The organism is Pseudomonas sp. RC10-4-2 (assembly GCF_050433085.1).
Lineage (GTDB): Bacteria > Pseudomonadota > Gammaproteobacteria > Pseudomonadales > Pseudomonadaceae > Pseudomonas > Pseudomonas aeruginosa.
The window spans coordinates 113,646-168,906 of record NZ_JBNPXX010000007.1 but is presented as its reverse complement, the minus strand read 5'-3'; the positions used below and the strand labels follow the sequence as shown (position 1 = coordinate 168,906).

Genomic DNA, 55,261 nt, shown 5'->3' with positions numbered 1-55,261 from the left:
TGGGACAGCACCTGGCCGGAGCGTGTGAAGCGCCAGGTCATTCGGGATGCCTACCTCGTCCACTCCCACAAGGGAACCTTGAGCGCCCTGCGCCGTGTGGTCGAGCCCGTCGGCTCGCTGACCGACATCCTCGAGTGGTGGCAACAGACCCCCGCCGGCGTCCCCGGCACCTTCGAAATCACCGTCGACGTCAGCGACAACGGTCTCGACGAGGAGACCGTGCTCGAGCTCGAGCGCCTGCTCGACGACGTGCGCCCAGTCAGCCGACACCTGATCCGCCTGGACCTGCGCATCACGCCGGACATCCTGGCCCGCCACGGTCTGGCGACGATCGACGGCGACACCCTGGAAATCAGCCCCTGGAAGCAGTGATATGACGACTCCCAAGTACGGCGGCCTGCTCACCGACATCGGCGCGGCAGCGCTGATCGCGGCGAGCGAAGCCGGGAAGAAGTGGCAGCCCACCCATATGCTCATCGGTGACGCCGGCGGCGCGCCCGGCGAGACGGCTGACCCCATCCCCTCGGCCGCTCAGACCAAGCTGATCCGCCAGCGCTACCGCGCTCAACTGAACCGTCTGTTCGTCTCCGAGCAAAGCGCAAACGTGCTGGTCGCCGAGCTGGTACTGCCGATGGCCATCGGCGGCTTCTGGATACGGGAGATCGGCCTCGAGGACGCCGACGGGAAGTTCGTGGCGGTCGCCAACTGCCCGCCCAGCTTCAAGGCCAGCGTCGAGAGCGGGAGCGCGCGCACCCAGACCATCCGCGTGCAGATCATCCTATCCGGCATGGAGCACGTCGAACTGATCATCGACGACGGCATCGTCTACGCCACCCAGGACTGGGTGACGGCGAAGGTTGCCGCGGACTTCAAGGGACGCAAGGTGCTGGCCGGCAACGGCCTGGTCGGCGGTGGCGATTTGTCTGCGGATCGCACCATCGCCTTGCCAGCCTCCGGCGTGGGTGCCGGCACCTACCGTGCGGTCACCGTCAACGCCAATGGCATCGTCACCGCCGGCAGCAACCCGACCACGCTGGGCGGCTACGGCATCACTGACGCACTGCATGCCAGCGAGGCGGTCACTACCCCGACGGCGAACAAGCTGCTCAGGCTGAACGCGGCCGGGCTACTACCGGCCTCGATTACGGGCAACGCAGCCACTGCCAGCCGGCTTGCAGCGCCCATCACGCTCAGCGCGAGCGGCGATGCAACGTGGTCAGCTCGGTTCGATGGAGCCACAAACGTCAACGGAGTCCTGACGCTGGCCAACTCCGGCGTCACCGCCGGGACCTACGCGAAAGTCACGGTGAACGCCAAAGGACTGGTTACCGGAGCCACTGGGCTTGTAGCGAGTGATATTCCGGCCCTTGATGCCGGAAAAATCACCTCCGGCATCTTACCTGCTGCCAGAGGCGGTACCGGCAATGGTATTGGTCAGGCTGCAACGGCGGTCAAACTCGCCGCCCCTCGTACGATCTACCTCGGTGGGGACGCCAGCGGCTCGACAACGTTCGACGGTAGCGCGAACGCTGGAATCACGGTCACGCTGGCGAACTCGGGTGTAAATGCCGGCTCCTACCCCAAAGTCACTGTTAACGCCAAGGGGCTGGTTACCGGTGGCGGTGGACTGACGGCAGCGGACATTCCTGCGTTGGATGCTTCGAAGACTGCTACCGGCCGACTCGATCTTGAGCGCTTGCCGTTGGTCTCTCAGGGACTGGCCACGGCTGTGCATACCAGCGTTGATCCCAACTCGGTAGTCATTCCGCTTGTGCTGACCAACCACGCGAATGGCCCAGTGGCTGGCCGCTACTACTACATCCAGACGATGTTCTACCCGAGCGTCGAAGGCAACGCGACGCAGATCGCAACCGGCTATGCCGGCGTGGCTGATATGTACGTTCGTTATGCCTACGGCTCCCCCGCAACGACCGATCCTTCGAAGCGAGAGTGGTCAGCCTGGGTCCGCTGCGATCTGGGAGGGGCGTTCGCTCATGCGCCGGATGGCGTACTGGGTGGCGGAGTCAACTTGGATTCAATGATTGCGTCGGGCTGGTGGCATCAACCGTTCAGCGCCAACGCACAGAACGGCGCGAACTATCCGGTTGGCGAGGCCGGCATATTGACGGTGCATGCTCCAACCTCCTCGATGATCTATCAGACCTATCGTGGCTATGCCGCTGGCGGTCTGTACTGGCGCTGCAGATACAACGGCACCTGGGGAGGATGGTTCCGGGCATGGGACTCCGGCAACTTCAACCCATCAAACTACTTGGCGAAGTCGGAATACTCCTGGGCGTCCTTGCCTGGGAAGCCCGCGACGTTTCCACCCACGGCACACATCCACGACGCCAGCCAGATTACGTCTGGCATCCTGCCGCTGGCTCGAGGCGGCCTTGGGGCGAACAATGCCACGACGGCGCGTAGCAACATCGGAGCCGGCACCATCGCCACAGCATCCTTGGGAGCAAGCGGTTGGTGGAGGGACAACGATACGGGTTACATCCGGCAATGGGGCCGGGTGACTGTGCCTGGTGATGGTACCGCGGCGATCACCTTCCCCATCGCGTTCCCGAATGTCTGCTTGGGCGGGTTCGCTGGCCAAACTGCGAATTTCCACCCAGGAACCGACGCGAGCACCTCGTTCTATAACCCGTCGACGACAGGTGCAACTTTGGAAAACGGGTATCAATTCCAGGCGGTTTTGCTTTGGGAGGCATTCGGTCGATGAGCGCTAGCTATGTTTTCTCGCCTTCCGTGCGGGTGTTCTACCCCGTGTCCTTGCGCGAGGTCTACGAGGCCGGGATCGGCTGGCCGGATGACGGCGTCCCCATCAGCGATGAAGTACACGCCCGCATTCTGCTAGAACAGGAGAATGGCCGTGTGATCTGCGCGGACGCCGATGGACAGCCAGCAACGAAAGAACCACCGCCGCCCACAGAGGAGGCGCAAGCCGCGATTGAGCGCAACTGGCGCGACCGCCAGCTCGTCGACACCGACGCCCTGGTCGCCCGTCACCGCGACGAGCTCGAGGTTGGTACCACGACGCTCAGCGCGGAGCAGTACCAGGCGCTGCAGGCCTACCGCCGCCAACTGCGCGACTGGCCGGAGTCCGGTGAGTTTCCGCTCGCAGAACACCGGCCGACCGCACCAGACTGGCTCGACGCCCTCTTCGCAGATGGCGTCTTGTAGCTTCCCGCCCTACAAGCTTCCCGCCTCGCCCCATCGCCGCGCGCGCGGCAGCCTGTGCAGTGTCATCCAACCACTGCACAGGCACACCCAATGGCCGCTGACCAATACCATCACGGTGTCCGGGTCCAAGAGATCAATGACGGGACCCGCCCCATTCGCACCATCGCCACCGCGATCATCGGCCTGGTAGCCACCGCCGAAGACGCCGACGCCACCGCCTTTCCACTCGATACTCCGGTACTCATCACCAACGTGCAGGCTGCCATCGGCAAGGCGGGCACCAGCGGTACGCTGCCCGCAAGCCTGCAGGCAATCGCCGACCAGGCCAACGCCGCCACTGTGGTGGTGCGGGTGAAGCCGGGTGAGGATGAAGCCGCGACCAACAGCGCGGTCATCGGCGGCGTCAGCGCCGAAGGCAAGTACACCGGCATGAAGGCCTTGCTTGCCGCCAAGGCCCGCTTGGGCGTGGTACCGCGCATCCTCGGCGCGCCGGGCCTGGATACCCAGCCGGTCGCTACCGCACTCATCGCCATCTCCCAGCAGTTGCGTGGCTTCGCCTACGTCTCCGCAAACGGCTGCAAGACCAAGGAAGAGGCTACCGCTTACCGCGAGAACTTCGCCGCGCGCGAAGCCATGGTGATCTGGCCGGACTTCCTGACTTGGAGCACCGTGGTCAACCAGACCGTACCTGCGCCAGCTGTTGCCCAGGCCCTGGGCTTGCGCGCCCGGATCGATCAGGAGGTCGGTTGGCACAAGACACTGTCGAACGTCGCCGTCAACGGCGTGACCGGCATCAGCGCCGACGTGTTCTGGGACCTGCAGAGCCCCAGCACCGACGCCAACTACCTCAACGAGAACGAGGTCACCACCTTGGTGCAGGAAGGGGGATTCCGTTTCTGGGGTTCGCGCACCTGCAGCGATGATCCGCTGTTCGCCTTCGAGAACTACACCCGCACCGCCCAAGTGCTAGCCGACACCATCGCCGAAGCGCATATGTGGGCGGTCGACAAGCCCATGCACCCGTCGCTGGTGCGCGACATCCTCGAGGGCGTGAACGCAAAATTCCGCGAACTCAAGGGGCTCGGCCTGATCATCGATGCCCAAGCCTGGTACGACCCCAGCATGAACGACAAGGACACGCTCAAGGCCGGCAAGCTGCGCATCGCCTACGACTACACCCCGGTGCCGCCGCTCGAGGACCTGACCTTCTTCCAGAAGATCACCGACAGCTACCTCGTCGACTTCGCCAGCCGCGTCAACGCCTGACGCCCAGCGCTCCCCGGACGGGGAGCCGACCCACCTGATTCCCGGAGAGCCCCACAATGGCCATGCCGCGCAAGCTCAAGAACATGAACCTCTTCAACGACGGCGGTAGCTACCAGGGCCTCGTGAAGTCCTGCACCCTGCCCCCGCTGGCCCGCAAGATGGAGGCCTTCCGCGGGGGCGGCATGAACGGCCCGGTCAAGGCCGACCTCGGCCACGACGACGACGGCATCCAGTTTGAGTGGACCGTCGGGGGCCTGGAGCTGACCGTCCTCAAGCAGTACGGCGCAGTCAGCGCCAGCGGCGTGATGCTGCGTTTCGCCGGCGCCTACCAGCAGGACGATACCGGCGCGGTCACGTCCGTCGAAATCGTCGTTCGCGGCCGGCACGAGACCATCGAAATGGGTGACGCCCAGCCCGGCGAAGACACCGAGCACAAGATCACCACCACCTGCAGCTACTACAAGCTCGTCGTCAACGGCGAGGAAGTCATCGAGATCGACCTGCTGAACTTCGTCGAGAAGGTCAACGGCAAGGACCTGCTCGAGGCACAGCGCAAGGCCATCGGCCTGTAGTCCCTTCCCGCCGGCCCGACCGGCGGTTTCTCTCCCCCTTGGATACCGACGCCCATGAAAACCGAACAGACTCCCGCTGACCTGCAGAACGCTCCCGACAACGTCGTCACCCTCGACCAGCCAATCAAGCGCGGCGCCCAGTCCATCGAATCGCTCACCCTGCGCAAGCCATCCTCTGGCGAACTGCGCGGCCTGCACCTGCTCGACCTGCTGCAGTTCGACGTGGCTGCGACCATGAAAATCCTGCCGCGCATCAGCCAGCCGACCATCACCGAGCCCGAGGCCGCCGGCATGGACCCAGCCGACCTGCTCGCCTGCGGCCAGGTGATCGCCGGTTTTTTGCTGCAGAAGCGGGCGAAGGCGGCAGCCTCCCTGATCGCGTAGAAAACGCCATGGCCGACCTGGCCGTGACGTTCCACTGGGCGCCGGACCATATGGACCGGCTCTCGCTCACCGAACTGATGGAATGGCGCGAACGCGCCCGGGTACGGAGTTCCGCCGATGGCGAATGACCTGCAGTTGCGCGTGCTGCTCAGCGCGATCGACAGAGCCACCGCTCCCCTGCGTCGCATCATGCAAGGCAGCGACGCGACGGCCCGGGCGCTCAAGGCAACTCGCGAGCGCCTGAAGCAGCTCAACGCTCAGCAGAGCGACGTGCGCGCCTTCCGCACCCAGCGCGGCGCCCTGGATCAGGTCAGCACCGCGCTGGCCGCGCAACAGGCCCGAGTGAAAGCGCTGGCCCAGCAGATGGCCGCCGCCGGCAACCCCACCCGTGCGCTCACCCGCGACTACAACCGGGCCATCCGTGAAGCCGGTTTCCTCAAGCAGCAACACCTGCAGCAGAGCCAAGCCCTGCAGCAACTGCGCACGCGTCTCAGCAACGCCGGCATCAGCACGCGCAACCTCAGCCAGCATGAGCGCGAACTGCGCGCGCAGATCCAGGCGGCCAATGGCGCCATCAACAGCCAGGCGCAGCGCTTACGCAACCTCAGCCAACAGCAGGAGCGCCTAACCCACGCCCGCAACACCTACAGCCGTGGCATCCAGAGCGCTGCCGCGCTGGCCGGCACCGGCATGGCGGCGCGCGCGACGGGCATGTACACCGGCGACAAGCTGCGGCAGATGCTCGGCGTGGGCTACGAGTTCGACGCAACGATGTCGGCCACCCAGGCGGTGACCCGCATCGAGCGCAAGGACGATCCGCAGATGCAGGCGCTGCGGCAACAGGCCCGAACCCTGCCGCTGTCCAGCAAGTTCACCGACAAGGAAGTTGCCCAGGGCCAGTACTTCCTGGGCCGCACCGGCTACAACGCGAAGCAGATCCTCGGCGCCATGCCCGGCATGCTCAACCTGGCCGCCGCGGGCGACATGGACCTCGGCGACACTGCTGACATCGCCTCGAACATCCAGACGGCGATGGGTATTCCGGCCGAGAAGATGGACCAGGTGGCCGACGTACTGACTGCGGCGTTCACCCGGAACAACGTCGACATCCGCATGCTCGGCGACTCGCTGAAGTACTCCGCCGGCGTCGGCCGCGAGTACGGCCAGAGCCTGGAGACGGTCACCACCGCCACGGCTCTGCTCGGCAACGCCGGCGTCCAGGGCAGCATGGCCGGCACCTCGATGCGCTCTGTTCTGACCCGCCTGGGCACGTCCAAGGCGGTAGCCAAGCTGGGCGTCCAGACCAAGGATGCCAACGGCAACATGCGCGACATGCTGGACATCCTGAAGGACATCAACAAGAAGACCGCCGGCATGGGCAACGTACAGAGAGGCGCGATCTTCAAGGACATCGCCGGGCAGTACGCGGTTACCAGCTTCGGCACCCTGATGCGCGCCGTCGAGGGCGGCCAGTTCCAGACCATGCGCGAAAGCCTGAACAACTCCGAAGGCGAGGCCGCCCGGGTCGCGTCCACCCAGCTGGACAACCTCAAGGGCGACATGACAATGCTGCATGCGGCCCTGGAAAACATTTCGGTCGAGCTGTTCGACAAGAACAGCCCCTGGCTGCGCGAACTCGCCGCCGACCTCAGTCACCTGCTGCACAACGCCGGCGAGTTCCTGAAGGCCAACCCGCAAGTCAGCAAGGGCATCGTCATCACCGTCGCCGCGTTCTCAGCGCTGATGGCCACCGTCGGCAGCCTGGCCATCACCCTCGCCGGCATCCTCGGCCCGATGATCGCGGTCCGTTTCATGCTCAGCACCATCGGCATTCGCCTGCCCGGTCTGATCGGCCTGCTGAAATTGCTGTTCGCACCGATCCGCATGCTGGCCGGCCAGTTGATCGGCCCGCTGGTGACCGCCCTGCGCGTCGTGAGCATCGCGCTGTGGGGTCTGGCCGCCAACCCGGTGGTCCTGGCAATTGCCGCCGTCGTGGCGGTGCTGGCCGGCGCCGCGTACCTGATCTATCGCAACTGGGACGCCGTCAAGGCGTACCTGCTGGGGCTGTGGGAAGAGATCAAGGCAGGTTTCGACGGCGGCATCGGGGGCATTCTTTCAACCCTGATGAATTTCAGCCCCCTCGGTCTGATCTACCGTGCGTTCTCCGGCGTCCTGGGCTACCTGGGTATCGATCTACCGGCACGCTTCACCGATTTCGGCAACATGATCGTCCAGGGCCTGGTGAACGGCCTGCTCGCCGGCATCGGGCAGATCAAGCGCGCGGTCCAGCGCGTCGGCGGCGCCGCGATCGACTGGTTCAAGGACAAGCTCGGCATCCATTCACCGTCGCGGGTGTTCGCCGATCTGGGCGGGTTCACCATGGCTGGACTGGCCCAGGGCCTCGGCGCCGGCCAGGCCGGCCCGCTGAGCGTGATTGCACGTATCGGCCAGGGCCTGGTCAACGCAGGGCGCCAGACTGTCGCCGGCCTGGACAGTGAGCTGACCCGAGGCACCCGCCCTACGATCACCCCGCCGGCAGTGGTGACCGAACTGGTCGCGGCCCAACGGCAACGCTCGCCGATGTTCGACCAGCCGTTGCTGGCCATGCTGGGCGACCTGAGCAAGAGCGCCGGCGCCATCGGTGCCCTGGTGCTCGGCGCCAGCGCCCCAGCGCAGGCCATCACCATCGACAACCGTCCCCCGGTCAGCTCGGCGCCAGCGGCAGTCAGCATCGGCGGCGACACCTACTACATCACCATCCAGGCCGGTGCGGGCAGCGACGCCGCAGATCTGAAACGCACGCTCAGCCAACTGCTGGACGAGCGCGAACGCAACAAGGCGGCGCGCCTGCGCGCCCGCCTGCAGGACCGGGAGTAACCACCATGATGCTGTCCCTCGGGATGTTCGTCTTCAGCCTGCACACGCTGGCCTACCAAGAGTTCCAGCGGCAGACCGAGTGGCGACACGCCAGCAGCAGCCGCATCGGTGCCCAGCCGGCGCGCCAGTTCGTCGGTCGCGGCGACGACGCAATCACCCTGCCCGGCGTGCTGCTGCCGGAGCTGGCCGGCAGCGCGTTGAGCCTGGACGTGCTGCGGCAGATGGCTGACACCGGGTCGGCCTGGCCCATGGTCGAGGGCACCGGACGCATCTACGGCCTGTGGGTGATCGAGCGTGTCACCGAGACGCGGACACTCTTCTTCGCCGACGGCACCCCGCGGCGGATCGAGTTCTCCCTCGAGCTCAAGCGCATCGACGACGGACGCACCGATCTGCTCGGCTCGGTCCTCGGTACCGCCGGCAACCTGCTGAGACGCATCCTGTGATCGATGCCGCCCTCGCCCGCGTGACGGGCTACCTGACCAGCGCCGTCGACCAGCTGCAGCGCGACGCCGGCTACCCGGTGCCGGTGTTCCGGCTCACGGTCGACGGCAACGACATCGCCCAGCTCATCAGCCCACGACTGATCGCACTGGACCTGACGGACAATCGCGGCCTCGAGGCCGATCAGTTGAGCGTGACACTCAGCGATCATGACGGGCTGCTCGCGATCCCCCCGCGCGGCGCCGTGCTGCACCTCTGGCTGGGCTGGAGTGACAGCGGACTGGTCGACAAGGGCACCTACACTGTCGACGAAACCGAGCACAGCGGCGCGCCGGACGTGCTCAGCATCCGTGCCCGCTCGGCGGACCTGCGCAAGGGCCTGAAGATCAAGCGCGAGCGCAGTTGGAGCAGCCCGAAGACGCTGGGCGACGTGCTCACCGACATCGCCCTCGGCAACAACCTGAAGCCGGTGCTCGCGCCGGCGCTGGCGGGCCTGCCGATCCTACAGCTGGACCAGGCCAACGAGTCCGACGCCAACCTGCTGACACGCCTGGGCGAGGACTTCGACGCGGTGGCCACCGTGAAAGCCGGCTGCCTGCTCTGCCTGCCGGCCGGTGGCGGCAAGACTGCCAGCGGCCTGGCGCTGCCGCACATCACCCTCACCCGCCAGGATGGCGACCAGCACCGCTACCTGCAGGCCGACCGAGACAGCTACGACGGCGTGCGCGCGTACTTCTACGACGTGAACAGCGCGAAGAAGCAGGAGGCGATCGCCGGCGGCAGGGGCGACAACCTCAAGGACCTGCGCCACACCTACAGCGACCGCCAGAGCGCCCTGCGCGCCGCCCGCGCCGAGTGGAACCGCCTGCAGCGCGGCAGCGCCACACTCAGCTACGTGCTCGCCAAGGGCCGGCCGGACCTGATCCCGGAACTGACCTACACCCTGCGGGGCGTGAAGACGGAGATAGACGCGATCATCTGGTACGGCGGCAATGTGCAGCACAGCCTCAGCGCCGATGGCGGCTACATCACCAGCCTGGAGCTGGAAAGCAAGCTGCCCGAGGACCTGGTCAGCGACCTGGCCGACGACACCGGCGGCGACTACACCGGCATCATCGCCTACTACCGCGACGAGAAGAGCGGGACGGAGAAGACCATCACCGCGGGAGACCAGAACAAGCCGCGCCGCCTGCGCTACCTGTACAGCACCAAGGCCAGCGCGAAGCGGGCTGTCGATCGGGAGTTGAACCGGCTGCAAGTGAGAGGCAGGAGGTGATCGCTCTTCCAGCACACCTTTCCTCCACAGATTGAAGAAACCTAGCTCAGTCATTGTTCGTTGAAACTGGATAGACCATACAGAAAACTTGAACACCTCTCACAGCACCTTTGAGCTCACGCCAGCCCCACCGGTGAGAGTAGCCGTAACAAAACGGATAGGTACCCGCATCAAAGCCAAACCACTAGTTTGCGTGCCGCCATCAATATAAGGGCACACAATGGAAAATATAGAAACAAGAATAGGTGAAGCTCTAGAAGAAACCACCAGAACAATAAAAAACCACTTAAAAGGACCATTCCCAGTATTTCACGAAATATCAATAAGACATCCCATCCCACTGAGCCCAGAGAGAATATACACATCCAAAACAGGAAGCGACCAAAAACAAGGAGCAACATTCAGACTAGCGCTAACACCACAAAATCTATACAAAACAACAATAACAACAAAATACAAAGACACTGAAGTAGACCATACCCATGCAGAAATCTACACATATGCTTTATTTGGAATTCTCATAAGCAATACCAAGAAAAGGACCCCAAACTTATTCATAACCACAGACACCAAGCTAACAAAAAGAGAGCTCGATATATTACGTAGATCAGCAGATGGGCAAACGGCGCTATCGATATCTGAGAAACTAAGTTTATCCCCACACACAGTTAACTCTCATATTAACAGCGCCACTAGAAAGCTTAGATGCAGGAACAAACCTCAAGCCATTGCTTTAGCTGCAATTCTCGAACTCCTCTGACCCTATCAAAACTGTTAGGAGCCAAGAAATTCATTATTTTTTGCCATAGCGATTTCAGGAGCCAAACCTAATCTTCCACTGGCAGAGCAGCCCGCTCTGCTGCCTACTCTAAGGAGATGACTATGACTACTGCAGAAAGCTTCATCAAAAACTTCATTGATGACAATTTTGAAAATCCTGAAGTACAACAACTCTACAAGGAAGCTAAGCTAGGAGAGGACTCTTTCAAAGAAAAACTTGCAGAATCTTACCTGCAGCTTTATAGCCACAAGCAGTCGCAGGAGGTATTCTACAGCAGCGAGAAGCAAAGTTATATCACTGGCGGAGGTGGATCCAGTCTATTTCCAATCACCAAGGATATTAACTTCGGAATAGCATCATTCCACATCGTTGTGAACCAAACGAGCAGCGACGGATACTCTGTCGATGTCACCTCAAAGATTCTGGGTTTTAGTGTCGGCACATCCCGAATGTCATTCGAGAATGGAACTCTTCATCGCGCAGAAGAGATTGGAGGCAGTTCTCTCGGAGCAAGTTATGATGTGAACTTGAAAGTTATTGGTGGATTTGGACTTCAGCTTGAAGCGCACGTATGGGTTAAGATTCCCATTGCAGGCAGAAAGTCCATTGATTTCGGCCCAACCTGGGTTATTTAGTCAGCAGTGAAGAAGACCCCATCAGGCAAATGGTTTGGTGGGGTCATCAAGAATTAAGTGCCTGCAGCACAGGCCAAGCGCTTCCGCTAGTAGTCCTGCTGGTGTTTTTTCAGCTCAGGAAGAGGACCATCCATATCGGCCTGCACCACTATGTCGGACAACACCCATCCCAGTGCCTCATAGGCCTTGAAACAGGTTTCACTGGCGGTGCTGCGGATACCAGGGCGGTACCGGTCCAGATCGCCAAAAACCTCAGTCACCTGGTCAACACTCGAGGCCTGCAACGCGTCCAGCATCCTCTGGTGCAGGTTGTCCATCAGTTCGACCTGGGCGGCCGAGTCAGCCATCGCAACACACGAGACCATCAGTCCGACCGCAGCGGCCATTCCCTTGAGCCAGTTCATACGTCCCTCTCTTCACAGTGGGGCCTTCGGCTACGACCGAAGGCCCATTCAATCAATGCCCCCTGAGAGCGCACGCCAACCGCAGCAGGTCCAGTTGATCCTGCTCGCTCATCTGGCTAAGGCAGATCAGCAGGGCGGTGAGCACGATGGGGTCGATGGGCCTATACATTGGTCTACTCCTTTGACAGGCCACCCGGCGACACGATGTCACCGTGATAGCAGCCCGGGAGTACCCCATTCTTCACATAGGCCCGCGTGCCAGAAGCAGAAATCCACGGTAGGTCGCCCGGGATTTTTTCCCATGCTGGCGAGGTGTCCTATTTGCTTGTACGACGCGACTCAGTTGACTCTGAGATACCTCGCCCCACCCGTAGGTATGCTATTCGGTCTTCTTCCTCCATGGACTTGATGTACCTCAGCACATCAAGTTCCTCCTGACTGAGTGACTCAAGCTCCGCAGGCTGGCGACGCCCAGTTATAACGTAAAGAACATCGACTCCAAGCTCAGCAGCCATAGCTAGAACTGAAGCCCCAATATCCCCGCCGCCACCTTCGTAACCGGCAATAGTCCGCTTGGCCACTCCGACGCGCTGGGCAAACTCATCTTGGTTCAGCCCAATACGCTTGCGCTCAGCCTGTAGCCGAGCGCCTATCTCTTCTCGTGAAAGATGCAAAAAAATTCATCTCCGCTATTGACCAATGCAGAAACGTGCATCATTCTTCGGTTGTCATCACACGAAATTGCACGAATCTGCACTATGCCGAACGCCTACCCGACGGAGCAAGCCCGCGAGGCAGCCCGCAAACACATATCTCGACTGGGCCTTTCAGTCCGGGAATGGGCCGAAAGAAATGGCCTAGGAGAAAGCACCGTCTACGCCGTTCTCAACGGGCAAAAGAAGTGCCTGCGTGGCGAAGCCCACCGCGCAGCCGTGTTGCTCGGGATCAAGGACGGAGTAATCGCACAGTAATGGCCACCAGCTTTGAGAGACACAAGAAGATGAAACGCCCGCTCCTAGAAACGCGGCGCCAGGTGGTCAGCGCGATCATCGGCGCCTATCCCGGAGGTCGCGAATGCGCCGCTGCCCGCCTGGGCCTCGACCTGAAGAAGTTTGATAACCACGCTTACGAGAACGCCGGCAGCAAGCCGCTCAGCGACGACCAGTTGCGCTTGCTCGAGCAGGAGGCCGGAACCACCTTCTTTCCCGAATACATTGCGCAGTTGTATAGCGGCATGTTCGTAGCGCTGAGCCAACCGGAGACACTGGACAACCTCACGCTGTACAGCCGCTCGGTGCGTGCATCAATCAAGCGGGGGGCAGTGGACCTGATCATCGCCAAGGCATTGGAAGACGGGGTGATCGAAGACGCCGAGGCCAAAGCCATCCTTGCAGCCCATGCCAGCTACATGGCCGAGCGCCATGGCGAGGTGCTGGCAGTGGTCGCTCTTCACAGTGAAGGAAGTCTCCGGTGAGACGGTCTCAGCCCTTTCCCAGCCGGGAGCGAATTTCCTTGAGAGCGGTGGCCAGATCATCCACGGCAAAACGGATGTCTTCTGCGTTCACCGCCAACGCTGGAAAGCTACCCGACGCAGTATGCGTTTGTGTCGAGCGCCCGGTCATGACTTTGACCAGTTTGTCGTGGCGCTCCTGCAACCGCTCGATCAAGCGCTGTACGTCCTTTTCAGAGTGATGACCCATGGCAAACCTCAACGACCAAGCTAGAGAAGAACTGCTCAGCGTACTGGACTGTGCTCAGCAGCGGCTAGACACGCTAAGGGAAACAGTCCGTACCGCCAAGGGGACGCTGGCAGACAGCGATATTCGCATCGCAATAGGTGACGCTCTTACGCCATTGAACATCGCCTTCGAGTTCATGGAGGCCCTGTAGTCATGAGCGTCTACAAGCTTGTCTGCCCCTGCTGCCACAGCCGGATGCGGATCCGCTCCTCCGAGGGCCAAACCCCGTGCTTCCGCTCGATGTACGCGCAATGCACAAACGCGCTCTGCGGCGCCACCTTCACCGGCTCCCTGAGCTGGGACTACCAGCTCAGCCCCTCGGGCCTCGAGCGGCCACTGCTGGTGCTCCCCATGGCGCCTTCGAAAACCCGTCAACTGGCACGCCGTGACCTCGCGGCCGCAACCAACCAACTGGACCTACTGGATCATGTGGAGTGCATGCAATGAACGGCACCAACGACTACCGCAGCACCATGCAGCAAGCCGCCGCAACGTACCTGCAGGCCAACGCCAACCAGTATCTGTCCTCCGGCTCCGACCGGTTGTTCGATGCCTGTGTCAACCATTTGGCCAAAGGCCTCGAGGTTCCCCAATTCATAGCCGAACAACTCGCCCAGCGCGCGTGGAATGAAGTCTTCGCAGGGCCAGATCCTATCTGGCTGGGTATCGACTGGGGCCAGGGAGACGACGAGGTGGTTTACCTGATCGACACCCGCAATCACTGCCGCTTCCCGATCCCGGCCCGCTATCTGCCCGCGCACCTGCTCAAACAGCGCCCCCAGCACACCCAGTAATCCCTGAAACACGCCCTACCCACTGCCGTGGGTTTGGGGTAGTTACGCCCAGAATTCGAGGTATTCCGCCATGAGCGGCCACATTTCAATCACCGTCGAAGTGGACCAGAACCAGGCTGAGAAGTATCTGCTCTGGCTGGTCAGCCAGTACGAAGCCACCATGGCCGAGTGCTGGTACGACGATCGCTACCGCTATACGCCGCAGGGTCTACGCGGCAAGCGCATCCTCGAGGACCGCCCACACATTGCCGGCATCTGCCGGACGATCCGCGAACTGCGCAAGCAGATTCGGGGGCACGCATGAAGGAAATGGACCGCGAGCTAAAGGCCGACGTGCTGCGCCGCCTACAGGATCAGTACGGCCTGACGCCGATCAAGGGCACGAAGTACATGCGCAAGGGCGAGTGCCCGACGTGTGGCAAAAAGGAGCTCTACACCCTGGTCGACAGCCCCTGGTTCATCCGCTGCGGGCGCGGCAAGTGCGGCGACACCTGGCACATCAAGGAAATCTATCCGGAGCTCTTCGACGACTGGAGCAAGCGAGCGCCGGCCACCGACAAGGAACCCGCCGCCTCGGCCCGGGCGTACCTAGCCCATGCCCGCGGCTTCGACCTGACGCTGATCGATGGCTGGTACAGCCAGGAAAACTACTGGGACCGTGACCTTGAGATCGGTAGCGCCACAGTCCGTTTCCCATTGAAGAAAGGGGGCTACTGGGAACGCCTGATCGATCGCCCGAGCCGCTTCGGCAAGAAGAAGGCCCGCTTCAAGCCGGGCGACAGCCCGCGCGGCGTCTGGTGGTGCCCACCCAGCGTCGACCTGCAGGAGGTGAAGGAGCTGTGGATCGTCGAAGGTATCTTCGACGCCATCGCGCTGCTGCACCACGGCATCGACGCCGTGTCGGCCATGAGCTCCAACGCCTTCCCCGAGCAGTCCTTGCGCGAGCTCGCGGCAGCCCGTGGCGGCAAGCTGCCGAAACTGATCTGGGCGCTGGACAACGAACCTGGCGCCCACAGGTACACCCGGCGCTGGGTGACCGAAGCGCGTGCCCTGGGCTACGTCTGCGAAGCGGCCCAACTACAGCAGCGCAACAACCGCAAATTCGACTGGAACGACCTGCACCAGCGCTGGATGTTCATCGATGACGCGGCCGAGCGCGCTGCACAAATCGAGAAAGACCTCAAGACCGCGCGTCATGAGGGTGCTCTGCTGATTGCCGAGAGTGCGGCCGAGAAGGCTCTGCTGATGTACGACTGGGGCAAGCGCGGTGAATTCCACTTCCGCTTCGCCAACCGCCTCTACTGGTTCAAGCTGGATATCGAGAAGTTCAACAAGGCCATGCAGAGCCTGGAGGACAGCGACAACCACGACGACCAATTGCTGAACCAGAAACAGATGCGCGACAAGGCCCTGCAGCAAGCCGGCGGCGTCGTGGAAATCGCCAACTGCTTCCCACAGGCCCTGTACTTCCAGCGCAACGAGGTCACAGACGAGAGCTGGTACTACTTTCGCATCGATCGCCCCGACGACGAGAGCGTGAAGAACACCTTCACCAGCGCCCAGGTCGCGGCGGCCAGCGAGTTCAAGAAGCGCCTGCTCGGCGTGGCGGCCGGGGCGATATTCACCGGCAGCGGCGCGCAGCTTGACCAGATCATGAAGCTGCAACTCACCGGCCTGAAGACGGTGGCCACCATCGATTACCTGGGCTACAGCCGGGAGCATGCCTGCTACGTCCTGGGCGACGTGGCGGTGCGCGGTGGCGTAATCGAGAAGGCCAACGCCGAAGACTTCTTCGAGTTCCAGAAGCTGCGGCTGAAGACCCTGCAGCGCTCGATCAAGCTGCAGATCGCCACCGACGCCAAGGACTACCGCCCGGAGTGGCTGGACTGGCTGTGGACCTGCTTCGGCGCCAAGGGCCTGGTGGCGCTGGCGTTCTGGTTCGGCTCGCTGTTCGCGGAGCAGATCCGCGCCGAGTTCCAGTCCTTTCCGTTCCTTGAAGCCACCGGCGAGGCCGGTGCCGGCAAGTCCACGCTGATCACCTTCCTGTGGAAGCTGCTCGGCCGCGCCGACGAAGAGGGCCAGGACCCGTCGAAGATGACCAAGGCGGGCCTGCGCCGCTGGCTAACCCAGCTGTCGAACATGCCCATGGTCATGCTCGAGGCCGACCGCAGCGACAACAGCCGCGCCGGCGGCGCCGCCAAGTCCTTCGACTGGGACGAGTTCAAGCCGCTGTTCAACGGCCGCGCGTTGGGCGTGACCGGCCAGAAGACCGCCGGCAACGAAACCTACGAGCCCCCCTTCCGCGGCACCCTGGTGATGAGTCAGAACGCCACGGTGCAGGCCTCCGAAGCGATCATGACCCGTATCGTGAAGCTGCACTTCATTCGCCCAGAGATCACCCGCGAGAGCCAGGCCGCGGCCGACAACCTCAACCACCTGGGCGTGCTCGAGGTCAGCCACTTCCTGCTGATGGCCATCCGCTCCGAGGCCCGCGTGCTGGAGTGCTTCCGCGAGCGGCTGAAGGTTCACAGCGCGACGCTGCGCGGTCTGAAGCAGATTCGTATCGAGCGGCTGATCCTCAACCACGCGCAGATGATGGCCCTGGTCGACGCGCTGCGCCTGGTGGTGCCGCTGTCCGAGCACCAGCTCGCCTGCGCTCAGCAGACCCTGATGACGATGGCCCTGGAGCGCCAGGACGCCGTCAACGCCGACGCGCCCGAGGTGGCCGAGTTCTGGGAGGTCTACGACTACCTCGAAAACCTCAGCGAAGAGCCGGTGCTCAACCACAGCAAGAACCCCGGAACCATCGCCATCAACCTCAACGAGTTCGTGAAGCTGGCCGCCGACCACCGCCAGAAGGTGGCCGACGCGGCAACCCTGCGCGACCTGCTGAAAGAGTCCCGCCGGCACAAGTTCATCGAATACAAAGCCGTCGACAGTGCCGTGCGTTCGGCACACGCCCGCCAGAACCCTCTCACCAACCGACCCAGCACCGTTAAGTGCTGGATTTTCCAAGCCTGACCGGCGCGGCAACGCCGGAACTGCAACCCCAAAGGAGAGACACCATGCAACCCCTCCCCCATGACTATCTGCAACTGATCCACGACTTCCAGACCAGGCAGCAGGAGAGCGAGGTAGCCGGCCTCACCGCGTTGAAACACCTGCTGCCGATCGCCCAGCGCGACAGCGGCCAGAGCGGCGTGATCGGTCGGTTCCTGCTCGGCCTGTACAACGGCCCAGCCCACCGCTTCGACCTCACCGAGCTGCGCAGACTCGACTCAGCGCTGTTCGATGCGTGCCTGTCCGTGCTGCGTATGGACTACGCCCCGAAACAGGAAGTGCATGAGTACTTCGAAGACGGCGACGCGATCTGGCAGGACCTGAGCAGACGCTGGGCCGCAGCGACACTGCCGGCATAAGGGGGCTGACTGTGGATGTGATCGACCAGGCCAACGAACGGGCCGAGAACATGGTCCAGGCCGCCCTAGCACAGCGAGCGTCCGTTAACGCAGCGCCCAGCGCCCTCTGGTGCGAAGACTGCGGCGAGCGAATCCCCGAGGCTCGCCGCCAGGCCGCCCCGGGTTGTGAGTGCTGCATCAGCTGTCAGGAACTGCGCGAGCACCCCGCGCGGCGTTGAAGAAGAGGCGCCAGGGAGCGGCAACTCCCTGGCGCCGACCACCCCAAAGGAGAGACACCATGCAAGCGAATCAGCCTCAAGGCGGCGGCGCCAAGGCTAGCACAACCACGTCGTCGGCCCGCACTCGTCCAGCGATGGCCAGCAAGCGGCTGGACCTTCCGAGCATCTGTGATATCTGCGGCAACGCACGTTCCACCGGCAAGCATCAGCGCTGCAGCCGGATTCGCCAACAGGCCAAGGCGGTCGAGTGGGCCAGCTACATGGCCAACCTTGCGGCCAGGAAAGCGCAGGGAGGCATCGCCCTTTTGGAGCGGAGCTCTGCCCAGACGGAGACGCATCAGTGAAGACCTTTACCCCGCGTCAAAACGACATCTTCGCCGCCGGCGCCCAGCGCCTGCAGATGACCGAGAGCATTGAACTGACAATCCAATCCCTACAGGCCTATGGCGCCGATCATGAGCATTGGGCCATTGCCTGGTCGGGCGGTAAGGACAGCAGCGCCACTGTCACTCTGGTGCTCTATCTGATCGACGCCGGGAAAGTGAAAGCGCCGAAAACCTTGACCGTGTTCTATGCCGATACCCGTCTGGAATTGCTGCCGCTGGCGAACTCTGCGCGTCACCTCATGGACGAGCTGGAAGAGCGTGGCATCCACGTCGAAGTGGTCATGGCCCCGCTCGACAAGCGCTTCATGGTCTACATCCTCGGTAGGGGCGTGCCACCGCCGAACAACAACACGCTTCGCTGGTGCACCCGGCAAATCAAGGTCGACCCGATGGTCACCGCCCTCGAGCAACGCCTGGCCGCGCTCGACGGCAACGTGTTGATGATCACTGGCGTACGCCAGGGCGAGAGCGCAATACGCGACAAACGCATCGAGATGTCATGCGGTAAGGATGGAGCAGAGTGCGGCCAGGGCTGGTATCAAAAGGTTCTACCCGAGGCAAAGGGCATCAAGGGACGCATCGCCACGCTCGCACCGCTTCTGCACTGGCGGGTCTGTCATGTCTGGGAATGGCTGAAGCACTGGGCCCCCCTGCCCGAATTCGGCGACTGGTCTACCACCATGATCGCCGACGCCTACGGCGGCGACGAGGCCGAGGAAATCAACGCGCGCACCGGTTGCACCAGTTGCCCGCTGACTGATGAAGACAAGGCGCTCGACACGATCCTGCTGGTTCCGTACTGGCAGTACCTGGCGCCGCTCAAGCGCATCAAGCCGCTGTGGCGCGAGTTGCGCGAACCCCAGCATCGTCTACGCAAGGCCGGCATCGAGCGGCTGAAGGACGGCAGCATCGCCGCGAACCCCCAGCGTATGGGACCGATTCTGCTGGAGTCCCGCTTGATGGGCCTGGAGCGCGTACTGGCCATCCAGGCCGAATGCAACGCCGCAGCCGACCCCCTCGGTCGCCCTCACATCGACCTGATCAACGCCGAGGAAGAGGCCCGCATCCGCGAGCTGATCGCCGCCGGAACCTGGCCGGATGGCTGGGACGGCGACGAGCCAATCGCCATCACCCCTCTCGACAAAGTCTTCGCCGACGGCGCGGTACAGCCGCTGCTGTTCTGTTAAGGGGATATTCATGCACGAACTACTCAAAATGCTAGACAGCCCTCGCAGCCTGTTGAACTTCTCTCTCGCGACTTTGGTTGTCTTCATCCTGTACTTCATGGTGTTGACTGAATGGTAGAGAGCTACCAGAAACAGGCAACGAATCTTCTTGGCCCGCTTGCGGGCCTATTTTTTGGAGGCTTGATAGCCTGAACGCTTGGTGTGGATCAGGGGAACCAGATGGCAGACGGAGTCGAGGTACGCGGAAACCGGATCAGGATCTACTTCCGCTACCAGGGCGAGCTGTGTAGGGAGTCCATACCAGGGGACGCAACGCCCGAGAATATAGCCAATGCCGAACGGCTGGCCGGCATCATCAACTACGAGATCAAGCAAGGAGTCTTCAACTACAGCCGACACTTCCCGGACTCACCCCGGGTGAAAAGCAACACCCTCGGCCATTACATCGACCTCTGGCTCGATATCAAACGCAACCAGATCGCCGCCAGCGGCTTCCGCGGCTACACCAGCCGCGTGGAAACCCACGTCCGACCTCGCTGGGGTGACAGCCAGGCCGACAGCATCGACCACCTGGATATTCAAGACTGGGTGCAGAACACGCTCATGCCCAAGCTGCACAACAAGACGGTGCGAGAGATCGTCAGCAACCTGCGGCAGATCTTCCGGCTGTATCGAACTCGGAACCGGACCGCGCACGACCCAACAGACGGCATCGTGATCACTCTCCCGGATGCGGATGACCCAGACCCATTCACTCGAGAGGAAATCGACCTCATCCTCGGTACCGAAACCGCGCGCATCGGTGAGCTGAACCTGGCGGAATTCATGATCTGGAGCGGCCCCCGCGTCAGCGAGGCCATAGCTCTGGCCTGGGAAGATGTCGATTTGGACACGGGGACCGTGGTTTTCCGCCGCGCCCGTGTACGCAGCCAGTACAAGGTCACCAAGACTCGCCGATCGACGAGGAAGGTCCAGCTACTGGCCCCGGCGCTGCGCGCACTGCAGCAGCAGGCCAAGCTAACCAGACGCCTTCCGCCCGTACAGATCGAGGTGATAGACCGCGACAACCGGACTAGAAAGGCTCAACGGGTACGCTTCGTGTTCCACAACAGTGCTAGCGGGGCGGCGTACTCCACGTCGGATACGCTGCGCAACGGCTGGTGGCATGGCCACCTCAGGAATGCGGGCGTCCGCTCGCGTGGTCCCAATCAGTGCCGCCACACCTTCGCCAGCCAGATGCTCAGCAGCGGCATCGCCACTCCCGAATGGATCGCGGACCAGATGGGGCACACCTCGACGGCGATGATCTTCAAGCATTACGCCAAGTGGATCAGCAAGGACGGCCCCGACATCGTAGGTCTGCTGAATCAGGCGCTGAAACTTTCCTGAAGCAACGAAAAAGGGGCCTTGCGGGGCCCCTTTTTTCTGCGCCTCGTTCCCAATTTGTTCCCAAATCGTTCACTTCTGAGAGTGGGTCGAATGAAAACATCAATGAAAACATAAGGTTATATGGCGGAGGCGGTGAGATTCGAACTCACGGAAGAGTCTCCCCTTCGACGGTTTTCAAGACCGTTGCCTTAAACCACTCGGCCACACCTCCGCATCGCGGGGCGCCATAGTACCGGATAGCAACACACTGTCAAACTCTATCGATTGGCCCTGGCAGAGGCTTTGCTATCATGCCCATCAGTACGTCATGGACCCGTTCCCGTTAAGGAGTACCCACACCATGCAAGAACAGCAATATCAGCTGAACTCCGCCGTCGCGGAACAGCGTGAAGTCAGCGGCGTTCTGCGCAATACCTACGGCCTGCTGGCACTCACCCTGGCCTTCAGCGGCCTGGTGGCCTACGTTTCGCAGCAGATGCGCCTGCCCTATCCGAACGTGTTCGTGGTGCTGATCGGCTTCTACGGCCTGTTCTTCCTCACCGTGAAGCTGCGCAACAGCGCCTGGGGCCTGGTCAGCACTTTCGCCCTGACCGGCTTCATGGGCTACACGCTCGGCCCGATCCTCAACATGTACCTCGGCCTGCCCAACGGCGGCAGCGTCATCACTTCGGCGTTCGCCATGACCGCCCTGGTGTTCTTCGGCCTGTCCGCCTATGTGCTGACCACCCGCAAGGACATGAGCTTCCTGTCCGGCTTCATCACCGCCGGCTTCTTCGTCCTGCTGGGCGCCGTGCTGGTATCGCTGTTCTTCCAGATCAGTGGCCTGCAACTGGCGATCAGCGCCGGCTTCGTCCTGTTCTCCTCGGCGATGATCCTCTACCAGACCAGCGCGATCATCCACGGCGGCGAACGCAACTACATCATGGCCACCATCAGCCTGTACGTGTCGATCTACAACCTGTTCATCAGCCTGTTGCAGATCTTCGGCATCGCCGGCGGCGACGACTGATAGAAAACGCCTCCGGAAAAGCCCGTCCCCGCGACGGGCTTTTTCATTTGCGGACCGGCAAAACACAGGCATTGGTTTATCATTCGAAGAAATCCTTCGCGTATCGCAGCATGAAATTCGCCATCGCCCTATTCGACCCTCCCCACTCCCCCGCCGCCCGCCGCGCGCTGCGCTTCAGCGAAGCCGCGCTGGCCGGCGGGCACGAAATCGTCCGCCTGTTCTTCTACCAGGACGGCGTGCACAGCGCCTCGGCCAACGTCGTGAGCGGCCAGGACGAGTTCGACCTGCCCGCCGCCTGGCGCGAGTTGGTCGAGCGCAACGGCCTGGACGCCGTGGTCTGCATCGCCGCCGCCCTGCGCCGCGGCGTGCTGAACGCCGAGGAAGCCGAACGCTACGGCCGTCCCGGCGCCAACCTTGGCGCACCATGGGAACTGTCCGGACTCGGCCAGTTGCACGAGGCGGCGCAAAGCGCGGACCGCCTGGTCTGCTTCGGAGGCGACCGATGAGCCAGTCGCTGCTGATCATCAGCCGCCAGTCGCCCTGGTCCGGCCCGAGCGCCCGCGAGGCGCTGGACATAGCCCTGGCCGGCGGCGCCTTCGATCTACCGGTCGGCATGCTGTTCCTCGACGACGGCGCGTTCCAGCTGGCTCCCGGCCAGCATCCTGCGCACCTGCAGCAGAAGGACCTGCAGGCCAACCTGCAGGCCCTGCCGATGTTCGGCGTGGACGACCTCTACGTCTCGGCCCGTAGCCTGCGCGAGCGTGGCCTGGCTGAAGAGCGCCTGGCCCTCGCGGTCGAGGTGCTCGACGACCAGGCCCTGCGCGACCTGCTGCAACGCTACGACCAGGTGATTACCCTCTGATGGCCACGACCCTCCACGTACTGTCCCGCTCGCCGTTCAATGACGGCCGCCTGGGCAGTTGCCTGTACCTGCTCAACCCCGGCGACGGCCTGCTGCTCTGCGGCGACGCCGTGCACGCCCTGCTGGCCGGCAGCCACGCCTGCCAGGCCCTGGAACTGATGCCGGCGGAAATCGAACTGTTCGCCCTGCTGGAAGACCTCCAGGCGCGCGGTATCGAGGACGTCCCCGCTCGCCTGGTGGCGGTGGACTACCCCGGCTTCGTCGAACTCGCCACCCGCTTCGACAAGGTCAACAGTTGGCTATGACGCTCCTTATGCTGGAAGGCCGGGAAATCCGGCTGGACAAGGACGGCTACCTCGCCGCCCTCGACGATTGGTCGGAGCCGGTGGCGGAAGCCCTGGCCGCCCGCGAGGAGCTGGCCCTGACCGCCGAGCACTGGGAGATTCTCCAACTGCTCCGCGAGTTCTATGCGGAGTTCCAGCTGTCTCCGGCCAACCGCCCGCTGATCAAGTACGTCGCCCAGCGACTGGGTCCGGACAAGGGCAACAGCCTGCACCTCAACCACCTGTTCAAGGGCGCCCCGGCCAAGCTTGGCGCGAAGCTGGCCGGCCTGCCGAAACCGAGCAACTGTCTATGACTCTCTCGACTCCCGCCGAACATCCGTTCGCCCAGTTCGTCCGCATCCTCGGCAAAGGCAAGCGCGGAGCGCGCAGCCTGACCCGGGAGGAAGCCCGCGAGGCCCTCGGCATGATCCTCGACGGCAGGGTCGAGGACGCCCAGCTGGGCGCCTTCCTCATGCTCCTGCGGCACAAGGAGGAAAGCAGCGAGGAACTGGCCGGTTTCACCGAGGCGGTGCGCGAACGCCTGCAAGTCCCGTCCTTGCGCGTCGACCTCGACTGGCCCAGTTACGCCGGCAAGAAGCGCCACCTGCCTTGGTACCTGCTGGCCGCCAAATGCCTGGCCGGCCATGGCGTGCGCATCCTCATGCACGGCGGCGGCGCGCATACCGCCGGACGCCTGTACAGCGAACAGTTGCTGGCGGCGCTGGAGATCCCGCTCTGCCACGACTGGCTGCAGGTAGAACAGGCCCTGGAGCGCGGCCACCTGGCGTTCATTCCGCTCGGCGCCTGGATGCCGGTGCTGCAACGCATGATTGATCTGCGCAATACCCTCGGCCTGCGCTCGCCGATCCATTCGCTGGTTCGCCTGCTCAACCCCCTGAATGCGGATTGCATCCTGCAGAGCATCTTCCACCCCGGTTACCAGGAAACCCACCGCGAGGCCAGCCGCCTGCTCGGCGACCGGGCCATCGTCATCAAGGGCGAAGGCGGCGAGATCGAAGTCAACCCGGACGTCGTCGCCCACCTGTATGGTTGCGACCAGGGCGAAGCCTGGGACGAGGAATGGCCGGCATTGTCGACGCACCGGCACATGAAGCCGGAACAGCTCGACCCGGGTTTCCTTCGGGCCGTCTGGGACGGCCGCGAAGGCGACGCCTATGGCCACCTGGCGGTGCTCTCCAGCATGGCCCTGGCGCTACGGGCCCTTGGCAAGAATCGCGAAGAAGCCTTCAAGGAAGCCGCACACTACTGGGCGACCCGAAACGAATCGATCTGATCGATACGAATAGCCCTTTATTTATATAAATTTATCGATCGCCCGACACTAGACTGTTCCTCCAACGACGTATGGAGGAACCCGCTCATGGGACAGTTGATCGATGGCCGCTGGCACGACCAGTGGTATGACACACAGAAAGACGGCCGCTTCCAGCGCGAAAACGCCCAGCGCCGCCATTGGCTGGGCGAGCCGGCGTTCCCCGCCGAGGGCGGGCGCTACCATCTCTATGTCTCGCTGGCCTGCCCCTGGGCCCATCGGACCCTGATCGTGCGCAAGCTGAAGGGGCTGGAGTCGCTGGTCGATGTTTCGGTGGTCAGTTGGCTGATGCGCGAGAACGGCTGGACCTTCGACCCCGCCCACGGCTCCACCGGCGATCGCCTCGACGGCCTGGCCTTTCTGCACCAGCGCTACACCCGCGACGACCCGCACTACAGCGGCCGGGTCACGGTGCCGCTGCTGTGGGACAAGCAGGCGCAGAAGATCGTCAACAACGAATCAGCCGATATCGTCCGCATCTTCAACAGCGCCTTCGACGCCATCGGCGCCAACGCGCTGGACTTCTACCCGGAGCCGCTGCGCGAGGAGATCGAACGCCTCAACGGACGCATCTATCCTGCGGTCAACAACGGCGTGTACCGTGCTGGCTTCGCCACTCGCCAGGACGCCTACGAGGAGGCCTTCGTCCAGTTGTTCGAGGAGCTGGACTACCTGGAAGGCTTGCTCGGCGAACGCCGCTACCTGGCCGGCGAATACCTGACCGAGGCCGATATCCGCCTGTTCACCACCCTGGTGCGCTTCGATGCGGTGTACCACGGACACTTCAAGTGCAACCTGCGGCGCATCGAAGACTACCCGAATCTCTCCGGCTGGTTGCGCGAGCTGTACCAACGCCCGGGCATCGGCGAGACAGTGGACTTCGAACATATCAAGGGGCACTACTACGCCAGCCACCGCACCATCAACCCGACCGGGATAGTACCGCTGGGCCCGCGTCTCGACCTGGCGCGCGCGCCAGGCCGGGAACGACTTCCCGGCAAGGGCATCTGGGGAGAAGGCTGAAGGCTCAGGCGTCCTCGCGGGCGCCTTCGAACCAGGCCAGCTTGTCGCGCAGTTGCACGACTTCGCCGACGATCACCAGGGTCGGCGCATGCACTTCGTGCTCAGCCACCAGTTGCGGCAGGTTTTCCAGGGTTCCGGTGAATACCCGCTGCTGGGCGGTGGTCCCCTGCTGGATCAGCGCCGCCGGGGTCTGTGCGGAGCGACCGTGGGCGACCAGTTGCTCGCAGATCACCGGCAATCCCACCAGGCCCATGTAGAACACCAGGGTCTGGCCAGGCGCTACCAGGTCCTGCCACGGCAGGTCGGTGGTGCCGTCCTTCAGATGACCGGTGACGAAACGAACCGATTGCGCATGATCGCGATGAGTCAGTGGAATCCCGGCGTAGGCCGCGCAGCCGCTGGCCGCGGTGATTCCCGGCACGACCTGGAAAGGTATGCCGTGGGCAGCCAGTTCGTCGATTTCCTCACCGCCGCGGCCGAAGATGAACGGGTCGCCACCCTTCAGGCGCAGCACGCGCTTGCCCTGGCTGGCCAGCTCCACCAGCAGGCGGTTGATCCGATCCTGCGGCACCGCATGTTCGGCGCGGCGCTTGCCGACGTACAGGCGTTCGGCATCGCGGCGGCATAATTCGAGGATCGACGGCGCCACCAGGCGATCGTAGAGCACCACGTCGGCCTGCTGCATCAGGCGCAGGGCACGGAACGTCAGCAGGTCCGGATCCCCCGGCCCGGCCCCGACCAGATATACCTCGCCCGTGGCTATGTGCGCGAGGCCGCCGGCCAGGTGCTCCTCCAGGAGACGCTCGGCTTCCGCCGGACGGCCGGCCAGGACACGCTCGGCGATCTCGCCCTGGAACAGGTTTTCCCAGAACACCCGGCGCTGCTGCAGGTCGGGTAGCAATTCCTTGACCCGGTGGCGGAAGCGGCTGGCGAGTCCGGCCAGTTGCCCGTAGGTCGAGGGAATCCAGGTTTCCAGTTTGGCCCGGATCAGCCGCGCCAGCACGGGCGCATCGCCGCCGCTGGAGACCGCCACCACCAGCGGCGAACGGTCGACGATGGCCGGGAAGATCACGCTGCACAGGGCCGGCGCGTCCACCACGTTGACCGGTATCCCGCGCGCATTGGCCGCTCGCGACACCTCGGCGTTCAGCGGTTCGTCGTCGGTGGCGGCGATGATCAGGACGCAGCCGGGCTGGTCGCCGTCCTGGTAGTCGCGTTCGAGCAGCTCGCCGCCGCCCTGCTCCACCAGATGCCGCAGTTCGATGTGGATCTGCGGCGCGACCACGCGCAGGCGCGCGCCGGCGTCGGCCAGCAGGCGCGCCTTGCGCAGGGCGACTTCGCCGCCACCGACCACCAGCGCGAGGCGCCCTTGCAAGGAGTGGAACAGCGGCAGGAAATCCATGTCAGCCGATCACCTCGATGCCAGCCATGTAGGGCTTGAGGACTTCCGGCACACGGATCGAGCCGTCCGCCTGCTGGTAGTTCTCCAGTACCGCCACCAAGGTGCGGCCGACGGCCAGGCCGGAGCCGTTGAGGGTGTGCACCAGCTCGGGCTTGCCGGTTTCCGGATTGCGGTAGCGGGCCTGCATGCGCCGGGCCTGGAAGTCGCCGCAGTTGGAGCAGGAGGAAATCTCGCGGTACTTGTCCTGGCTGGGAACCCAGACTTCCAGGTCGTAGGTCTTGGTCGCACCGAAGCCCATGTCGCCGGTGCACAGCGCCAGCACCCGATACGGCAACTCGAGCAGTTGCAGGACGCGCTCGGCGTTGGCGGTCAGGCCTTCCAGCGCCTCGTAGGAAGTGGCCGGATCGACGATCTGCACCATCTCCACCTTGTCGAACTGATGCTGACGGATCATGCCGCGGGTATCGCGCCCGGAGGCACCGGCCTCGCTGCGGAAGCACGGGGTATGGGCGACGAACTTCAGCGGCAATTGCTTGGCGTCGAGGATCTGCCCGGAGACGATGTTGGTCAGCGAAACCTCGGCGGTCGGGATCAGGTAGAGGTCGGCTTCGCCGTCGCGGCCGATCTTGAACAGGTCCTCCTCGAACTTCGGCAACTGGCCGGTGCCTTGCAGCGCCGGAGCCTGGACGAGATAGGGGGTGTAGGCCTCCTCGTAGCCATGCTCGGCGGTATGCAGGTTGATCATGAACTGCGCCAGGGCGCGATGCAGGCGGGCGATCGGGCCGCGCATGAGGGCGAAGCGCGCGCCGGAAAGCTTGGCGGCGGTCTCGAAATCCAGCCAGCCGTGCCGTTCACCGAGGGCGACATGGTCCTTGACCTCGAAATCGAAGGTCTTCGGCGTGCCCCAGCGACGCACTTCGACGTTGGCGTCCTCGTCGGCACCGACCGGCACCGACTCGTGCGGCAGGTTGGGAATGCCCAGCAGCATGGCATCCAGTTCGCCCTGGATGGCGTCCAGCTGGCGCTTGCCTTCCTCCAGCTCGGAGCCCATGCGATCGACATCGGCCAGCAGCGGCGCGATATCCTCGCCACGCTGCTTGGCCTGGCCGATCGCCTTGGAACGCGCGTTGCGCTCGGCTTGCAGCTGCTCGGTACGGGTCTGTACCGACTTGCGCTGCTCTTCCAGCGCTTCGATGCGTGCGACATCCAGTTGGAAGCCACGGGTGGCCAGGCGGGCAGCCACTTCTTGCGGCTGGGTGCGTACCAGTTTGGGATCGAGCATGCTCTTTTCTCGTCTCGTGTCGGTTATCGGCGGTTCGTGGCCCGGTTGGCGCTTCGCCGGCCCCGGCGACGTCATCGACGCCGTCGCGGAAGCCTGGCTAGCTCCGCCGAGCCCATACCGCTCAGGATTTTCTGCGTTGGCGGGGACTGGTGCGATCCAGCTCGGCCAGGTGTTCCAGCTTGTCGCGGATCTTCAGTTCCAGGCCCCTCGGCACCGGTTGATAGTAACGCCGCGGCTCCAGATCCTCGGGGAAATAATCCTCTCCGGCGGCATAGGCATCCGGCTCGTCGTGGGCGTAGCGGTATTCCTCGCCATAGCCGAGGCTCTTCATCAATTTGGTCGGCGCGTTGCGCAAGTGCAATGGCACTTCCCGCGAGCCGCTTTCGGCGACGTCGCGCATCGCCGCGTTGAACGCGCTGTACACCGCATTGCTCTTCGGCGCACAGGCCAGGTAGACGATGGCCTGGGCCACCGCCAGCTCGCCTTCGGGGCTGCCCAGGCGCTCCTGCACGTCCCAGGCCGACAGGCATAGGCCGAGGGCGCGAGGATCGGCGTTGCCAACCTCCTCGCTGGCCATGCGCACCACCCGCCGGGCGATGTACAGGGGATCGCAGCCGCCGTCGAGCATACGCGCGAACCAATAGAGTGCCGCGTCGGGATTGGAGCCGCGCACCGACTTGTGCAGCGCGCTGATCTGGTCGTAGAACGCCTCGCCGCCCTTGTCGAAACGTCGGCGGGTATCGCCGAGCAGATTCTGCAGCAGCTCGGGGCTGATCTCGCTGCCGTCCTCGGCGAGGTCGGCAGCGTTCTCCAGCAGGTTCAGCAGGCGCCGCCCATCGCCGTCGGCGGCGGCCAGGAGAACCTGGAAGCTCTCCTCCGGCAGCCTCAGCTTGCGCTTGCCGAGGCCCTTGTCCTCGTTCAGCGCGCGGCCCACCAGCTTGCGCAGGGCGGCTTCGTCGAGGCTCTTGAGGACATACACGCGAGCCCGCGAGAGCAGCGCATTGTTCAACTCGAAGGACGGGTTCTCGGTGGTCGCGCCAATGAAGATCAGCGTGCCGTCTTCCACATAGGGCAGGAAGGCATCCTGCTGGCTCTTGTTGAAGCGGTGCACCTCATCGACGAACAGGATGGTCCGGCGCCCGTATTGCGCCGCGTGCTGCTTGGCCACCTCGACCGCCTGGCGGATCTCCTTGACCCCGGACAGCACCGCGGAAATGGTCTCGAAATGGGCGTCCGACACCTGCGCCAGCAGCCGCGCCAGGGTAGTCTTGCCGACTCCCGGCGGGCCCCAGAAGATCATCGAGTGCAGCGCGCCCTGCTCCAGCGCCTCGCGCAAGGGCTTGCCGCGGGCCAGCAGGTGTTCCTGCCCCACGTACTCGTCCAGGTTTGCGGGCCTCAGCCGTGCCGCCAGGGGCTGCGCGACGGGCTCGCTGCGGAACAGATCCACGGCTTGCGCTTACTCCTGGATCACGTCGACGCCCGGCGGAACGTCGAAGGTGAATTGCTTGGCATCCAGCGCCTCGTTCATCTTCACGTCGAAGAACAGGATGTTGGTGCGCTGGCCGACGCCATCGATCATCTGCATGTCGTTCACCTTGCCGCTGCGGAACGACAGGCGCAAGGTGTCGAAGAGGGTGTCCTTGGTCTTCGGCTTGAGCACGAAATCGACTACGTTGCCGCCCTCCTTGTAGGTGATGGCGAAGCTTTCGCTGATCTTCGAGATGTCGCCGGAGAGCAGCAGCGCCGGCGTCTGGGTCAGGCGCTGATCGAGCTTCTGGATGGTCACCTGCTCCAGGTCCGGGTCGTACAGCCAGACCTTCTCGCCGTTGGAAATGAGCAATTGCTCGTTCGGCGCATCGGTATGCCAGCGGAACAGTCCCGGCCGCTTCAGGCTCAGTTGGCCGGCGGTTTCCTGCAGGCGCGTGCCGCTACCGTCCAGGGTCAGTTGGGAAAAACGCGCGGTCAGGGTCTGGGCCTTGTTCAGCAGGCCGGTCAGGCGCTGGACAGCGGCGCTGTCGTCGGCATGGGCCAGCGAAGCGCCCATGGCCAGGGCGGCAACGAACAACGTGCGGATCAGTCGCATCGGAATCCTCTAAAACCTGTCGGGTTCAATCACGAACCGGCGCCGGCGCGATGACTTCGCGGGAGCCGTTGGTATTCATCGGGGTGACCACGCCGGCCATCTCCATCGCCTCGATCATCCGCGCGGCGCGGTTGTAGCCGATCTTCAGCTTGCGTTGCACGGCGGAGATCGATGCCCGGCGACTCTCGGTGACGAAACGTACCGCCTCGTCGTAGAGCGGGTCGTCCTCGCTGCCTTCGCCGGAGCCGTCGCCGCCATCGAAGGAACCGCCACCGCTGCCGCCTTCGTCGACGCCAGCGAGGATGTCCTCGATGTAGTCGGGCGCGCCGCGCAGCTTCCAGGCCTCGACCACCCGGTGCACCTCGTCGTCGGAAACGAAGGCGCCGTGCACGCGAATCGGCAGGCCTGTGCCCGGCGGCAGGTAGAGCATGTCGCCGTGGCCGAGAAGCTGTTCGGCGCCACCCTGGTCGAGGATGGTGCGCGAGTCGATCTTGCTGGAGACCTGGAAGGCGATCCGGGTCGGGATGTTGGCCTTGATCAGGCCGGTGATCACGTCCACCGACGGCCGCTGGGTCGCCAGGATCAGGTGGATACCGGCCGCCCGCGCCTTCTGCGCGATACGGGCGATAAGCTCCTCGACCTTCTTGCCGACGATCATCATCATGTCGGCGAATTCGTCGACCACCACCACGATGGTCGGCAGGGTGCTCAGCTGCGGCGGCTCGTCGTCCGGGCTTTCGCGACGGAACAGCGGGTCGGTCAGCGGCGTGCCAGCCTCCTCGGCGTCCTTCACCTTGCGGTTGAAGCCAGCCAGGTTGCGCACACCCATGGCCGCCATCAGGCGGTAGCGCCGCTCCATCTCCGCCACGCTCCAGCGCAGGGCGTTGGCGGCTTCCTTCATGTCGGTGACCACCGGGCAGAGCAGGTGCGGGATCCCTTCGTAGATCGACAGTTCGAGCATCTTCGGGTCGATCATGATCAGTCGCGCCTCGCTCGGCGTGGACTTGAACAGGATCGACAGGAGCATGGCGTTGACCCCCACCGACTTACCGGAGCCGGTGGTACCGGCCACCAGCAGGTGCGGCATCTTCGCCAGGTCGGTGATGATCGGCCGACCGCCGATGTCGTGGCCCAGGGCCAGCGGCACGGTGGACTTGTGCTCGTCGTACTCCGGCGACGACAGCACTTCGGAGAAGCGCACCATCTGCCGGTCTTCGTTGGGAATCTCGATGCCGACGGTGGTCTTGCCGGGAATCACTTCCACCACCCGCACGCTGATCACCGCCAGCGAGCGCGCCAGGTCCTTGGCCAGGTTGGAAATGCGGCTGACCTTGACCCCCGCCGCGGGCTGGATCTCGAAACGGGTGATCACGGGGCCCGGATGCACCGAATCCACGCTGACCTCGACGCCGAACTCCTTCAGCTTGATCTCCAGCAGGCGCGACATCGCCTCCAGCGACTCGGGCGAGTAGCTCTTCTGCTTCACTTCCGCCGGATCGAGCAGCGACAGCGGCGGCAGGGTGCCCTCCACCGCCGTATCGACGAACAGCGGCGCCTGCTTCTCTTTCAGCACGCGCTTGCTCGGCTCCGGGGCCTTCGGCGGCGGTGGCGGATCGATCTTCGGCGGCGGGCGCTTCTCCCGCTCGCTCATGTGCTTGGCCAGGGCCTCTTCGCGTTCCAGCAGGCGCTCCTTGGCCTTGGACTGTTCGCGGCGGTCCGGCACGCTCGGCGCCACCACCTCGGCGACGCGCTCGTCGACCTCGCGCAGTTGCGCGACCAGTTGCTTGCGCTCGGCGCGCGCGCCCATCCAGCGATTGAAGGCGTTCTGGATCAGTTCGAAGAAGTCCAGGGTGATCTTGCCGGTGACATCCATCACCTTGAACCAGGAGAGGTCGGCGAACACCGTCAGGCCGAAGAGGAACAGGGCGAAGAACACCAGCGTGCTGCCCTGCACGTTCAGCGCATCCACCGCGACGCGGCCCAGGCTCTGGCCGATGGCGCCGCCGGCCGAGGCGCTGGCCGGCATGTGGCCGCTGGCGTGGAAATGGATGTAGGCCAGTGCCGAGCCGGCCAGGATCAGGAAGATCAGCCCGACCAGGCGCCAGGAAAACAGCCAGGTGTTCCATTCCCACGGCAGGTTGCGGCGGCGGAATACCTGCCAGGTCTTGATGCCCAGCAACAGCGGAAAGAGGTAGGCGAAGTAGCCGAGCGTCATGAACAGGATATCGGCGGATACCGCACCGAGCCGACCGGCGGCATTCTGCACCTGGTCAACCTGGCTCGAGTGACTCCAGCTCGGATCGGCCGGGTCATAGGTGAGCAGAGCCATCCACAAGTAGAGGCAGAGCGCGCCCAGCGCGATCAGGACCCCTTCCTTCAGGCGGGAATGCAGTTGCTGACGCCATGCGGCGGCATGGCTCGCGGTGGTCGAATCCTTCAAATCGCTATTTTTCCTGCGCACGGCTGGTGCTTTAGAAGCTGTCTTGGTCAAAACGCGCCTATTGTACGGCTTTAGGGAAACTCTGAAAAATCACACCCGAAATCAGCGGCAATCCGTGCGTGGCTGATCCCGGCCCCGGGGTTTTGCCGGCCTTTTGCGGATAGGTGTAGCATAGCCGGCAGAACTCTTCAGGCGGCTCCATTGGAGCACGCATTTTCTTATGTGACAAAGGCTTATGGAGTCTTTTTATGAGTGAAGTCAAGCATTCGCGCCTCATCATCCTGGGCTCCGGTCCGGCCGGCTATACCGCCGCCGTGTACGCCGCACGCGCCAATCTCAAGCCAGTGGTGATCACCGGCATCCAGCCAGGCGGCCAGCTGACCACCACCACCGAAGTCGACAACTGGCCGGGCGACGTCGAAGGCCTTACCGGCCCGGCGCTGATGACCCGCATGCAGCAGCACGCCGAGCGTTTCGACACCGAGATCGTCTACGACCACATCCACACCGCCGAGTTGCAACAGCGCCCCTTCACACTGAAGGGCGATAGTGGCACTTATACCTGCGATGCATTGATCATTGCCACCGGTGCCTCCGCGCAATACCTGGGCATGTCGTCGGAAGAAGCCTTCATGGGCAAGGGCGTTTCCGCCTGCGCCACCTGCGACGGCTTCTTCTACCGCAACCAGGTGGTCTGCGTGGTCGGCGGCGGCAATACCGCCGTCGAGGAAGCGCTGTATCTGGCCAACATCGCCAAGGAAGTCCACCTGATCCACCGTCGCGACAAGCTGCGCTCGGAGAAGATCCTCCAGGACAAGCTGTTCGACAAGGCCGAGAACGGCAACGTGCGCCTGCACTGGAACACCACCCTGGACGAGGTGCTGGGCGACGCCAGCGGCGTCACCGGCGTACGCCTGAAGAGCACCATCGACGGCAGCACCAGCGAGCTATCGCTGGCCGGCGTGTTCATCGCCATCGGCCACAAGCCGAACACCGACCTGTTCCAGGGCCAACTGGAAATGCGCGACGGCTACCTGCGGATCCACGGCGGCAGCGAAGGCAATGCCACCCAGACCAGCATCGAAGGCGTGTTCGCCGCCGGCGACGTGGCCGACCACGTCTACCGCCAGGCCATCACTTCCGCCGGCGCCGGCTGCATGGCCGCGCTGGATGCCGAAAAATACCTCGACGACCATTGATCGGACCCGGGGGAGGCCCGCCCTCCCCTACCCCGCCATGCTGACCTGGCTTTCCCGCACCGACTTCGACTTTCCACCCCTCGACAAGGCCCTGCAGGAGCCCAACGGGCTGCTCGCGGCCGGCGGCGACCTCAATCCGCAACGCCTGGTCGCAGCCTATCGCCACGGCTGCTTCCCCTGGTACCAGGATGGCCAGCCGATCCTCTGGTGGTCGCCCGACCCGCGCACCGTCCTGTTCCCCGACGAACTGCACGTTTCCCGCAGCCTGGCCAAGTGCCTGCGCCAGCAACGCTTCGAAGTCACTTTCAACCGTGACTTCCGGGCGGTGATCCAGGCTTGTGCCGCGCCGCGTAACTACGCCGACGGCACCTGGATCACCACGCCGATGCAACTGGCCTACCAGGAGCTGCACCTGCGCGGCATCGCCCACTCCGTGGAAGTCTGGCAGGAGCGACAACTGGTCGGCGGCCTCTACGGCCTGGCCATGGGCAGGCTGTTCTTCGGCGAATCGATGTTCAGCCGCGCCGACAACGCTTCCAAGGTCGGCTTCGTCACGCTGGTCCGCCATCTGCGCGACGCCGGCTTCGTCCTCATCGACTGCCAGATGCCGACCCGCCACCTGCACAGCCTGGGCGCCCGCGCCATCAGCCGGGGGGAATTCGCCGACTACCTGCAACGCTATCGCGACCAGCCTCCTACCGGCGACCTGGATTTTTAGGCGAGTTTCCGTGCCTGGCATAAACTTGCTTATGGGTCCCTGCTGGAGTTCACCATGACCGAACTCGCCCGACTGAAGTTCTACGCGACGCAACCGCACCCGTGCAGCTACCTGCCCGAGGAGCAGGCAACCACCCTGTTCCTCGATCCCAGCCAGCCCATGGACACGCAGCTGTACGCCTCGCTGTCGGAGGTCGGCTTCCGCCGCAGCGGCGACCATCTCTATCGTCCGCACTGCCAGCATTGCACCGCCTGCATCGCCGCGCGCATACCGGTCGCCGGCTTCAGCCCGAACCGCCAGCAGCGGCGCATCCTCAAGCGCAATGCGGAACTGCAGGTGATCCGCAAGCGACCGAGCTTCAACGAGGAGTACTACGACCTCTATCGGCGCTACATCGAGCAACGCCACGCCGACGGCGACATGTATCCGCCCAGCCGCGACCAGTTCGCCACCTTCCTGGTTCGCGACCTGCCCTTCTGCTGCTTCTTCGAGTTCCGCCTGCATGGCCGCCTGCTGGCCATAGCCGTGACGGACGTGCTGCCGAACGGACTCTCGGCCGTCTATACCTTCTACGATCCCGACGAAGAGCAGCGCAGCCTGGGACGCTACGCGATCCTCTGGCAGATCGCCGAGACCGAACGCCTGGGCCTGCAGGCCGTCTACCTGGGCTACTGGATCAAGAATTGCCGCAAGATGAACTACAAGACCCAGTACCGCCCCATCGAACTGTTCGTCAACCAGCGCTGGGTCGCCCTCACCTGATAGCCGTGTGGCGCTATTGTCGATTTTCTGGCACAATGCACGCCGCTTTTCACGGCCCACCTCTCATTGAAAGGGCCACCCACAGATACCGAGGGCTCTACTGCATGTCGAAAGAAGACAGCTTCGAAATGGAAGGTACTGTCGTCGACACCCTGCCCAACACCATGTTCCGTGTGGAGTTGGAAAATGGGCACGTCGTCACCGCGCACATCTCCGGCAAAATGCGCAAGAACTACATCCGCATCCTCACCGGCGACAAGGTCCGCGTGGAACTGACGCCCTACGACCTGAGCAAGGGCCGCATCACCTACCGCGCCCGCTGAGTCGACACGAGCCGCTGCGGCTCGCCGATTGCAAAAGAAAACGCCCGGCATCTGCCGGGCGTTTTCGTTGCCGCGCCCGGATCAGGCGGGCTCCGCCGCCGTGATCTCGAACTCGAAGGCCAGCTCGTCGCCCTTCAGGTCGACATGCACCAGGCCGCCATGCTCGGCCAGCTCGCCGAACAGGATCTCCTCGGCCAACGGCCGCTTGATCTTGTCCTGGATAAGCCGCGCCATCGGTCGCGCACCCATCTGCACGTCGTAGCCCTTCTCCGCCAGCCAGCCGCGCGCCGCATCGCTGACCTCGAGCTGGACGCGCTTGTCCTCCAGCTGCGCCTGCAGCTCGGTGAGGAACTTGTCGACCACGCTCTTGATCGTCTCGGTGCTCAGGCGGCCGAACTGGATGATGGTATCCAGGCGGTTGCGGAACTCCGGGGTGAAGCTCTTCTTGATCACTTCCATCGCATCGGTGGTGTGATCCTGCTGGTTGAAGCCGATCGACGCGCGCGCCGCCACTTCCGCGCCGGCGTTGGTGGTCATGATCAGGATGATGTTGCGGAAGTCCGCCTTGCGCCCGTTGTTGTCGGTCAGGGTGCCGTGGTCCATCACCTGCAGCAGCAGGTTGAAGACCTCCGGGTGAGCCTTCTCGATCTCGTCGAGCAGCAACACGCAGTGCGGGGTCTTGGTGATCGCCTCGGTGAGCAGGCCGCCCTGGTCGAAGCCGACGTAGCCCGGAGGCGCACCGATCAGCCGCGACACGGTATGCCGCTCCATGTACTCGGACATGTCGAAGCGCACCAGCTCCACACCCAAGGCCTTCGCCAACTGCCGCGCCACCTCGGTCTTGCCCACGCCGGTGGGACCGGCGAAGAGGAATGAGCCGACCGGCTTGTCCGGCGCCTTGAGCCCGGCCCGGGACAGCTTGATCGCCGTGGACAGCGACTCGATGGCGTCGTCCTGGCCGAACACGGTCAGCTTGAGGTCGCGTTCGAGGTTGCGCAGCAACTCCTTGTCGGAGGTGGTGACGTGTTTCGGCGGGATCCGCGCAATCTTCGCCACGATATCCTCGACCTGCGCCACCTCGATGCGCTTCACGCGCTTCTCTTCCGGCTGCAGGCGCTGGTAGGCGCCCGCCTCGTCGATGACGTCGATGGCCTTGTCCGGCATGTGCCGGTCGTTGATGTAGCGCGCCGCCAGCTCGGCCGCGGCGCGCAGCGCCTCGTCGCTGTACTCGATGTGGTGATGCTGCTCGAAGCGCCCCTTGAGGCCCTTGAGGATGCCATAGGTGTCTTCCACCGACGGCTCGGTCACGTCGACCTTCTGGAAGCGCCGCGCCAAGGCCCGGTCCTTCTCGAAGATGCCGCGGAACTCCTGGAAGGTGGTCGAGCCGATGCAGCGGATCTCGCCCGAGGACAGAACCGGCTTGAGCAGGTTGGAGGCGTCCATTACCCCGCCGGATGCCGCACCGGCGCCGATGATGGTATGGATCTCGTCGATGAACAGCACCGCGTGCGGGCGCTTGCGCAACTCGTTGAGCAAGGCCTTGAAGCGCTTCTCGAAGTCGCCGCGGTACTTGGTACCCGCGAGCAAGGCACCCAGGTCGAGGGAGTAGACCACGCTGTCGGCCAGCAGGTCCGGCACCTGGCCATCGACGATGCGTTTGGCCAGGCCCTCGGCGATGGCCGTCTTGCCGACCCCCGCCTCGCCTACCAGCAGCGGGTTGTTCTTGCGCCGGCGGGCAAGGATCTGCGCCACCCGCTCGACTTCATGCTCACGCCCCACCAGCGGGTCGATCCGCCCCTGGCGAGCCAGCTCGTTGAGGTTGCTGGCATAGGCGTCCAGCGGATGGTTGGACGTGGCCGACTCGCCACCTTCCTCATCCTGCATATCCTGCTCCCCATCCTGCGGATGTTCGGCATGCCCGGGCACCTTGGAGATACCATGGGCGATGTAGTTCACCACATCGATACGCGCGATGCTCTGCTGCTTGAGCAGGAACACCGCCTGGCTTTCCTGTTCGCTGAAGATCGCCACCAGGACATTGGCCCCGGTCACTTCGCGCTTGCCGGAACTCTGCACGTGGAACACCGCACGCTGCAGGACGCGCTGGAAGCCCAGCGTCGGCTGGGTTTCGCGCTCGTCGTCGTGCTGCGGGATCAGCGGCGTGGTGGAATCGATGAATTCCTGCAGGTCGCGCCGCAGCTTGTCCAGGTTGGCACCGCACGCACGCAATACCGTTGCCGCCGCCTCATTGTCCAGCAAGGCCAGCAGCAGGTGCTCAACCGTCATGAATTCATGGCGTTTGGCCCTCGCCTCCTTGAAGGCGAGATTGAGGGTGACTTCGAGCTCTCGATTCAACATGGCTTCACCTCGCTCCCAAACATCCGATCAACTGTCTTTCTCTATCTCGCAGAGCAATGGATGCTGGCTCTCCCGTGCATACTGATTGACCTGCATCGCCTTGGTTTCGGCCACGTCCCGGGTAAACAAGCCGCAGACCGCCTTACCCTGAGTATGTACCGTCAACATGATCTTGGTGGCTTTTTCCCGGTCCATGTTGAAGAACACTTCCAGCACTTCAACAACAAAGTCCATCGGCGTGTAATCGTCGTTGAACAGTACCACCTTATACAACGGTGGCGGCTGTAATACAGGCTTCGACTCCTGTACCGCGAGCCCCGCCCCTTCGTCCTCGTGCTCATGAGGCTCGGGATGGTCCTGATTGAATGTTAGTCGAATCTGGCTAGGTGCATGCATGAGGAAAAAAAGCTTTGCCTTTCTGGAAAGTTATGGACCGACATGATGTTGATCCGTTTCTCAGGCGTATGGTTCAGCGCCTTGACTAACTGCAAAAGGGTGTTACAAACAATGGAATACCCCTACAGGGTATCAGGGGTTCCGCACCCGTCTCGACCCAGGTCGGACGCGGGATCGTAGTGGATGATACTCCAGCGTTGGAGTCCTTTGCAGAGGGATATGAGCATGCTCAGCGGTAAGGTCAAGTGGTTCAACAACGCCAAGGGCTACGGGTTCATCCTGGCCGAGGGCCGAGATGAGGACCTGTTCGCCCATTACTCGGCCATTCAGATGGACGGTTACAAGACACTCAAGGCGGGCCAGCCGGTCAATTTCGAGATCATCCAGGGACCGAAGGGACTGCATGCCATCAACATCAGCCCCGCCACCGCGACAACCGCCGCACCCTCCGCCCCCGCCCCGCAGGAAGAGCCGCAGGCGACGCCCGTCGAAGCCTGACCCCAGCGCGGATGCGGAAATGAAAAAGGCCGGTGCGAACCGGCCTTTTTCTCGTTCGGGCGCTAGCCCTTCCTACATCTTGGCAATCATCGCGTCGCCGAACTCCGAGCAGGACAGCAGGGTCGCGCCGTCCATCAGGCGTTCGAAGTCATAGGTCACGGTCTTGGCGGCGATCGCCCCGTTGGTGCCCTTGATGATCAGGTCGGCCGCCTCGGTCCAACCCATGTGGCGCAGCATCATCTCCGCGGAGAGGATCAGCGAACCCGGGTTGACCTTGTCCTGGCCGGCGTACTTCGGCGCGGTGCCGTGGGTCGCCTCGAACATGGCCACCGAATCGGACAGGTTGGCGCCGGGCGCGATGCCGATGCCGCCGACCTCGGCCGCCAGGGCGTCGGAGAGATAGTCGCCGTTCAGGTTCAGGGTGGCGATCACGTCGTACTCGGCGGGGCGCAGCAGGATCTGCTGCAACATGGCGTCGGCGATCACGTCCTTGACCACGACGTTCTTGCCGGTCTTCGGATTCTTGAACTGCATCCACGGACCGCCGTCCAGCAGCTCGGCGCCGAATTCATCGCGCGCGACTTCGTAGCCCCAATCCTTGAAGGCACCCTCGGTGAACTTCATGATGTTGCCCTTGTGCACCAGGGTCACCGAACTGCGGTCGTTGTCGACGGCGTATTGCAGGGCCTTGCGCACCAGGCGCTTGGTGCCTTCCTGGGAAACCGGCTTGATGCCGATGCCGCAGTTCTCGGTGAAGCGGATCTTCTTGACGCCCATTTCCTCGGTGAGGAACTTGATGACCTTCTCCGCTTCCGGCGAACCGGCCTTCCACTCGACGCCGGCATAGATGTCCTCGGAGTTCTCGCGGAAGATCACCATGTCCACGTCGCCGGGCTTCTTCACCGGGCTGGGCACGCCTTCGAACCAGCGTACCGGGCGCTGGCAGACGTAGAGATCGAGTTGCTGGCGCAGGGCCACGTTCAGGGAGCGGATGCCGCCACCGACCGGGGTGGTCAGCGGGCCCTTGATGGAAACCACGTAGTCGCGTACGGCGTCCAGGGTTTCCTGGGGCAGCCAGGTGTCCTGGTCATAGACCTGGGTGGCCTTCTCGCCGGCGTAGACTTCCATCCAGGCGATCTTGCGCTCGCCCTTGTATGCTTTTTCCACTGCAGCGTCGACAACCTTGATCATGACCGGGCTGATATCGACGCCGATGCCATCACCCTCGATGAACGGGATGATCGGGTTCTTCGGTACGCTCAAGGACATGTCGGCATTCACAGTGATTTTGTCACCGGTCGCCGGCACCTGGATCTTTTGGTATCCCATGCTGAACTCCGTGTTGTGGTTAAAACCCTGTTGCAGCCTTCTAGGGTAGCCCAGTTGTCCGCCCGGAAACCACATCTTCCTTAGTCTAAACAGGCGAGCGCATCAGCCCGGCGAGAGGGTGGTATACTGCGCGCCATGACTTCGCAGTCATCGAGGTCCGAGCAGTCTGGGACCAGACCCTCTCCCCTCGCAGCGTCGGGTTCGCCACCATGAACCCGCCGTACAACGCTCTACTGGCGCCCCTATATCCCGCGGCATATCTCGATTTCGATTCAACCCGATGTTGAGCGAAGGCATCGCGTCCACCAACGCGTATCGAGACTCTGTGCGCGCCCAGCAAAAAAGAGAGTTACCGTAGATGTCCATCCGCTCGAAGATCACCTACACCTTCACCGACGAAGCACCCGCGCTCGCCACCTACTCGCTCCTCCCCATCGTCAAGGCCTTTGCCGCTTCCGCCGGCATCGACGTCGAGACCAGCGACATCTCTCTTGCAGGACGCATCCTGGCCAACTTCGCCGACCGCCTCGAAGCCGACCAGCGTATCGAAGACGACCTCGCCCGCCTGGCGGTCCTGGCCACCTCGCCCGACGCCAATATCATCAAGCTGCCCAACATCAGCGCCTCGGTGCCCCAGCTGAAAGGCGCGATCGCCGAGCTGCAGGGCCTGGGCTACAAGGTTCCCGACTTCCCGGAAGACCCGCAGACCGACGAAGAGAAAGAGGTTCGCGCACGCTACGCGAAGATCCTCGGCAGCGCAGTGAATCCGGTCCTGCGCGAAGGCAATTCCGACCGTCGCGCGCCTGCCGCAGTGAAGGCCTACGCCCGCAAGCACCCGCACTCCATGGGCAAGTGGAGCATGGCCTCGCGCTCCCACGCCGACTACATGCGCGGCGGCGACTTCTTCTCCAGCGAACAGTCCATCACCATGGCCAAGGCCGGTGACGTGCGCATCGAATTCGTCGGCAAGGACGGCAAGGTCGAGGTCAAGAAGCAACTGAGCCTGCAGGAAGGCGAAGTGCTCGACAGCATGTTCATGAGCTGCGGCAAGCTGCGCGACTTCTTCGAGAAGACCCTGCAGGACTGCAAGGAAACCGGCGTCATGTGGTCCCTGCACGTCAAGGCGACCATGATGAAGATTTCCCACCCGATCGTCTTCGGACATGCGGTGAGCGTCTACTACAAGGACGTCTTCGACAAGTGGGGCCAACTCTTCGAAGAGCTCGGCGTGAACCCGAACAACGGTATCTCCAGCGTCTACGACAAGATCAAGTCGCTGCCCGCCTCCCAGCAGGAAGAGATCCTCCACGACATCCACGAGGTGTACAGCCACCGCCCGGAAATGGCGATGGTCGACTCCGTGAAAGGCATCACCAACCTGCACATTCCGAGCGACGTCATCGTCGACGCCTCGATGCCGGCGATGATCCGCAACTCCGGCCAGATGTGGGGCAAGGACGGCAAGCAGAAAGACACCAAGGCGGTAATGCCGGAAAGCACCTACGCCCGCATCTACCAGGAGATGATCAACTTCTGCAAGACCAACGGCGCCTTCGACCCGACCACCATGGGCAGCGTGCCGAACGTCGGCCTGATGGCGCAGAAGGCCGAGGAATACGGCTCCCACGACAAGACCTTCGAAATGACCGCCGACGGCACCATGCGCGTGGTCCTGGCCGACGGCAGCGTGCTGATGCAGCACGACGTGGAGACCGGCGACATCTGGCGCGCCTGCCAGACCAAGGACGCACCGATCCGCGACTGGGTCAAGCTGGCCGTCACCCGCGCACGCCAGTCCGATACCCCGGCGATCTTCTGGCTGGACCCGGAGCGCGCCCACGACCGCGAACTGCGCAAGAAGGTCGAGCTGTACCTCAAGGACCACGACCTGACCGGTCTCGACATCAGCATCATGGGCTACAACGAGGCCATTCGCGTCAGCATGGAACGCCTGATCCGCGGCAAGGACACCATCTCGGTGACCGGCAACGTCCTGCGCGACTACCTGACCGACCTGTTCCCGATCATGGAACTGGGCACCTCGGCCAAGATGCTCTCCATCGTTCCGCTGATGGCGGGCGGCGGCATGTACGAAACCGGCGCCGGCGGCTCGGCACCCAAGCACGTCCAGCAACTGGTGGAAGAGAACTACCTGCGCTGGGACTCCCTGGGCGAGTTCCTGGCCCTGGCCGTGTCCCTGGAGGAAACCGGGATCAAGACCGGCAACGCCAAGGCCAAGCTGCTCGGCAAGGCGCTGGACGAAGCCACCGGCAAGCTGCTGGACAACAACAAGTCGCCGTCGCGCAAGGTCGGCGACATCGACAACCGCGGCAGCCACTTCTACCTGGCGATGTACTGGGCCCAGGCCCTGGCCGCCCAGGACGAAGACGCTGAGCTGAAAGCGCACTTCGCACCGCTGGCCAAGGCCCTGACCGAGCAGGAAGCGACCATCGTCGCCGAACTCAATGCGGTCCAGGGCAAGCCGGCCGAGATCGGCGGCTACTATCGCTCCAACCCGGAGCTGACCAGCAAGGTGATGCGCCCCAGCGCCACCTTCAACGCGGCGATCGACAGCCTGGCCTGATGGCGTCACGCTGACGAAGCAGAAACCCCGAGCCTACGCTCGGGGTTTCTTTTTATCGAGGCCTTTTCCGTACCGAGGAGACATCCATGAGCTGGCATCCCCATGTCACCGTAGCGACCATCGTCGAGGACCAGGGCCGCTTCCTGCTGGTCGAGGAACAGGCCGACGGCCGCGAGGTGCTGAACCAGCCCGCCGGGCACCTGGAGCCCGCCGAAAGCCTGCTCGAGGCCGCCCTGCGCGAAACCCTCGAGGAAACCGGCTGGGAGGTCGAGCTGAGCGCCGTCACCGGCATCTACCTGTACACCGCGCCGTCCAACGGTGTCACCTATCAGCGCGTATGCTTCGCCGCCCGCCCCGTGCGCCACCACCCCGAACGCGCCCTCGACGACGGCATCATCGGCCCGCGCTGGCTGACCCGCGACGAACTGGCCGCCCAGCCGCAGCGCTGGCGCAGCCACCTGGTGCTGCGCTGCATCGACGACTACCTGGCCGGCGGCCGCTATCCCCTGGCGCTGATCCGCGACACCCACGTGTCGCCCTCCCTGCCCCAGGCCTGATAGAATCCGCGTTTTACGAATTCGCCCGTGACGCCTGATCGCTATGTCTGAATCCGCCCCCACCCCACGCCGCGAGCGCGTGATCGTCGGCATGTCCGGCGGCGTCGACTCGTCCGTCTCCGCCCTGCTCCTGTTGCAGCAGGGCTATCAGGTCGAAGGCCTGTTCATGAAGAACTGGGACGAGGACGACGGCACCGAATACTGTACCGCCCGCGAGGACCTGGCCGACGCCCAGGCCGTCTGCGACCGGATCGGCATCAAGCTGCACACGGCGAACTTCGCCGCGGAATACTGGGATAACGTGTTCGAGCACTTCCTTGCCGAGTACAAGGCCGGCCGTACGCCGAACCCGGACATCCTCTGCAACCGCGAAATCAAGTTCAAGGCGTTCCTCGACTACGCGCTGATGCTCGGCGCGGACCTGATCGCCACCGGCCACTATGTGCGGCGCCGCGACCGCGACGGGCGCACCGAGCTGCTCAAGGGCCTGGACCCGAACAAGGACCAGAGCTACTTCCTGCACGCGGTGGGCGGCGAGCAGATCGCCCGCAGCCTGTTCCCCGTCGGCGAACTGGAGAAGCCGGAAGTCCGCGCCATCGCCGAGAAGCATGGCCTCGCCACGGCGAAGAAGAAGGACTCCACGGGCATCTGCTTCATTGGCGAGCGACGCTTCACCGATTTCCTCAAGCAGTACCTGCCGGCCCAGCCGGGCGACATCGAGACCACCGAAGGCAAGGTCATCGGTCGCCACAGCGGCCTGATGTACCACACCATCGGTCAGCGCCAGGGCCTCGGCATCGGCGGTCTCAAGGAAGCCGGCGACGATCCCTGGTACGTGCTCGGCAAGGACCTGCAACGCAACGTGCTGCTGGTCGGCCAGGGCAACGACCACCCGCTGCTGTTCTCCCGCGCCCTGCTGGCCTCGCGAATCTACTGGGTCAACCCGGTCGAACTGGAGCGGCCGCGCCGCCTGCGGGCCAAGGTGCGCTACCGGCAGAGCGACCAGGACTGCGTCCTGGAGAAAATCGCCGAAGGCTACCGCGCGGTGTTCGACGAACCGCAGCGCGCAGTGACCCCGGGGCAATCGGTGGTGTTCTACGACGGCGACGTCTGCCTCGGCGGCGGCGTGATCGAAACGGCGGAAGCCTGGGATTTCGGAGGACGCCCGTGAGCGATCCGCGACAGCAACTGATTGCCCTCGGCGCCGTCTTCGAATCCGCAGCCCTGGTCGACAAGCTGGCACGCACCGGGCAGATCAGCGAAGCCCCGATGGGCTGCATGCTCGGCAGCCTGCTGGCGCGCAACCCGGCCAGCACCCTGGACGTCTACGGTGGCGACAGCCTCAACCTGCGCGACGGCTTCAAGGCCCTGGCCAGCGCCCTGGAGCGCAAGCCCGGCAGCCTGCAGCGCGAACCGCTGCGCTACGCCCTGGCGATGCTGACCCTGGAACGGCAACTGGACAAGCGCGGCGACATGCTCGACCTGATCGGCCAGCGCCTCGACCAGGTCGAACAGCAGGTCCAGCACTTCGGCCTGGTCCACGAGAACGTCATCGCCTCGTTCGCCAGCATCTACCAGGACACCCTCAGCACCTTCCGCCAGCGCATCCAGGTACACGGCGACATGCGCCACCTGCAGGTCAGCAGCAACGCCGCGCGGATCCGCGCCCTGCTGCTCGCCGGCATCCGCTCGGCGCGGCTCTGGCGGCAACTGGGCGGCAGCCGCTGGCAGATGGTGTTCAGCCGGCGCCGGCTGCTCAACGAACTCTATCCCCTGCTGCGCGGCTAGCCATGGCCATGGCCGGGAGCCAGCCGCAACGGCGCAACAGCCCGACCCAGGGCGCCGCCATGCTGGCTCTTTCGGCGCTGTTCTTCGCCCTGATGGGCGGCCTGATCCGCGAGGCTTCCAGCACCGTCAACAACGAAACCGTGGTGTTCTTCCGCAACCTCGTCGGCGTGCTGTTCTTCCTGCCCCTGGCGCTGACTCGCGGCATCGGCCCGCTGCGCACCCGCCGCCCGCTATCGCACCTGCTGCGCACCACCTACGGCCTGGGCGGCATGTACTGCTACTTCTACGCCCTCGCCCACCTACCGCTGACCGACGCCATGCTGTTCAGCTATGCCGCGCCGGTGTTCACGCCGCTGATCGCACACCTGTGGATCAAGGAGCCGCTGACCCGCCGCATGATGGTCGCCACCCTGGTCGGCTTCCTCGGCGTGCTGCTGGTGGCCAGGCCCAGCGGCGCGGTAGTGGCGCCGATCGCCCTGGTCGGCATCGCTTCCAGCCTGATGGCCGCCTGTGCCTTCGTCTCGATCCGCGAAATGAGCGACAGCGAGCCGGCCTATCGCATCGTGTTCTACTTCGCCCTGTTCGGCACCCTGTTCTCCGCCGTGCCGCTGGCCTGGGCCTGGCAGCCGCTGAACGGCCAGGAACTGCTCCTGCTGCTAGGCGCCGGACTGTTCGCCAGCCTCGGCCAACTGACCATGTCGCAGGCCTATGCCCTGGCCTCCCCGGGAGTGATCGGACCGATCGCCTACATGGCCATCGTTTTCGCCGGGGTGATCGCCTGGCTGCGCTGGGACGAACTGCCCAGCCACACGTCGCTGCTCGGCGCCGCCCTGATCTTCGCCGCCAGCCTGATCCCCCTGCTGGGCAACCGCCCCGCCGAAAGGCCCCGCTGAATGCCCCACCGGGGCGCACCTTTCATGTATGATATGCGCCCCTTTTTCGTTGACTTCCAGCCACGAGAACGTCTCATGCAGCTTTCCTCGCTCACCGCGGTATCCCCCGTCGATGGCCGCTATGCCGGCAAAACCAGCAGCCTGCGTCCGATCTTCAGCGAATACGGCCTGATCCGTTTCCGCGTCATGGTGGAAGTCCGCTGGCTGCAGCGCCTCGCCGCCCACGCCGGGATTCCCGAGGTCGCGCCGTTCTCCGCCGAAGCCAACGCCCTGCTCGACAGCCTGGCCAGCGACTTCCAGCTGGAACACGCCGAACGCATCAAGGAAATCGAGCGCACCACCAACCACGACGTGAAAGCCGTGGAGTACCTGCTCAAGGAACAGGCCGCCAAGCTCCCGGAGCTGGCCGCGGTCAGCGAGTTCATCCACTTCGCCTGCACCTCCGAGGACATCAACAACCTGTCCCACGCCCTGATGCTCCGCGAGGGTCGCGACAGCGTGCTGCTGCCGCTGATGCGCCAGATCGCCGAGGCCATCCGCGAACTGGCGGTGAAATTCGCCGACGTGCCGATGCTCTCCCGCACCCACGGCCAGCCCGCCTCGCCGACCACCCTGGGCAAGGAACTGGCCAACGTCGTCTACCGCCTGGAGCGGCAGATCAAGCAGGTCGCCGGCATCGAGTTGCTGGGCAAGATCAACGGCGCCGTGGGCAACTACAACGCCCACCTGTCCGCCTATCCCGAAGTCGACTGGGAAGCCAACGCCCGCCAGTTCATCGAAGGCGACCTCGGCCTGACCTTCAACCCCTACACCACCCAGATCGAGCCGCACGACTACATCGCCGAGCTGTTCGATGCGATCGCCCGCTTCAACACCATCCTCATCGACTTCGACCGCGACGTCTGGGGCTACATCTCCCTCGGCTATTTCAAGCAGAAGACCGTGGCCGGCGAGATCGGCTCCTCGACCATGCCGCACAAGGTCAACCCGATCGACTTCGAGAACTCCGAGGGCAACCTCGGCATCGCCAACGCGCTGTTCCAGCACCTGGCCAGCAAGCTGCCGATCTCGCGCTGGCAGCGCGACCTGACCGACTCCACCGTGCTGCGCAACCTCGGCGTCGGCATCGCCCACAGCGTCATCGCCTACGAGGCCAGCCTGAAGGGCATCGGCAAGCTGGAGCTGAACGCCCAGCGCATCGCCGAGGACCTGGACGCCTGCTGGGAAGTCCTTGCCGAGCCGGTGCAGACCGTGATGCGTCGCTATGGCGTGGAAAACCCCTACGAGAAGCTGAAGGAACTGACCCGCGGCAAAGGCATCAGCGCCGAAGCCTTGCAGACTTTCATCGAAGAGCTGGCGATTCCCGCCGAGGCCAAGGTCGAGCTGAAGAAGCTGACCCCGGCCGGCTACGTCGGCAATGCCGCCGCCCAGGCCAAGCGCATCTGAGCACGCAACCCTTTTGCACGCCCGGCTGCGCCGGGCGTTTTTGTTTCAAGGACTTAACCATGAATGCTGATACTCCCCTGCAACTTCTGGGCGGACTGACCGCTGCCGAATTCCTCCGCGACTACTGGCAGCGCAAACCGCTGCTGGTCCGCCAGGCGATCCCGGACTTCGAAAGCCCGCTGTCCGCCGACGAGCTGGCCGGGTTGTCGCTGGAGGAGTCGATGGAATCGCGCATCGTCCTCGAACACGGGAAAACCCCGTGGGAAATGCGCCGTGGCCCGTTCCAGGAGGAGGACTACCAGCACCTGCCGGAACAGGACTGGACCCTGCTGGTGCAGGCGGTAGACCAGTTCGTCCCGGAAGTCGCCCAACTGCTGGAGCAATTCCGCTTCCTGCCCAGCTGGCGGATCGACGACGTGATGATCAGCTACGCCGCTCCCGGCGGCGGCGTCGGTCCGCACTTCGACAACTACGACGTATTCCTGCTTCAGGGCCACGGACGCCGGCGCTGGAAAGTCGGACAGATGTGCAGCAGCGACAGCCCGCTGCGCGAGCACGCCGACCTGCGCATCCTCGCCGACTTCGAACAGAGCGACGAGTGGGTCCTGGAGCCCGGCGACATGCTCTACCTGCCCCCGCGCCTCGCCCACTACGGCATTGCCGAAGACGAGTGCATGACCTACTCGATCGGCTTCCGCGCGCCCAGCGCCGCCGAAGTGCTGACCCATTTCACCGACTTCCTCGGCCAGTTCCTCTCCGACGAGGAGCGCTACACCGATGCCGGCCTGCAACCGGTAGGCGACGATCCGCACCAGATCCAGCGCGACGCTCTGGAGCGCCTGCAGGGCCTGATCCAGGAGCACATGAGCGACGAGCGCCTGCTGCTGACTTGGTTCGGCCAGTTCATGACCGAACCGCGCTATCCCGAACTGGTTGCCGGCGAGGAGATCCCCGAAGAGGAGCTGTTCGGCGCCCTCGAGGATGGCGCGCTGCTGGTGCGCAACCCCAGCGCCCGCCTGGCCTGGAGCGAGATCGACATCGGCCTGGTGCTGTTCGCCAGCGGCCAGAGCGTACTCCTGCCCGGGCAGCTCAAGGAACTGCTGAAGCTGGTCTGCTCGGCCGATGCGTTGCATCTGGAAAACCTCGGCCAATGGCTGGCCGATGACGATGCGCGTAAGCTGTTGGCGGAGTTGGTCAAACAGGGCAGTTTGGAGTTTGCAGATGAATAAGATCCGCGTACGCGTAGCCGACTGGCAGAAGGACAATGCCGAGCTGCGCCGCATCCGCGAAGCGGTCTTCATTGCCGAACAGTCGGTTCCGCCGGAACTGGAGTGGGACGCCGAAGACGACGAAGCCGTGCATTTTCTCGCCTATGAAGGCGAATACGCGATCGGCACCGCGCGCCTGCTGGGCGACGGGCACATCGGCAGGGTCTCGGTACTCAAGGACTGGCGCGGCCTGAAGGTCGGCGACGCGCTGATGCGCGCGGCCATCGAGGAAGCCGAGCGACGCGGCCTGAAGCGCCAACTGCTGACCGCGCAGGTCTATGCCATACCCTTCTACGAGCGACTGGGCTTCAAGGTCGACAGCGGCGAGTTCCTCGACGCCGGCCTGCCCCATGTCGACATGGTTCGCGACAGCGACTGAGGCCCGATGAGCGACGCCCCGGAGACCTCGCCGGCCGACCTGCCGGCCATCGAATTCAGCTCTCCGGGGTGCTTTGCGGTACGCAACCCGGCCAGCGCCGCGCTGCCTGCGGAACGCTGGGAACCAGCGCCATTCCGCCTCGGCGAACATGAGCCGCTGGAGCGCTTCGAGCATCCGCAGGAAGCCCGCGCCCATGCCCTGGCCCTCCTGCAGCAGGCCCGCCGCTCGCTCTGCCTGCACAGTCCCGACCTGGAAAGCTGGCTCTATCACCACAGCAGCATCCAGGAAGCCTGCACCCGTTTCCTCCTGGCCAATCCACGCAATCGCCTGCGTATCCTCGTTGGCGACAGCGCCCAGGCCGTGCGCAACGGCCACCGCCTGATCAGCCTTTCGCGCCGCCTGTCGAGCAACTGCCTGATCCGCCGGCTCAACCCGGACTACCCTAAAGAGGACGACGCCTTCCTCCTGGCCGACGACCAGGGCCTGCTACTGCGCCCGAAACCGGCGCAACCGGCGGGCTACGCCTGCTACCGTGCCGCCGGGCGGGTGCGTCAACTCCAGGCCCGCTTCGAGCAGGCCTGGGACACCAGCCTTTCCGACCCGGACCTGCGGAGCTTCCTCCTGTGACCCTGTTGCGCACCACCCTGCTCTCCTCGCTGCTGGCGACGGTCGTTCTCGGCGCCTCGGCCGCCCCGCGCACCGAAGTGATCCCGCTCAACTACCGCACCGCCGACGACGTGATGGCGGTGGCCCAGTCGGTCATCGGCAGCGAAGGCAAGGTCACCGCCTATGGCAACCAGTTGATCGTCAATGCCGAGCCGGCGAAGATCCGCGAGTTGCAATCGGTCCTGCAGCAGATCGACTCGCGCCCGCATCGCCTGCTGATCACCGTGGATACCAGCGAGAACCTGCAACAGGACAGCCGCGGCTATTCGGTGGATGGTTCGGCCAGCGCCGGCAACATCGAGATCCAGAGCGGCCGCGGCGAGGTCAACGGCAAGGATCGCGTCCGCATCATCCGTCGCTCCACCGACAGCCGTTCCGGCGGCAGCCAGCAGGTCCAGGCCACCGAGGGCTACCCGGCGCTGATCCAGGTCGGCCAGAGCGTCCCCATCACCAGCACCGCCACCGGTCCCTACGGGCAGATCTACAGCCAGACCGAATACCGCAACGTCAACCGCGGCTTCTACGTCACCGCGACGCTGACCGGCAACCTGGTGCACGTCACCATCAGCTCCAGCAATGACCGCCTCAGCCAGAGCCATCCCGGCGTCATCGATACCCAGAGCACCGACACCCGGGTCAGCGGCAAGCTCGGCGAGTGGATCACCCTGGGCGGCGTCAGCGAACAGAACCAGGCCGACCAGCGCGGCTTCGTGCGTCGCTACTCGACCCAGGGACGCGACGACACCAGCCTGCGCCTGAAAGTCGAAACCCTCGACTGACCGACGGCGCTCTTTCCAGCGCGAATTGCCTCCCGCTCCGGCAAAGCCGCGGGGCGCGGGCTCTTGCGGGCATTTTCGATGCAAACGGAAACATCTCGACCAGACAAGACCATCCGGTCACTCTTAGACCTTCGTGTAGTAGTCTTGAAAAAACACTACAAAACGTTTGACGACGGATTTTTTCCAGAGCATGATGGCCCCGCTCCCGCTAATCAGGGGCTCTGAAACGACGAGCTCCCGGTGCCTGCGCCGATACGCCCTCGGCCTCCACCGTGTTGATCTGCCCACAAGGCGGCTTGACGAGATTGCGACTGGAACGAAGTTGTCCTGAGGGACGGGGAAGCGTTTACGTATCAGCCAGATCGAAAGACTCGACAGCGAGTCGCCCACCGGCAACCACGAGCCGAACGGCACTTGATCCAGTCGAGAAGCACGGTCCGCGAACTGTTCGTCTCCACCCCCTCCTCGGCGTCATTCTTCGCCACGGTCATTCTCTCGCCATGCAGCGGTGAGCCACCCGCAAGACAACCTTCACCAGCAGGTTTTGAGTGGGTCAGTCGGTGCTCAACCAATACATTTCTTGAAGGATTGACCATGTCCGCATATCAGAACGAGATCAAGGCAGTTGCCGCGCTGAAAGAGAAGAACGGCAGCAGCTGGAGCGCGATCAACCCCGAGTACGCAGCTCGCATGCGTATCCAGAACCGCTTCAAGACCGGCCTGGATATCGCCAAGTACACCGCGGCCATCATGCGCAAGGACATGGCCGAATACGATGCGGACTCCTCCGTCTACACCCAGTCGCTGGGTTGCTGGCACGGCTTCATCGGGCAGCAGAAGCTGATCTCGATCAAGAAGCACCTGAAGACCACCAACAAGCGCTACCTCTACCTGTCCGGTTGGATGGTCGCCGCGCTGCGCTCCGACTTCGGCCCGCTGCCGGACCAGTCCATGCACGAGAAAACCGCGGTTTCCGGCCTGATCGAAGAGCTGTACACCTTCCTGCGCCAGGCTGACGCCCGCGAGCTGGACCTGCTGTTCACCGGCCTGGACGCTGCCCGCGCCGCTGGCGACAAGGCCAAGGAAGCCGAGCTGCTGGCCCAGATCGACAACTTCGAAACCCACGTGGTGCCGATCATTGCCGACATCGACGCCGGCTTCGGCAACGCCGAGGCGACCTACCTGCTGGCCAAGAAGATGATCGAAGCCGGCGCCTGCTGCATCCAGATCGAGAACCAGGTGTCCGACGAGAAGCAGTGCGGCCACCAGGACGGCAAGGTCACCGTTCCGCACATCGACTTCCTCGCCAAGATCAATGCCGTACGCTACGCCTTCCTCGAGCTGGGCGTGGACGATGGCGTGATCGTCGCCCGTACCGACTCCCTGGGCGCCGGCCTGACCAAGCAGATCGCCGTGACCAACGAGCCGGGCGACCTGGGCGACCTGTACAACTCCTTCCTGGATTGCGAAGAAATCTCCGAGGCCGAGCTGGGCAACGGCGACGTCGTGATCAAGCGCGAAGGCAAGCTGCTGCGTCCGAAGCGCCTGGCTTCCAACCTGTTCCAGTTCCGCAAGGGCACCGGCGAAGATCGCTGCGTCCTGGACTGCATCACCTCGCTGCAGAACGGCGCCGACCTGCTCTGGATCGAAACCGAGAAGCCGCACGTCGGCCAGATCAAGGCAATGGTCGATCGCATCCGCGAAGTGATTCCGAACGCCAAGCTGGTCTACAACAACAGCCCGTCCTTCAACTGGACCCTGAACTTCCGCCAGCAGGTGTTCGATGCGTTCGTCGCCGAAGGCAAGGACGTTTCCGCCTACGACCGCAACAAGCTGATGAGCGTCGAGTACGACGACACCGAGCTGGCCAAGGTCGCCGACGAGAAGATCCGCACCTTCCAGCGCGATGGCTCGGCCCACGCCGGCATCTTCCACCACCTGATCACCCTGCCGACCTACCACACCGCCGCGCTGTCCACCGACAACCTGGCCAAGGGCTACTTCGCCGACGAAGGCATGCTGGCCTACGTGAAGGGCGTGCAGCGCCAGGAACTGCGCCAGGGCATCGCCTGCGTCAAGCACCAGAACATGGCGGGCTCCGACATCGGCGACAACCATAAAGAGTACTTCGCAGGCGAAGCCGCTCTGAAGGCCAGCGGCAAAGACAACACCATGAACCAGTTCCACTAAGGAACAGGGGCCAGCCGGGCAGCCACGATCTGCCCGGCCCGCCTCGCGAAAACCCCGGCTCCGGCCGGGGTTTTTCATTTCCGGATCATGGCAAAAGGCCTCGAGTGCCTGTCATCGTCCCGTCGCTTTCAGCGGTTAGCGTCAATGCTCCGTCGATCAGCCCACAAGGAGCACGTCCGTGAGCCTGGAGAAAAAAGATGCCATCCTGTTCGGTGATGGCGACGAGTTGCCCAGCAACCATTCGAACAACCCGCACATGAACGACCTGATCGCCGGCCTCGGCCGCCGCCAGGTCCTGGCCGGCGGCGCGGCGCTCGGCGCCCTCGCCTTCCTCGGCGTCGCGCTCCCCGCCAGCGCCGCTCCCGCCGAAGCGCAGGTGCCCGCCGCGGAAGGCCTGCGCGGCTTGCCTTTCAAACGCCGCAACCGCTTGCCCTTCGAAGCCATCGCCAGCGGCCGTGCCGATACCATCCGGGTGCCCGCCGGCTACAAGGCGACGCCCTTCATACCCTGGGGCACCCCGATCAGCGGCAGTTATCCGGGCTTCCTCGACGACGCCAGCAACAGCGCCCAGGACCAGGCCGAACAGATCGGCATGCACCACGACGGCATGCACTTCTTCCCGATCGACGCGCAGTTCGGCTTCGGCGGCGGACACATCAGCAACCATGGCCTGCTGGTGCTCAACCATGAATACATCGACGCGCCGCTGCTGCACACCAATGGCCCGACCGTGGTCGATGGCAAGCGCACCGTCGCCGATGAAGTGCGCAAGGAAATCAACGCCCATGGCGTTTCCGTCGTGGAGATCCGTCGCAACGTGCGTGGCGAGTGGAATGTCGTGCCGTCGCAACGAAATCGCCGGATCACCGCCGCCACGCCGATGCGTATCGCCGGCCCGGCGCGCGGCCACGAACTGCTGCGCACCCGCCACAGTCCGGACGGCACCCGCACCCGCGGCACCCATAACAACTGTTCCAACGGTTTCACCCCCTGGGGCACCTACCTCACCTGCGAGGAGAACTGGGTCGGCTATTTCTCCACCCAGGACAGCGAACTGCCGCGCGAACTGACCCGCTACGGCATTCGCAACACCAGCCGTTTCGGCTGGGAAACCCTGGCGGGCGACGAGTTCGAACGCTTCGACGCCACCCGCAAGGGCAAACAGGCCCAGGACGACTACCGCAACGAACCGAACAACTTCGGCTGGATCGTCGAGATCGACCCGTTCGACCCGCAATCGGTACCGGTCAAGCGCACCGCTCTCGGCCGCTTCGCCCACGAAGGCCTGGTCTTCGCCCCGGTCAAGCCGGGCCGCCAGGTAGTCTGCTACTCCGGCGACGACTCGCAGAACGAGTACATCTACAAGTACGTCAGCCGCGACAAGTTCCGTCCGGGTCGCAGCAACGCTCGCCTGCTCGACGAAGGCACCCTCTACGTCGCCCGCTTCAACGCCGATGGCAGCGGCCAGTGGCTGCCGCTGGACATCGCCGACGGCAACTTCCGCGCGGCCTGTCGCAAGGCCGGGGTGAGCTTCGCCGACCAGGGCGAAGTGCTGATCAACACCCGCCTGGCCGCCGATGTCCTCGGCGCGACCAAGATGGATCGCCCGGAGTGGGGCGCGGTCAACCCGGACAACGGCGACGTCTACTTCACCCTCACCAACAACACGTCGCGCACCGTCGCCGACGCGGCCAACCCACGGGTGAAGAACGCCTACGGCCATATCATCCGCTGGCGCGAACGCAGCCGCGACTATGCCGGGCAACGCTTCACCTGGGACCTGTTCATGCTCGCCGGTCCCGGCGAAGACAGCCGCGGCCCGGACGGCAAGCCGCTGAACCAGGACAATATCCTGGCCAGCCCCGACGGCCTCTGGTTCGACCCGGAAGGCCGCCTGTGGATCCAGACCGACATGAGCGGCAGCCAGTTGAGCAGCGGCCCGTTCGGCAACAACCAGATGCTGGTGGCCGACCCGCGCACCGGCGAACTGAAGCGCTTCCTCACCGGTCCGCTGGGTTGCGAGGTGACCGGCATTGCCGCGACGCCGGACTTCCGTACGCTGTTCATCAACATCCAGCACCCGGGGGAAGGTTCGACCGCCGATAACCTCCTCAGCACCTGGCCGGACGGGCCGGGCCGCCGGCCACGCTCGGCCACCGTGGTGATCACCCGCGAAGACGGCCGACGCCTGCTCTGACGCGCCACGACGACCTGCGTTGGCCGGAATGCCGGCGCAGGTCGCCGCTACAGCCGTGGGCAAGCCCGGGCAAAGCGGGTGGAATGCAGGCTCCCCTCTCTATGGAAGGACGCCAGCATGCCCAAGCGCAATCGTCTCAGCCGCGCCGTCGGCGCCATCAACCTCCTCCCCCGCCGCCTGCGCAGCCGCAGCCTGACGCTGCTGCTGGGCT

At 64.0% G+C, this 55,261-nt stretch carries 60 protein-coding genes and 1 tRNA gene (2 of these 61 only partly in view); 49 read left to right on the top strand and 12 right to left on the bottom strand.

Annotated features, from left to right (window positions below):
* From FHW81_RS26900 to FHW81_RS26845, 12 genes are all read left to right on the top strand, one after another.
* Positions 1 to 372, top strand: partial view of a phage tail protein I gene (locus tag FHW81_RS26900; protein WP_128549616.1) — the 3' portion only. Its footprint begins 165 nt before the window's first position; only the last 372 of its 537 coding nucleotides appear in the window; its start codon lies off the left edge, out of view; the stop codon is at positions 370 to 372.
* 1 nt (position 373) lies between these two features.
* Positions 374 to 2,731: a phage tail protein gene (locus tag FHW81_RS26895; protein ID WP_093976152.1), complete on the top strand. Its 2,358-nt coding sequence runs from the start codon at positions 374 to 376 to the stop codon at positions 2,729 to 2,731.
* On the top strand, positions 2,728 to 3,192 hold the full coding sequence (locus tag FHW81_RS26890; protein ID WP_128549617.1) for a phage tail assembly chaperone: 465 nt from the start codon (positions 2,728 to 2,730) through the stop codon (positions 3,190 to 3,192). Before FHW81_RS26895 ends, FHW81_RS26890 begins: the two co-directional genes overlap by 4 nt.
* A gap of 90 nt (positions 3,193 to 3,282) precedes the next feature.
* Entirely contained in the window at positions 3,283 to 4,458 is a 1,176-nt protein-coding gene (locus FHW81_RS26885) for a phage tail sheath protein (protein WP_042158936.1), read from the top strand.
* A 56-nt stretch (positions 4,459 to 4,514) separates the two neighbouring features.
* Entirely contained in the window at positions 4,515 to 5,030 is a 516-nt protein-coding gene (locus tag FHW81_RS26880) for a phage major tail tube protein (RefSeq protein WP_016852040.1), read from the top strand.
* Positions 5,031 to 5,084: 54 nt separating this feature from the next.
* Positions 5,085 to 5,414, top strand: a complete 330-nt coding sequence (locus FHW81_RS26875) for a phage tail assembly protein (protein WP_023083449.1) — start codon at positions 5,085 to 5,087, stop codon at positions 5,412 to 5,414.
* Between the two features lie 8 nt (positions 5,415 to 5,422).
* Positions 5,423 to 5,542: a GpE family phage tail protein gene (locus tag FHW81_RS26870; protein ID WP_003098394.1), complete on the top strand. Its 120-nt coding sequence runs from the start codon at positions 5,423 to 5,425 to the stop codon at positions 5,540 to 5,542.
* Entirely contained in the window at positions 5,532 to 8,291 is a 2,760-nt protein-coding gene (locus FHW81_RS26865; RefSeq protein ID WP_093976149.1) for a phage tail tape measure protein, read from the top strand. Before FHW81_RS26870 ends, FHW81_RS26865 begins: the two co-directional genes overlap by 11 nt.
* A 5-nt stretch (positions 8,292 to 8,296) precedes the next feature.
* Positions 8,297 to 8,737, top strand: a complete 441-nt coding sequence (locus FHW81_RS26860) for a phage tail protein (protein ID WP_015967206.1) — start codon at positions 8,297 to 8,299, stop codon at positions 8,735 to 8,737.
* Entirely contained in the window at positions 8,734 to 10,011 is a 1,278-nt protein-coding gene (locus FHW81_RS26855) for a phage late control D family protein (protein WP_128549619.1), read from the top strand. Before FHW81_RS26860 ends, FHW81_RS26855 begins: the two co-directional genes overlap by 4 nt.
* A 220-nt stretch (positions 10,012 to 10,231) precedes the next feature.
* Entirely contained in the window at positions 10,232 to 10,771 is a 540-nt protein-coding gene (locus tag FHW81_RS26850) for a helix-turn-helix domain-containing protein (protein ID WP_128549620.1), read from the top strand.
* Between the two features lie 122 nt (positions 10,772 to 10,893).
* Positions 10,894 to 11,427, top strand: a complete 534-nt coding sequence (locus FHW81_RS26845) for a hypothetical protein (RefSeq protein WP_128549621.1) — start codon at positions 10,894 to 10,896, stop codon at positions 11,425 to 11,427.
* An 86-nt stretch (positions 11,428 to 11,513) separates the two neighbouring features.
* On the opposite strand, the gene FHW81_RS26840 is transcribed toward FHW81_RS26845, so the two are convergent.
* Together FHW81_RS26840 and FHW81_RS26835 are read right to left on the bottom strand one after the other, a co-directional pair.
* Entirely contained in the window at positions 11,514 to 11,831 is a 318-nt protein-coding gene (locus FHW81_RS26840; RefSeq protein WP_128549622.1) for a hypothetical protein, read from the bottom strand.
* A 317-nt stretch (positions 11,832 to 12,148) separates the two neighbouring features.
* On the bottom strand, positions 12,149 to 12,505 hold the full coding sequence (locus FHW81_RS26835) for a helix-turn-helix domain-containing protein (RefSeq protein WP_093976146.1): 357 nt from the start codon (positions 12,503 to 12,505) through the stop codon (positions 12,149 to 12,151).
* 84 nt (positions 12,506 to 12,589) lie between these two features.
* Here FHW81_RS26835 and FHW81_RS26830 point away from each other — a divergent pair, with 84 nt between their 5' ends.
* Both FHW81_RS26830 and FHW81_RS26825 read left to right on the top strand, forming a co-directional pair.
* On the top strand, positions 12,590 to 12,802 hold the full coding sequence (locus FHW81_RS26830) for a hypothetical protein (protein ID WP_031643139.1): 213 nt from the start codon (positions 12,590 to 12,592) through the stop codon (positions 12,800 to 12,802).
* Between the two features lie 29 nt (positions 12,803 to 12,831).
* Positions 12,832 to 13,305, top strand: a complete 474-nt coding sequence (locus FHW81_RS26825; RefSeq protein WP_031637512.1) for a YmfL family putative regulatory protein — start codon at positions 12,832 to 12,834, stop codon at positions 13,303 to 13,305.
* A gap of 7 nt (positions 13,306 to 13,312) precedes the next feature.
* Here the strand turns inward: FHW81_RS26825 and FHW81_RS26820 are convergent, their stop codons facing one another.
* On the bottom strand, positions 13,313 to 13,531 hold the full coding sequence (locus FHW81_RS26820) for a hypothetical protein (RefSeq protein WP_023091244.1): 219 nt from the start codon (positions 13,529 to 13,531) through the stop codon (positions 13,313 to 13,315).
* Between FHW81_RS26820 and FHW81_RS26815 the strand changes: the two genes are divergently transcribed.
* The 10 genes from FHW81_RS26815 (at position 13,530) to FHW81_RS26770 (ending at position 20,963) form a co-directional block, all read left to right on the top strand.
* Positions 13,530 to 13,721, top strand: coding sequence for a hypothetical protein (locus FHW81_RS26815; protein ID WP_023089222.1), 192 nt, complete (start codon positions 13,530 to 13,532; stop codon positions 13,719 to 13,721). The genes FHW81_RS26820 and FHW81_RS26815 overlap by 2 nt on opposite strands.
* 2 nt (positions 13,722 to 13,723) lie before the next feature.
* Positions 13,724 to 14,017, top strand: coding sequence for an ogr/Delta-like zinc finger family protein (locus FHW81_RS26810; RefSeq protein ID WP_003098408.1), 294 nt, complete (start codon positions 13,724 to 13,726; stop codon positions 14,015 to 14,017).
* The gene (locus FHW81_RS26805) at positions 14,014 to 14,364 is read left to right on the top strand and encodes a hypothetical protein (protein ID WP_023091242.1); all 351 of its coding nucleotides are present in this window, start codon (positions 14,014 to 14,016) and stop codon (positions 14,362 to 14,364) included. The genes FHW81_RS26810 and FHW81_RS26805 overlap by 4 nt, the downstream gene beginning before the upstream one ends.
* Before the next feature lie 70 nt (positions 14,365 to 14,434).
* A complete protein-coding gene (locus FHW81_RS26800; protein WP_023083441.1) occupies positions 14,435 to 14,668 on the top strand; it encodes a hypothetical protein in 234 nt (77 codons plus the stop codon).
* On the top strand, positions 14,665 to 17,385 hold the full coding sequence (locus FHW81_RS26795; protein WP_128549623.1) for a toprim domain-containing protein: 2,721 nt from the start codon (positions 14,665 to 14,667) through the stop codon (positions 17,383 to 17,385). Before FHW81_RS26800 ends, FHW81_RS26795 begins: the two co-directional genes overlap by 4 nt.
* A 44-nt stretch (positions 17,386 to 17,429) precedes the next feature.
* On the top strand, positions 17,430 to 17,783 hold the full coding sequence (locus tag FHW81_RS26790; protein ID WP_093976144.1) for a DUF7673 family protein: 354 nt from the start codon (positions 17,430 to 17,432) through the stop codon (positions 17,781 to 17,783).
* Between the two features lie 11 nt (positions 17,784 to 17,794).
* On the top strand, positions 17,795 to 18,001 hold the full coding sequence (locus tag FHW81_RS26785; protein ID WP_031772051.1) for a TraR/DksA family transcriptional regulator: 207 nt from the start codon (positions 17,795 to 17,797) through the stop codon (positions 17,999 to 18,001).
* Positions 18,002 to 18,060: 59 nt separating this feature from the next.
* Positions 18,061 to 18,345 (top strand): hypothetical protein, encoded by a 285-nt coding sequence (locus tag FHW81_RS26780; RefSeq protein ID WP_045107862.1) that lies wholly within the window; start codon positions 18,061 to 18,063, stop codon positions 18,343 to 18,345.
* Positions 18,342 to 19,574, top strand: a complete 1,233-nt coding sequence (locus FHW81_RS26775; RefSeq protein WP_093976143.1) for a phosphoadenosine phosphosulfate reductase family protein — start codon at positions 18,342 to 18,344, stop codon at positions 19,572 to 19,574. Before FHW81_RS26780 ends, FHW81_RS26775 begins: the two co-directional genes overlap by 4 nt.
* A gap of 219 nt (positions 19,575 to 19,793) precedes the next feature.
* Positions 19,794 to 20,963 (top strand): Arm DNA-binding domain-containing protein, encoded by a 1,170-nt coding sequence (locus tag FHW81_RS26770; RefSeq protein WP_089034914.1) that lies wholly within the window; start codon positions 19,794 to 19,796, stop codon positions 20,961 to 20,963.
* A gap of 121 nt (positions 20,964 to 21,084) precedes the next feature.
* Here FHW81_RS26770 and FHW81_RS26765 read toward each other — a convergent pair.
* Positions 21,085 to 21,174 (bottom strand) — tRNA-Ser (locus FHW81_RS26765).
* A gap of 129 nt (positions 21,175 to 21,303) precedes the next feature.
* On the opposite strand from FHW81_RS26765, the gene FHW81_RS26760 reads away from it, so the two are divergent.
* The 7 genes from FHW81_RS26760 to FHW81_RS26730 all read left to right on the top strand — a co-directional run bounded on the left by FHW81_RS26760 (position 21,304) and on the right by FHW81_RS26730 (position 25,513).
* A complete protein-coding gene (locus FHW81_RS26760) occupies positions 21,304 to 21,972 on the top strand; it encodes a Bax inhibitor-1/YccA family protein (RefSeq protein ID WP_003090386.1) in 669 nt (222 codons plus the stop codon).
* A gap of 110 nt (positions 21,973 to 22,082) precedes the next feature.
* Complete coding sequence (gene tusD / locus FHW81_RS26755; RefSeq protein ID WP_003090387.1) at positions 22,083 to 22,478, top strand: sulfurtransferase complex subunit TusD; 396 nt, start codon at positions 22,083 to 22,085, stop codon at positions 22,476 to 22,478.
* Positions 22,475 to 22,834 (top strand): sulfurtransferase complex subunit TusC, encoded by a 360-nt coding sequence (gene tusC / locus FHW81_RS26750; RefSeq protein WP_003090389.1) that lies wholly within the window; start codon positions 22,475 to 22,477, stop codon positions 22,832 to 22,834. The genes tusD and tusC overlap by 4 nt, the downstream gene beginning before the upstream one ends.
* The gene (tusB, locus tag FHW81_RS26745) at positions 22,834 to 23,139 is read left to right on the top strand and encodes a sulfurtransferase complex subunit TusB (protein ID WP_003090391.1); all 306 of its coding nucleotides are present in this window, start codon (positions 22,834 to 22,836) and stop codon (positions 23,137 to 23,139) included. The genes tusC and tusB overlap by 1 nt, the downstream gene beginning before the upstream one ends.
* On the top strand, positions 23,136 to 23,471 hold the full coding sequence (locus FHW81_RS26740) for a TusE/DsrC/DsvC family sulfur relay protein (protein WP_003119979.1): 336 nt from the start codon (positions 23,136 to 23,138) through the stop codon (positions 23,469 to 23,471). The genes tusB and FHW81_RS26740 overlap by 4 nt, the downstream gene beginning before the upstream one ends.
* On the top strand, positions 23,468 to 24,451 hold the full coding sequence (locus FHW81_RS26735) for a glycosyl transferase family protein (RefSeq protein WP_003097625.1): 984 nt from the start codon (positions 23,468 to 23,470) through the stop codon (positions 24,449 to 24,451). Before FHW81_RS26740 ends, FHW81_RS26735 begins: the two co-directional genes overlap by 4 nt.
* 87 nt (positions 24,452 to 24,538) lie before the next feature.
* On the top strand, positions 24,539 to 25,513 hold the full coding sequence (locus FHW81_RS26730; protein ID WP_003097628.1) for a glutathione S-transferase family protein: 975 nt from the start codon (positions 24,539 to 24,541) through the stop codon (positions 25,511 to 25,513).
* Positions 25,514 to 25,517: 4 nt separating this feature from the next.
* Here FHW81_RS26730 and cysG read toward each other — a convergent pair whose 3' ends face one another.
* The 5 genes from cysG to ftsK all read right to left on the bottom strand — a co-directional run bounded on the left by cysG (position 25,518) and on the right by ftsK (position 32,741).
* Entirely contained in the window at positions 25,518 to 26,915 is a 1,398-nt protein-coding gene (cysG, locus tag FHW81_RS26725; protein ID WP_003160439.1) for a siroheme synthase CysG, read from the bottom strand.
* A gap of 1 nt (position 26,916) precedes the next feature.
* The gene (gene serS / locus FHW81_RS26720; protein WP_003097631.1) at positions 26,917 to 28,197 is read right to left on the bottom strand and encodes a serine--tRNA ligase; all 1,281 of its coding nucleotides are present in this window, start codon (positions 28,195 to 28,197) and stop codon (positions 26,917 to 26,919) included.
* A 121-nt stretch (positions 28,198 to 28,318) separates the two neighbouring features.
* A complete protein-coding gene (locus tag FHW81_RS26715; protein WP_003097632.1) occupies positions 28,319 to 29,644 on the bottom strand; it encodes a replication-associated recombination protein A in 1,326 nt (441 codons plus the stop codon).
* A 9-nt stretch (positions 29,645 to 29,653) separates the two neighbouring features.
* On the bottom strand, positions 29,654 to 30,280 hold the full coding sequence (gene lolA, locus FHW81_RS26710; protein WP_003090414.1) for an outer membrane lipoprotein chaperone LolA: 627 nt from the start codon (positions 30,278 to 30,280) through the stop codon (positions 29,654 to 29,656).
* Between the two features lie 25 nt (positions 30,281 to 30,305).
* Complete coding sequence (gene ftsK, locus FHW81_RS26705) at positions 30,306 to 32,741, bottom strand: DNA translocase FtsK (protein WP_003119977.1); 2,436 nt, start codon at positions 32,739 to 32,741, stop codon at positions 30,306 to 30,308.
* 227 nt (positions 32,742 to 32,968) lie between these two features.
* On the opposite strand from ftsK, the gene trxB reads away from it, so the two are divergent.
* The 4 genes from trxB (at position 32,969) to infA (ending at position 35,722) form a co-directional block, all read left to right on the top strand.
* Positions 32,969 to 33,919, top strand: coding sequence for a thioredoxin-disulfide reductase (trxB, locus tag FHW81_RS26700; protein ID WP_003090421.1), 951 nt, complete (start codon positions 32,969 to 32,971; stop codon positions 33,917 to 33,919).
* A gap of 37 nt (positions 33,920 to 33,956) precedes the next feature.
* Positions 33,957 to 34,637, top strand: a complete 681-nt coding sequence (gene aat, locus FHW81_RS26695; protein ID WP_003113368.1) for a leucyl/phenylalanyl-tRNA--protein transferase — start codon at positions 33,957 to 33,959, stop codon at positions 34,635 to 34,637.
* A 54-nt stretch (positions 34,638 to 34,691) separates the two neighbouring features.
* A complete protein-coding gene (locus FHW81_RS26690) occupies positions 34,692 to 35,399 on the top strand; it encodes an arginyltransferase (RefSeq protein ID WP_003097644.1) in 708 nt (235 codons plus the stop codon).
* A 104-nt stretch (positions 35,400 to 35,503) separates the two neighbouring features.
* Positions 35,504 to 35,722: a translation initiation factor IF-1 gene (gene infA / locus FHW81_RS26685; protein ID WP_002553999.1), complete on the top strand. Its 219-nt coding sequence runs from the start codon at positions 35,504 to 35,506 to the stop codon at positions 35,720 to 35,722.
* Between the two features lie 81 nt (positions 35,723 to 35,803).
* Here the strand turns inward: infA and clpA are convergent, their stop codons facing one another.
* The gene (gene clpA / locus FHW81_RS26680; protein ID WP_003090432.1) at positions 35,804 to 38,080 is read right to left on the bottom strand and encodes an ATP-dependent Clp protease ATP-binding subunit ClpA; all 2,277 of its coding nucleotides are present in this window, start codon (positions 38,078 to 38,080) and stop codon (positions 35,804 to 35,806) included.
* A 27-nt stretch (positions 38,081 to 38,107) separates the two neighbouring features.
* Positions 38,108 to 38,476: an ATP-dependent Clp protease adapter ClpS gene (gene clpS, locus FHW81_RS26675; RefSeq protein ID WP_003097649.1), complete on the bottom strand. Its 369-nt coding sequence runs from the start codon at positions 38,474 to 38,476 to the stop codon at positions 38,108 to 38,110.
* A 225-nt stretch (positions 38,477 to 38,701) separates the two neighbouring features.
* On the opposite strand from clpS, the gene cspD reads away from it, so the two are divergent.
* The gene (gene cspD, locus FHW81_RS26670; protein ID WP_023087246.1) at positions 38,702 to 38,974 is read left to right on the top strand and encodes a cold shock domain-containing protein CspD; all 273 of its coding nucleotides are present in this window, start codon (positions 38,702 to 38,704) and stop codon (positions 38,972 to 38,974) included.
* Between the two features lie 72 nt (positions 38,975 to 39,046).
* Here cspD and icd read toward each other — a convergent pair whose 3' ends face one another.
* Positions 39,047 to 40,303: an NADP-dependent isocitrate dehydrogenase gene (icd, locus tag FHW81_RS26665; protein ID WP_003090436.1), complete on the bottom strand. Its 1,257-nt coding sequence runs from the start codon at positions 40,301 to 40,303 to the stop codon at positions 39,047 to 39,049.
* 358 nt (positions 40,304 to 40,661) lie between these two features.
* Between icd and FHW81_RS26660 the strand changes: the two genes are divergently transcribed.
* The 13 genes from FHW81_RS26660 to FHW81_RS26600 all read left to right on the top strand — a co-directional run.
* Positions 40,662 to 42,887: an NADP-dependent isocitrate dehydrogenase gene (locus tag FHW81_RS26660; protein ID WP_003116719.1), complete on the top strand. Its 2,226-nt coding sequence runs from the start codon at positions 40,662 to 40,664 to the stop codon at positions 42,885 to 42,887.
* Positions 42,888 to 42,973: 86 nt separating this feature from the next.
* Positions 42,974 to 43,444 (top strand): NUDIX hydrolase, encoded by a 471-nt coding sequence (locus tag FHW81_RS26655; RefSeq protein ID WP_003097654.1) that lies wholly within the window; start codon positions 42,974 to 42,976, stop codon positions 43,442 to 43,444.
* 43 nt (positions 43,445 to 43,487) lie between these two features.
* Positions 43,488 to 44,615 (top strand): tRNA 2-thiouridine(34) synthase MnmA, encoded by a 1,128-nt coding sequence (mnmA, locus tag FHW81_RS26650; protein WP_003143820.1) that lies wholly within the window; start codon positions 43,488 to 43,490, stop codon positions 44,613 to 44,615.
* Entirely contained in the window at positions 44,612 to 45,232 is a 621-nt protein-coding gene (gene hflD / locus FHW81_RS26645) for a high frequency lysogenization protein HflD (RefSeq protein WP_003116717.1), read from the top strand. The genes mnmA and hflD overlap by 4 nt, the downstream gene beginning before the upstream one ends.
* 2 nt (positions 45,233 to 45,234) lie before the next feature.
* On the top strand, positions 45,235 to 46,125 hold the full coding sequence (locus tag FHW81_RS26640; protein ID WP_003097658.1) for a DMT family transporter: 891 nt from the start codon (positions 45,235 to 45,237) through the stop codon (positions 46,123 to 46,125).
* A 75-nt stretch (positions 46,126 to 46,200) separates the two neighbouring features.
* Entirely contained in the window at positions 46,201 to 47,571 is a 1,371-nt protein-coding gene (gene purB / locus FHW81_RS26635; RefSeq protein WP_003090442.1) for an adenylosuccinate lyase, read from the top strand.
* A 59-nt stretch (positions 47,572 to 47,630) separates the two neighbouring features.
* Positions 47,631 to 48,800: a cupin domain-containing protein gene (locus tag FHW81_RS26630; RefSeq protein WP_003119970.1), complete on the top strand. Its 1,170-nt coding sequence runs from the start codon at positions 47,631 to 47,633 to the stop codon at positions 48,798 to 48,800.
* Complete coding sequence (locus FHW81_RS26625; RefSeq protein ID WP_003090444.1) at positions 48,793 to 49,218, top strand: GNAT family N-acetyltransferase; 426 nt, start codon at positions 48,793 to 48,795, stop codon at positions 49,216 to 49,218. Before FHW81_RS26630 ends, FHW81_RS26625 begins: the two co-directional genes overlap by 8 nt.
* Before the next feature lie 6 nt (positions 49,219 to 49,224).
* Complete coding sequence (locus FHW81_RS26620; protein WP_003119969.1) at positions 49,225 to 49,845, top strand: hypothetical protein; 621 nt, start codon at positions 49,225 to 49,227, stop codon at positions 49,843 to 49,845.
* Positions 49,842 to 50,663 carry a secretin N-terminal domain-containing protein gene (locus FHW81_RS26615; RefSeq protein ID WP_003090446.1) on the top strand — a complete coding sequence of 274 codons (822 nt, stop codon included), beginning with the start codon at positions 49,842 to 49,844 and terminating at the stop codon, positions 50,661 to 50,663. Before FHW81_RS26620 ends, FHW81_RS26615 begins: the two co-directional genes overlap by 4 nt.
* Before the next feature lie 594 nt (positions 50,664 to 51,257).
* A complete protein-coding gene (locus FHW81_RS26610; RefSeq protein WP_003090447.1) occupies positions 51,258 to 52,853 on the top strand; it encodes an isocitrate lyase in 1,596 nt (531 codons plus the stop codon).
* A 178-nt stretch (positions 52,854 to 53,031) separates the two neighbouring features.
* Positions 53,032 to 55,050, top strand: coding sequence for a PhoX family protein (locus FHW81_RS26605; protein ID WP_003097668.1), 2,019 nt, complete (start codon positions 53,032 to 53,034; stop codon positions 55,048 to 55,050).
* A 78-nt stretch (positions 55,051 to 55,128) separates the two neighbouring features.
* Positions 55,129 to 55,261 carry the 5' portion of a DUF4442 domain-containing protein gene (locus FHW81_RS26600; RefSeq protein ID WP_073657688.1) on the top strand. 422 nt of this gene lie beyond the right edge of the window, so 133 of the gene's 555 nt are visible here — the first part of the coding sequence; the start codon lies at positions 55,129 to 55,131; its stop codon lies beyond the right edge, outside the window.

What these genes read in the sequence shown, in the direction of transcription:
- FHW81_RS26875 (WP_023083449.1), top strand. Translation starts at nt 5,085, where the DNA reads ATGAAAACCGAACAGACTCCCGCTGACCTGCAGAACGCTCCCGACAAC.
- tusC (WP_003090389.1), top strand. Translation starts at nt 22,475, where the DNA reads ATGAGCCAGTCGCTGCTGATCATCAGCCGCCAGTCGCCCTGGTCCGGC.
- FHW81_RS26800 (WP_023083441.1), top strand. Translation starts at nt 14,435, where the DNA reads ATGAGCGGCCACATTTCAATCACCGTCGAAGTGGACCAGAACCAGGCT.
- FHW81_RS26850 (WP_128549620.1), top strand. Translation starts at nt 10,232, where the DNA reads ATGGAAAATATAGAAACAAGAATAGGTGAAGCTCTAGAAGAAACCACC.
- FHW81_RS26640 (WP_003097658.1), top strand. Translation starts at nt 45,235, where the DNA reads ATGGCCATGGCCGGGAGCCAGCCGCAACGGCGCAACAGCCCGACCCAG.
- icd (WP_003090436.1), bottom strand. Translation starts at nt 40,303, where the DNA reads ATGGGATACCAAAAGATCCAGGTGCCGGCGACCGGTGACAAAATCACT.
- FHW81_RS26660 (WP_003116719.1), top strand. Translation starts at nt 40,662, where the DNA reads ATGTCCATCCGCTCGAAGATCACCTACACCTTCACCGACGAAGCACCC.
- FHW81_RS26730 (WP_003097628.1), top strand. Translation starts at nt 24,539, where the DNA reads ATGGGACAGTTGATCGATGGCCGCTGGCACGACCAGTGGTATGACACA.
- tusB (WP_003090391.1), top strand. Translation starts at nt 22,834, where the DNA reads ATGGCCACGACCCTCCACGTACTGTCCCGCTCGCCGTTCAATGACGGC.
- cspD (WP_023087246.1), top strand. Translation starts at nt 38,702, where the DNA reads ATGCTCAGCGGTAAGGTCAAGTGGTTCAACAACGCCAAGGGCTACGGG.
- FHW81_RS26885 (WP_042158936.1), top strand. Translation starts at nt 3,283, where the DNA reads ATGGCCGCTGACCAATACCATCACGGTGTCCGGGTCCAAGAGATCAAT.
- FHW81_RS26860 (WP_015967206.1), top strand. Translation starts at nt 8,297, where the DNA reads ATGATGCTGTCCCTCGGGATGTTCGTCTTCAGCCTGCACACGCTGGCC.
- FHW81_RS26625 (WP_003090444.1), top strand. Translation starts at nt 48,793, where the DNA reads ATGAATAAGATCCGCGTACGCGTAGCCGACTGGCAGAAGGACAATGCC.
- FHW81_RS26870 (WP_003098394.1), top strand. Translation starts at nt 5,423, where the DNA reads ATGGCCGACCTGGCCGTGACGTTCCACTGGGCGCCGGACCATATGGAC.
- FHW81_RS26770 (WP_089034914.1), top strand. Translation starts at nt 19,794, where the DNA reads ATGGCAGACGGAGTCGAGGTACGCGGAAACCGGATCAGGATCTACTTC.
- FHW81_RS26880 (WP_016852040.1), top strand. Translation starts at nt 4,515, where the DNA reads ATGGCCATGCCGCGCAAGCTCAAGAACATGAACCTCTTCAACGACGGC.
- FHW81_RS26780 (WP_045107862.1), top strand. Translation starts at nt 18,061, where the DNA reads ATGCAAGCGAATCAGCCTCAAGGCGGCGGCGCCAAGGCTAGCACAACC.
- FHW81_RS26845 (WP_128549621.1), top strand. Translation starts at nt 10,894, where the DNA reads ATGACTACTGCAGAAAGCTTCATCAAAAACTTCATTGATGACAATTTT.
- FHW81_RS26735 (WP_003097625.1), top strand. Translation starts at nt 23,468, where the DNA reads ATGACTCTCTCGACTCCCGCCGAACATCCGTTCGCCCAGTTCGTCCGC.
- FHW81_RS26620 (WP_003119969.1), top strand. Translation starts at nt 49,225, where the DNA reads ATGAGCGACGCCCCGGAGACCTCGCCGGCCGACCTGCCGGCCATCGAA.
- cysG (WP_003160439.1), bottom strand. Translation starts at nt 26,915, where the DNA reads ATGGATTTCCTGCCGCTGTTCCACTCCTTGCAAGGGCGCCTCGCGCTG.
- clpS (WP_003097649.1), bottom strand. Translation starts at nt 38,476, where the DNA reads ATGCATGCACCTAGCCAGATTCGACTAACATTCAATCAGGACCATCCC.
- FHW81_RS26790 (WP_093976144.1), top strand. Translation starts at nt 17,430, where the DNA reads ATGCAACCCCTCCCCCATGACTATCTGCAACTGATCCACGACTTCCAG.
- FHW81_RS26805 (WP_023091242.1), top strand. Translation starts at nt 14,014, where the DNA reads ATGAACGGCACCAACGACTACCGCAGCACCATGCAGCAAGCCGCCGCA.
- FHW81_RS26815 (WP_023089222.1), top strand. Translation starts at nt 13,530, where the DNA reads ATGGCAAACCTCAACGACCAAGCTAGAGAAGAACTGCTCAGCGTACTG.
- FHW81_RS26865 (WP_093976149.1), top strand. Translation starts at nt 5,532, where the DNA reads ATGGCGAATGACCTGCAGTTGCGCGTGCTGCTCAGCGCGATCGACAGA.
- FHW81_RS26840 (WP_128549622.1), bottom strand. Translation starts at nt 11,831, where the DNA reads ATGAACTGGCTCAAGGGAATGGCCGCTGCGGTCGGACTGATGGTCTCG.
- FHW81_RS26795 (WP_128549623.1), top strand. Translation starts at nt 14,665, where the DNA reads ATGAAGGAAATGGACCGCGAGCTAAAGGCCGACGTGCTGCGCCGCCTA.
- mnmA (WP_003143820.1), top strand. Translation starts at nt 43,488, where the DNA reads ATGTCTGAATCCGCCCCCACCCCACGCCGCGAGCGCGTGATCGTCGGC.
- FHW81_RS26740 (WP_003119979.1), top strand. Translation starts at nt 23,136, where the DNA reads ATGACGCTCCTTATGCTGGAAGGCCGGGAAATCCGGCTGGACAAGGAC.
- FHW81_RS26890 (WP_128549617.1), top strand. Translation starts at nt 2,728, where the DNA reads ATGAGCGCTAGCTATGTTTTCTCGCCTTCCGTGCGGGTGTTCTACCCC.
- FHW81_RS26655 (WP_003097654.1), top strand. Translation starts at nt 42,974, where the DNA reads ATGAGCTGGCATCCCCATGTCACCGTAGCGACCATCGTCGAGGACCAG.
- FHW81_RS26820 (WP_023091244.1), bottom strand. Translation starts at nt 13,531, where the DNA reads ATGGGTCATCACTCTGAAAAGGACGTACAGCGCTTGATCGAGCGGTTG.
- FHW81_RS26610 (WP_003090447.1), top strand. Translation starts at nt 51,258, where the DNA reads ATGTCCGCATATCAGAACGAGATCAAGGCAGTTGCCGCGCTGAAAGAG.
- infA (WP_002553999.1), top strand. Translation starts at nt 35,504, where the DNA reads ATGTCGAAAGAAGACAGCTTCGAAATGGAAGGTACTGTCGTCGACACC.
- FHW81_RS26825 (WP_031637512.1), top strand. Translation starts at nt 12,832, where the DNA reads ATGAAACGCCCGCTCCTAGAAACGCGGCGCCAGGTGGTCAGCGCGATC.
- trxB (WP_003090421.1), top strand. Translation starts at nt 32,969, where the DNA reads ATGAGTGAAGTCAAGCATTCGCGCCTCATCATCCTGGGCTCCGGTCCG.
- purB (WP_003090442.1), top strand. Translation starts at nt 46,201, where the DNA reads ATGCAGCTTTCCTCGCTCACCGCGGTATCCCCCGTCGATGGCCGCTAT.
- tusD (WP_003090387.1), top strand. Translation starts at nt 22,083, where the DNA reads ATGAAATTCGCCATCGCCCTATTCGACCCTCCCCACTCCCCCGCCGCC.
- FHW81_RS26630 (WP_003119970.1), top strand. Translation starts at nt 47,631, where the DNA reads ATGAATGCTGATACTCCCCTGCAACTTCTGGGCGGACTGACCGCTGCC.
- FHW81_RS26810 (WP_003098408.1), top strand. Translation starts at nt 13,724, where the DNA reads ATGAGCGTCTACAAGCTTGTCTGCCCCTGCTGCCACAGCCGGATGCGG.
- FHW81_RS26895 (WP_093976152.1), top strand. Translation starts at nt 374, where the DNA reads ATGACGACTCCCAAGTACGGCGGCCTGCTCACCGACATCGGCGCGGCA.
- serS (WP_003097631.1), bottom strand. Translation starts at nt 28,197, where the DNA reads ATGCTCGATCCCAAACTGGTACGCACCCAGCCGCAAGAAGTGGCTGCC.
- aat (WP_003113368.1), top strand. Translation starts at nt 33,957, where the DNA reads ATGCTGACCTGGCTTTCCCGCACCGACTTCGACTTTCCACCCCTCGAC.
- FHW81_RS26690 (WP_003097644.1), top strand. Translation starts at nt 34,692, where the DNA reads ATGACCGAACTCGCCCGACTGAAGTTCTACGCGACGCAACCGCACCCG.
- clpA (WP_003090432.1), bottom strand. Translation starts at nt 38,080, where the DNA reads ATGTTGAATCGAGAGCTCGAAGTCACCCTCAATCTCGCCTTCAAGGAG.
- lolA (WP_003090414.1), bottom strand. Translation starts at nt 30,280, where the DNA reads ATGCGACTGATCCGCACGTTGTTCGTTGCCGCCCTGGCCATGGGCGCT.
- FHW81_RS26830 (WP_031643139.1), top strand. Translation starts at nt 12,590, where the DNA reads ATGCCGAACGCCTACCCGACGGAGCAAGCCCGCGAGGCAGCCCGCAAA.
- FHW81_RS26760 (WP_003090386.1), top strand. Translation starts at nt 21,304, where the DNA reads ATGCAAGAACAGCAATATCAGCTGAACTCCGCCGTCGCGGAACAGCGT.